This window comes from Flavobacterium sp. MFBS3-15, assembly GCF_026107645.2.
Taxonomy (GTDB): Bacteria; Bacteroidota; Bacteroidia; order Flavobacteriales; family Flavobacteriaceae; genus Flavobacterium.
Map to the genome: position 1 here is coordinate 1 of NZ_JAPCHV010000016.1, position 57,671 is coordinate 57,671.

A 57,671-nucleotide genomic window follows, 5' to 3' on the forward strand; every position below is an offset into this window, starting at 1 on the left:
GCAAGAATTTTTGCTGTGGTGAAACGTGAAACACCTTATGTAGATCTGATGAAATATGCTGCTTAAGAGCTAGTAAAAAATATGAAATTAAACTTGTTTAAGTCATAGAATACGCAAAGTTTTCTTTTAGTTTAATGAAGGACTCAAAGTAATTTCTGCCAAAGCATAAATTAAATCAGTGGGCATCCGCCTAATCTGCGTCATCCGCATTCCCTAAAATCTTATTTTTACGTCAAATTAAAACTCATGTCATCACACCACATCGTACGCGACGACCAGGAACCCGCACTCATCATTGCCAACGGCGCCGAATGCAGCAGGGAGCTGATGGGCCAGCTGCTCGAATGGTCGCCCTTTGTAGTAGTGCTGGACAGTGCCATCGAGCGTGTCATCAACCTTGGCGTTAAGATCGATGTGCTGCTGGGCGATTTCGACCGGGGTTTCGACCCGGAGCAGTACCGCGAAATGCAGTACCCACTGGAAATAGTGTATACGCCCGACCAGGACAAGACCGACCTCGAAAAGGCGCTGGATTTCTTAATTGACCGCGGCTTTCCTGCCGTCAACGTGATATGGGCCACCGGCAGGCGTGCCGACCACACCATCACCAACATTACCAACATTGTGCGTTACCGCGACAAAATAAAGATCGTGGTGCTGGACGACCATTCTAAAGTTTTCCTGCTGCCGCAAAAGTTTGAAAAATGGTATCCCGCAGGTACTCCCCTTTCGCTGATACCTATCGGGAAAGTTTCGGGCATCCATTCCAAAAACCTGAAGTACGAGCTGGATAACGACGAGCTTACCATAGGCTACCGCACCGGGAGCAGCAACCAGGCATTGGACGACGGCATCGTAAAAATAGAGCACAGTGAAGGTGATTTATTATTGATGGAGTGCTTTGATTAGTTAACAGTCGCAGTCGCAGTTTTCAGTCAGCAACGAATTATAATTAAAGATGAAACTTTCAGAAGAACAGAAAAAGGAAATCTTACTTTCTCAAAGAGATGTTGCCAATGGCAATTTCTATGAGGATGAAATTTTAGATAAAGAAATTAGGGAATGGCTTACGGGGAAGTGGCCTTATTGATTTCTAAATCCAATAACAACAAAAAGGGACATCCCGAAAAACCGGGATGCCCCTCAAACAAATGAAAAAAATGCTTGTGAACCTGTCATAAACAGTTTTTTTAATGCCCTACGTACAGGTACTCTTTAAAGGTATCGGTCTTCGGGTCCTCGAAGATCACTTCAGGGCGGCCTTTCTCCACGATCTCGCCCAGGTACATGAACGCCACATAATCGGACAGCCTTTTTGCCTGCCTCAGCGTATGCGTTACCAGTACTATGGCAAAATCCTTGCTCAGTTCCTTGAACTGTTCCTCGATCTTGCGGCTCGATATCGGGTCAAGCGCCGACGTAGGCTCATCCGCAAGGATTACCCTTGGCTGTATGGCCAGTCCGCGGGCAAGGCAAAGGCGCTGCTGCTGCCCTATCGAAAGGCCGCTGGCCGGCTTCTTCAGCCTGTCCTTCACTTCACTCCACAAAGCGACCTTATCAAGGTAATACTCAATCTTGTCGTCCTGTTCGCTCTTGTCCTTCACGCCTTTCAGCTTCAGGGCATAGCGTATGTTGTCGGCAATGGTGCCAGGCAGCGGGTGCGGCCTTTGCGACAGCAGCCCCATTTTTTGGCGCAGGTCATACACATCAATGTTTTTGTCGAGGATGTTTTCTCCTTCAAACAGTATCTCACCCTCGGTACGGATGTCCGGATATAGGTCGGTCAGCCTGTTGAAGCTTTTCAGCAACGTGGTCTTGCCACAGCCCGATGGCCCAAGCAGTGAGGTAATGCCCTTATCGCGGATATTCAACTCCAGATTCTTTAGTGTCTGCTGTTTCCCGTGCCAAAGGCTCAGGTTATTGACATATATGAGGTTATGAAGCCCTTTAGCCTCATCTTTCTTTATAATTTCCTGGTCTATAGGAAGTGCTTTATCGTCTATCATTGTATTCTGTTTTTTGAAAGTTTGTTGCTTAACACCCTTGATACTACGCTTATCACCAATATGATCATGATAAGAACGGCCGCAGCCGCGTAGGCGCGGGCCTTAACTTCGGGTATCGGGGAGCTGAGCTGGAAGAATACGGCAAGCGGGAGTGTTGCCGCCGGTTCGCTGAGGCTTTCGGGGATGTAGTCGGTATAGCCTGCGGTGAAGAGTACCGATGCCGTATCGCCGATGCCTTTGCCCAGTGCCAAAAGGAAAGCGGTGGTAACACCCGGAAGCGACTGCTTGAGCAGGAAGCGGAAACCCGTTTCGCCCTTAAAATAGCCCAGCGACAATGCTGACTCGTACAACCCTTTGGAAACGTATTGTATCGACTCGTCCATAGAGCGCATCATGACAGGGCTGATGAGCAGCGCCACGGTAACAATGGCCGCCATGAGCGAACTCTGCCAGCCGAAAAGCAGCATGAGGTTGAAGCCGAAAGCGCCATATACGATAGCCGGTACACCCAAAAGCACATCCAGCCACAGCCTGATCCTTTTTTGCCAACGCGGATGCGAGAACAGGTAGGTATGGATGAATAATGTTGACGGAATGCTGATGATGAGCGCCAGTATGGATGCGCCGATGGCAAGATACAGCGACCCCACAATGGCATTGAGTATACCGCCTTCTTTCCCGAAATAGTAGCCGCCCTTAGGCACATCGGTAAGCATCTGCCAGTTGAGCGCCGGAAGGCCTTTGGCAAAAATGCCCCAGATGATGCTGAAAAGCACGACGACTATGATTACCGTAAACAGGAACAATATCCCTTTTACGATCTTTTCTTCAGTATGTTTTCTGTTACTCATGGCTTAGCTGCTTTTTAGGTGATAGTGGCTGATTACTTTATGGGCAAAGTAATTGAACAGGATAACGATGATAAGGAGTATGAGCGCCGAAAGCATAAGCGCCGAATCATATTTGGGTATCGACATCATCTCGCCGTAGTTGTTGGCAAGGAGCGCCGGAAGCGGATAACCCGCATCAAAAACGCTTTTGGGTATCTGTACGATATTGCCCACCACCATCAGCACCGCTATGGTTTCGCCAAAGGCTTTGCTGACCCCCAGCGTAAACGATGCGATAATGCCGTGCTTTATCTTCATCATGATTATATCCCTGATGGTCTGCCATTTGCTGGCACCCATCGAAAGGCCGGTTTCCATGAGTTCCATTGAAACCGCCTCAAACAATTCTATCAGCATGTTCAGCACGAAGGGTATTGTCGCTACCGCAATAACCACTCCCGCCGCTAAAACAGAATAGCCGGTTGCATTTTCTGCACCGGCTTGTACTGCCCATTCTGATATAAGTGGGACTATGGTAATAATACCCCATAGCCCGAAGATGACCGAAGGAATACCCGCTAATATGTCGATTGTCGTTCGTAAAACCCGCCTGACCCACAACGGCGCAAACTGCGTGATGTAGATGGCTGCCGCAAGGCAGACGGGAATCATTAAAACTAACCCGGTAAGCGTAATTATTATCGAATTGACGATGAACGGCCATAACCCGAATTTACCCTGTATAGGCATCCAGTCGGAGCCAAAGAGGACATCGCCAAGCCCTGAACCCGAAACGATGGGCCAGGATTTGTATAGGAGCGATGCCCCTATGGCGAATGGCAGTATGAGTATGATCGACAATGTAAAGAGCATCCACGATTTCCGGAACTTCTCCGCAATATATCTTGGTTTCAGCATGCCCTATAGTTTTTGTATCTGCTTTTGTACATTATCTTTTTCAAGCAGGATGTAGCCATTGCTCACTACAAAGTCCTGCCCTTTTGTAAGCACCCAGTTCAGGAATGCCTTTACCGCCGGCGATGCAGGCTTGCCTTTAGTCACCAGGAACAGCTCGCGTGCCGGTGGCGAAGGGTACCTTCCGTCGGCAATGGCCTTTGTAAGGTCGCCAAGCGTTTCATAGAAGTTTTCTTCTGCATCGATCTTTCCGTTGCCGTTCACGTCGATAGGCAGCACTTCAAGTCCCGGGTATTTTTTGCCGCTGTTGATGTCGTAAGCATAGATCACGTTGTTGTAGCCGATACCGTTCTTGTCTTTCTTAACGGCATCCGCAAGGCCCGGGTCACCGAATACCGCCACGCCTTTAAGCTCTTCCTGGGCTTTTCCGCCAAGGTACTTTGCCCATGTTTCGGCAGCGCCCGCAGCGTCAGAACGTGTGTACACATTTACTTTTTCAGATGATCCCTTCCAGTTTTGCTTGGCATCTTTAAGGAAAATGGCGCTAAGCTCCTCACGCTTCATGCCTTCTGCCTTAAGCTGTGCCAGCACCGGGTTGTTTGCAGCAATGGTTGGGATAACGGCATCTTTTGTCACGGCAAAGCCGTAAGCGCCCTGGTCTGTCTCCACTTTGCTGATCTCTTTGGAGTACATGGCAATGTCTGCAGCGCCGTTCAGCATGTCGGTCATGCCCTTACCGGCGCCACCGCCCGAAATGTTGAACTTCACATCCGGATATTCCTTACGGAATTCCTCAGCCCATACGTTGGCCAGCGGGTACAGTGCAAACGCACCCGACATGGTGATTGTACCTTCGATTTTTGCGGTACCGTCAGCGTTCGTGTCGGTATCTTTTTCTTTTGAACCGCAAGAGTTCAAAACCCCTGCCAGCACTACGGCTGATAAGGCAATGGTAATTGTTTTTTTCATTTTGTTTGAATTTAAGGAGGTTTATTATTATTTATTTTTTCTTGATAAAAAGGTCGAGGGCATTGAATGTCATCTCGATATAGGCAAAGTGCGAGGCGCCTGAGTGTTCTCCATTGGCGGCATCCTGCCTGTTGTTTACAAACTCGCCTGTAGAGAAGTACATGTACCCCACATTAAGGTCGATGAACTTTACCGGCTTGAACTGGAGCCTTGAGTCGAATCCATGCCCTAGGAACTTACCGCTCTGTCCGGTATTGTCACGGTTTCCTGTACCGGCAAGCAGGTTATTGAAACGGTCGGTGGCACTTTGCAGCCAGTAAAAGCTGTAGCCTGTGTCTATCTTATACCCTTTAACAGGTTCAAATTCGAGTTTGAATTTTGGCGTTACCACGTTCTCCGGGATGATGTAATCATCACCCGACCAGGGCCTGGCAAAGCCGTAAAAACGCTCAAACCTGTTGGTCTTGTCATCATTAGGGTCTTTATCACCCGTTACGTAACCGAAGAACACGCTTACCCTCGGCTTCCATGAGTGCTGGAATTTATAACCCACTTCGGCAGTGATCATGTAGGCGTCCTGCTTCCTTTCGCCATCATCGCCAAACTGGTAGGTACCTGTAAAGTCGTAGTTCCACGATTTGTTGAGCCATCCGTAAAAGCGCACCCCCGGCGAATGTATCATGCGGTGGCCGATGTTGCGGTCCTGCCTCAGGGCAAGGTAATACGGCTCAATCGTCACTACGTCCGACCATTTCCTCCAGTGGCCTATGGCTGCACCGAATTGCCTGTCATTGTCGGCATAATCCTTATCGTCAATGATCCTGATGATGGGGCGCAGCGCTAACAGGTCAAGCTGCCAGTCATTCTTCTCCTGCCCGAGGGCAGCCCTGAATCCAAGGAAGTTATTGGTCGTATTCCTCCATAAATTCTGTCCTATAAGCCTCCTGTCAAGGAATTCGAAAGCCTGGCGGCCGTACCTGATCATGAATGGGCGGTTGTTACCCAGGGCATCTGTACCGAATGCCTTTTTGAAATAAAGCTCGGCAAAGCCCTGTATCATTTCCCTTTTGTTTACGTCGCGGTTATCCAAAGGGTATTGCCCGTTGGTCCTGTCGCTGTCCTGCATCTCTATCACAAGCCTCAGCGGGTCGATGATATTGCGGATGCCCACATATATTTTTCCTTTATAAAGAATCGGGTAATCGGTGCTGTGGCTGTCCGGCCTGCGGATGTCGTTGTTCCTGTACTCTCCCCTAACCCTGTAATCCAATCCAAGGTCAAGCCAGTCCAGCTGCTCTGCAATCCCGGTCTTGCCCAGGTTCCTTACATACCCCGGCGGGTCGGTTTCGCGCTTGGTCCCGTATGAACCTGCTTCAACATAATACGAAGTGCGCGCCGGCTCTTCCGGTTTTACCTCCACCGGCTTTACAGTGTCGGTAACCGTTATCGTTTCCTGTGCAATAGCCCCGGCTGCTGCCCACAGTAAAATGGCAAACAACAGGAAGTACCTCTTTCTCCCCAAAAATGCTGAGGGTACAGATAGAATAAATTCTACCAAATTAGTAGAATTTGAATGTAAAAAAATAGAATCTCTTTTGGTAGTGTTTTGGGTATTGGTGTTCATCGGCTAAAAAATTTTCGGCTAAAATAGTAATTCTACTAATACGATAGAATTTATTTTTAAACTTTTTGAAAAAAAATTTAATAGCTATTTTCCTCACAATAAACCATACGTGGAAATGCCCGGCAGTAGTTGCCTGCCGGAATGTATTTTTGAGAAAGCGTTTAGGGGTTATTCCTCCAGGAAAGAGGCAATGCTGGTCTCCTTCATTACCAGGCGTGTCTGCTCCTTGATCTTCATGAATTCGCGGCGCATGGTGCACGTCACCTCATCATTGCAGTCGGCGCATTTTTGGTAATAGTCAACTGCCACGCAGGGCACCAGCGCTATGGCGCCGTCGAAAAGGCGGTGGATGTCGGCCACGGTTATGGATGGCGCGGGTTTCAGCAGGAAGTACCCCCCGCCATACCCGGTCTGGCTGCCCACATAACCGGCACGCTTGAGCACCAGCAATATCTGCTCGAGGAACTTTTTAGGGATATTCTCCTGTGTGGCTATATCAGCTGTAAATAGGTTGCCTTTATCCTGGTTTTTAGCGAGGAAAATAAGCGCCTTTAGGGCATATTTACATTTTTTTGACATCATAGGCCGTAAAGATACTACAAACAGGGACTTTTACCAATAGTTATCTGTTAACCTTTGGGCAAACACAAAAAAAAACAACCCCTTAGCCCTGACCGCAGCGGCATCCCCCGCTTTTTTCGGCGGGGATACAGCGGAGGGCAGGAATGACGGTGGCAGGGAAGCGCCGGCCAACCGCTCATGAAAAAAGCTTCACTCCTGCCCATTACTCCCCTCCCCGGCCCTCCCCAAAGGGGAGGGTGACGGGACGTAGCACTCTTGCTTAATAGACCTCACCCCCCAGCCCTTCTCCAAAGGAGAGGGAGTGAGACGTGCCGACAGTGCGTGATTTCTTCTGTTTTTTGAGATTTCTCCACTCCGCAGGCTGCGGTCGAAACCTAACGCAGTGGTTCAGCGAAGCTAAATGACAAATGACGCTGAAAACTGCGACTGTGGGTGAAAAAAGCTTCACTCCTGCCCATTAGTCCCCTCCCCGGCCCTCCCCAAAGGGGAGGGTGACGGGACGTAACAATCTTGCTTAATAAACCTCACCCCCTCCCTCTCAAGTCGCTTCGTCATTCTTCCTCGCGATTACAGAGGGGAGCAGCTTCGATCCTGCTGGTTAGACCTCACCCCCGACCCCTCTCCAAAGGAGAGGGGAGCGAGACGTGCCGACAGTACGTGATTTATTTGTTCTATTTCTTGAGATTTCTCCACTCCGCAAGCTGCGGTCGAAATGACACACAGCACTGAAAACTGCGACTGCGGCTACCCCATATTTCGTATATTTGTAAAAAAGCGAAACGAATGAGATTTAATGTTGTATCGGAGTATAAGCCGATGGGCGACCAGCCCGAGGCGATAAAGCAGCTGAGCGCGGGAATTGAGATGGGCGAACGCTTCCAGACGCTGCTGGGGGTAACAGGATCTGGTAAGACCTTTACCATGGCCAATGTGATACAGGAGGTGCAGAAACCCACGCTGGTGCTGGCCCACAACAAGACGCTGGCGGCGCAGCTGTACAGCGAGTTCAAGCAGTTTTTCCCGAACAATGCCGTGGAGTACTTCGTGTCCTACTACGACTACTACCAACCCGAGGCCTATATACCTGTAACAGGGTTGTACATAGAAAAAGACCTTTCGATAAACGAGGAGCTCGAAAAGATGCGCCTCAGCACCACCTCTTCCCTGCTCTCGGGCCGCCGCGACGTGCTGGTTGTGGCATCGGTGTCGTGCCTGTACGGTATCGGTAACCCCGTCGAGTTCCAGAAGAACGTCGTGTCCATAAAGCGGGGCGAGATGATATCGCGCACCAAGCTGCTGCACCGCCTCGTGCAAAGCCTCTACGCCCGTACCGAAGCCGACTTTACGCCGGGCACCTTCCGCATCAAGGGCGATACGGTGGAGGTATTCCCGAGCTATGGGGATGAGCCGTTCCGCATCCACTTTTTCGGGGATGAGATCGAGGAGATTGAGGCCTTTGACAAAGCGACTTCCAAAGTCATTGAAAAATACGACCGCCTGAACATTTACCCCGCCAATATGTTCGTTACCAGTCCCGATGTGCTGCAAAGCGCCATTTGGGACATACAGCAGGACCTGGTGAAGCAGGTGGACTATTTTAAGGAAATAGGCAAGCATCTGGAGGCCAAGCGCCTGGAGGAACGCACCAACTTCGACCTTGAGATGATACGCGAACTGGGCTACTGCTCGGGCATTGAGAACTACTCGCGCTACCTGGACCGCAGGCTGCCCGGCACGCGCCCGTTCTGCCTGCTGGACTATTTCCCGAAAGACTTCCTGATGGTGATCGACGAAAGCCACGTGACCGTAAGCCAGGTGCACGCCATGTACGGCGGCGACCGTTCGCGTAAGGAAAACCTCGTGGAATACGGTTTCCGCCTGCCGGCCGCGATGGATAACCGCCCGTTGAAATTCGAGGAATTTGAAGCCATGCAGAACCAGGTGGTGTACGTAAGCGCCACCCCTGCCGACTATGAGCTCGAGAAAAGCGGCGGCGTATATGTGGAGCAGGTAATCCGTCCGACAGGATTGCTTGACCCGATCATCGAGATTCGCCCGAGCCTGAACCAGATAGATGACCTTATTGAAGAGATACACCAGCGTGTGGAGCTGGACGAGCGTGTGCTTGTGACCACCCTGACCAAGCGCATGGCCGAGGAACTCGCCAAATACCTGACGAAAGTATCCATCCGATGCCGCTACATCCACAGCGAGGTGGACACGCTGGAACGTGTGGAGATCATGCAGGACCTTAGGAAGGGCATTTTCGACGTACTGATTGGTGTAAACCTTTTGCGTGAGGGGCTTGACCTGCCGGAGGTGTCGCTCGTAGCGATACTGGACGCCGACAAGGAGGGCTTCCTGCGTTCGAACCGTTCGCTGATACAGACTGTAGGCCGTGCCGCGCGTAACGTGAACGGCAAGGCGATTATGTATGCCGACAAGATTACCGACAGCATGCAGCGCACCATTGACGAAACCAACTACCGCCGCGAGAAGCAGCACAACTTTAACGTGGCCAACGGCATTGTGCCTACCGCCCTGAACAAGAAGATCGAGAACTCGACCCTGGGCAGGAGCAACGCCTACAAGATTGAGCATGCACCCAAAGTTGCCGCCGAACCCGACACGACCTATATGTCGAAAATTGACATTGAGAAAATCATCCGCGAGAAGCGCAAGTCGATGGAGAAAGCCGCTAAGGAACTGGACTTTTTACAGGCAGCGAAGTTGAGGGATGAGATTAAGGCGTTGCAGGAGAAAGTGTAGTTTTTAGTTCAGGGTTTGGAGTTCAGAGTTTAGGGTTTGGAGTTTCGGGTTGATTAAAGGTGTGTGTGTATATGCTTATTTTTTATACATTTGGGTATGACAACAAGAAATGACATAATGCATCAATTGAAAATCCACAAAAGGGAATTTTCAAAGTTCGGCATTCATTCCGTTGGCTTGTTTGGCTCCTACATCAGGAATGAACAAACGACAAACAGTGATATTGACCTGCTCATCGACTTTGAGCCGGGCAAAGCGACGTTCGATAACCTCATGGCCTTTCATGATATAGTGGAAAACCTTTTCCGCAATACTAAGGTTGAAGTAGTTACTAAAAACAGCCTGAGCCCTTATATTGGGCCAAGGATTTTAAATGAGGTGCAATACATTATTTACTAAGGCATCAATGAAAGTAAAACCACTTTTGGCATTCATAATCATTGCTTTAGCCGTATTGCTTGTATTTAATTTCGATTTTGCGACTTCAGTAGTTCCTGGATGGCACACCACTGTTTACCCGCCCTTTTTCATATCCGGATTTTTCCTTTATTGGTTCTTACTGGTAACGATTTTATATATAGTATTTTTCCGAAACGCCTTTACGCGGAATGATGTTCTCTTTTACCTTATGCTGACATTGCCACTCCTTGTCTTAGTCCAATTTTTAAGATTAGCAGATGGGTATGTTGGTGAATGGCAAATCTCCCTCACGGTCCTGATGCCGATATTTATAATTTTTGTTGTGGCGTATTTTGTGGGGCAGGTGTGGTTGGTAGTTAAGATGTTGGGGATTGGGGTTAGGAAGATTAGGACGTAAATTCTTGAGAAGTGCAAATCGATGGAGAAAGCCGCTAAGGAACTGGACTTTTTACAGGCAGCGAAGTTAAGGGATGAAATTAAAGTGTTGTAGGAGAAAATTTAAATTAGTTATGGAAAATAATAATCTATATGGTGGTCTCTCCAAAATCGAAATATCCGTAAATGAATTCGTTATAATGGAAGGTATTATAATTAGAAAGACGTATGCCCATTTATTTGCGCCTTTCATGATTGCCTTTAGCCCACCAAAAGAAACTACCCCACTTAAAATTCACGGTGATGTAAAAGCAACAAAAGGAGGAATCGGATTTGATGTTTTGGTAGAAATAGAGATTCAAGATAATTATCTATATAATGAGACTTTTAATAAAGAAGAAATTATATGGTTTGTAACGGCCCTATTGAGGCTGGCAGAACATCCTTATATAATCAATTCTACTTTTTCCGACATATCGTTTAGTGAAGTTCTTACAAAAGATGCTAGTCCCACAGTATATCCTAACGAAATTAAACCTAGAATTTTTACTGTGCCAAAAGAAACAAAAGCCATAATAGCCGAAGACACGTTAAATTGGCTAAAAGAATACCTCCCCCAAACATTGAGATTATGCAAGCAAAATCAAAAGTTTCACCATGCCTTGAAAGCATTTGACACGTCTACAATTTCTGGAAAAGCATCACTAGCATTAATATCAATATGGGGAGCAATAGAACAATTATTTTCGCCAAATACTGGTGAGCTAAAATATAGAGTTTCTTCAAATTTGGCTGCGTATTTACACACGCATGGTAAGGATAGACTGGATGTATTTAAACAATTGTCAAAACTATATAATGAACGTTCAGTCGCGGCACACACATCAAAAGATGTCGACTATTCACACGTTATAAGTTCTTTCGTTTATTTTAGAAACGCATTAATTAAAGTAATTGAAGATGGTAATGTTCCTAGTCAAGAAGAACTCGAAGAACTAATATTTAAAATATAATAGATTAATTTTATAAATTCCCCCCCGCTGGCGAACACTACTCTCGCGCAAATAAGAATAAAACAAACTCTACCGGCAAGAGCTGGAAGCTCGCGCTATCGACAATTGTAAACCAAAAGCATGAAATACTATCACTACTTATTCATCGTGTTATTCCTTTTTAGTTGCCAAAAAGAAGTAAAAGAAAAACAGCCTATACTCCTCGCCGACAGGGAAGCCCCCTTGGGTTGGGTGTACCTGCGCATTTATCCCGATAGTACGTTTGAATTTGAAACCAGGGGTTTACGGGATAGAAACCTTTTCGGCGGTAAAGCTGAAATTACAAATGACACAATATTCTTTCATTATAAAGATTCAATTCCTTATGCAGGAACCAAAGCAGTTTATACAAAAGGGGCTGTAGCCTATACTGACGGTAAAAATGGCATGCATGAATCACTCCAAATAAAACTTTCTAAATTGAACAAGTAACATGACCATCACCTTCCCCGCCCCTTCCATAGCCCACCTTGAATCCAACGACATCCTTCACGACGCGCAGGAAGCCGCGGAGCTATTGATCAACTGCCATTACCAGGGCGCGGACAGCCTTATCATCCGTGAGGAAAACCTCCCTCCTGCGTTCTTCGACCTGAAAACGGGGCTGGCGGGCGACATCCTGCAGAAGTTCTCGACGTATAGCGGGAGGCTGGCCATCATCGGCGATTTTTCAAAATATGACAGCAACAGCCTGAGGGATTTCATTTATGAAAGCAACAAAGGCAGGAGAATAAATTTTGTAAGTACTTTTGAGGAGGCTGTGAGGGTTTTATCTTTATAATAGTTACAATGGATAAGTTTGAACTGAAAATAATACGTCAACACTGGATTAAGGATGATGGCTTAGATGATAAGGCAGACCTATGTTCCCACGGAACTGTTTTTGTACAGATCGGAAATGAGATTCTTTCTTCTGAAAACGACAGTTTCTGGTGCACAAGCGCAGCAGCGCTGTTACTAATGCGTACAGTCTTTAATGACTATGCCATTGGAGATTTCGAAAGCCAGCTTATCCCCTGTTGCGGGCATTTCATGTATTCTAATGAAAGTGGGGACTCGGTAGTAATTGGCGGATGCAATTGCGGTATTGACTGGAACGTACTTCACAAAGATAATGCCGTTCAGTTATCTACCTTAAATACCAATGTAACCGTAACTATTGACGAGTATAAAACTGCGATAATGGATTTTGTTAACGATGTTGAGCTATTTTATGGAAATCCGAACGAAAAGATAGTAACTCCTGACGGATTTACTGAAAGTGGTTTTGCTCTTTTTTGGAAGAATTGGAAAGAGTTAAAAGACCGGCTAATGCTCAGTAATGAATACCTATGGTAAAGCCATTCTTGTGAAATTCAACATTTATAACTAAAAAAAGCCCCACAATCGCGAGGCTCAGTATAGTATGTATGGAGCTTAGTTGAACTTAGCCGCAATCATTTCGATAAGCTTTTCATCGCTCATTTTATTGGAAGTGCTTTCGTCAGCTAATGCATTTTTATACTGTGGCGTGCCGGCAAGGAATTTCATGAATTGTTCCTGGGAATCTCCCGTACCGGTAATGTGGATCTCGTCTACATTCTGCATCAGCGCCGCAATTTCCTTAAAGAACTTTTGCGTCAGCCCCTGCTCATGGTTGTTTTTTGCATTCTCGCTGGAATTGCCCTCCGCGCCGGGGTTGGTAACATGGCCCAGCACTACGAAATCACCGTCGCCGGATGTTCCTTTACCTACTACCGTTGCATGGTGGCCGTCCATCCATACGCCAAACTGTTTCTTATCAGACATAAATTGTTGTTTTTGTAAATGTATGCCTATAAAGAGCTACTACTGTTTTAATTGGGTTAAGATTGGCAATTTATTTGCACCATAATAAAAGGAATGCATGGATACTGTTTTGCGGACGTTACTGTGGCGAGTTTGGAGGAGGCTGTGAGGGTATTGTCGTTGTAGTCACAGTATAATAGTGAAAGCTTCGGTGGCGGTTTTAGGGTTTGCATCAAAATTGGATTGGGCATTAAAATTATCTCCGGACATTTCAATAATGGAAAGTTCCGCTTTTGTTTCAAAAATGCATTTTCCCATTATTTAACCGGACGGAAAATCGCCCGGACTCAAAATTCACACCGGCAGTGCCCTAAAACCATCGGCAGTATCATCAAAAATACCCATGTCAAAACCATAGGGTACCCCCAACAGGATGAAAAAAGGGTATAAAAAGGCCCTGCCATATCCAGGAGGATGTCCTCAATAAAAAATTGGTCTTTTGTTTCATTTTTGTTTCGCGTCAAATCACCCGATGCCAAAAAAATGAAAAATGGAAGGTGTGTTATTTTTGGGAAATTTTCTTCGAAAACCCGTTCGACACGAAAAACACCATGGTATTGCTGCGCTTTTTCAGCAGGCTCCAGTTGATGATGACGCCCACGACGCAAATGATCATCAGGATAGCGAGTAAAGCAATGTATATCAGGTCGTTGACATCTCCGGACACGGGAAATTCCAGCACGAAAAAGTACAGTGATATAATGAATACGATTATTGATAATATGAGAGAAAATAATCTCATGCCTTTTACTTTAGGGATAATAATGTAATGTTACAGCAAAAGGAAATCAGTATTAGTTAGTAATAATAATGCTTTTTGGCATTGAAACCGAAGTAGTTACAACGCAGGCTGTTGAATTTTAGTATGATACAAATTTAAGGGATTTTATGTTATCCTTAACATTTCGGAGAAGTTTATTTGAACAAATGATTGTTCATAACGCGACCATAAGCGCCTGCATTGACTCATACTCCCCTTCCCTGCCCGTTATCCTGTATATGAAGTCATATTCGATTTCCCCGTCCAGAAAATCCTGGTAAAACTTTGATTCCATTACCAGCTTTTCGTTCTCATCTGCCTCCGCAGGCTGCAGGGTCATTTCCTTGTTGCATACTCCTTCGGCTACAAACTCAAACGTGTCTTTCTCATAAGTTTTTATAACACCAACAATCTCAAAATCAGGGCTATCAATATTCTTATACACATCGATGTCGAGTTTTATGGCATGCTCGCGGTACTCGGCAGCAATGCTGTGCTCGTTTTCCTTGAACTTGAAATGCCCATCGGTTTTAAAAAACTCCTTAAATCCGTCGAAAATACGCTTTATTTCCTCCTTTTTCAGTTCTTTCCGCTTGTAATCATAACGCTTTTTGAGCGTGTCATGCTCCGCCTTGATATCGATCTTTATTTTGAGGTAGCCTAAATCCATGATTACAGTTCAGCAACTTTAGGTTTGTAGAAATTCACGTAGAAAAAATTGTTGGGATCCACATTTGCTTGTACTACCATCGCTTTTATCTTCTCTGTCCTTTCGGAGTCGGTTGCACCCAGGAACAAAAGCAGCTCTGCAAGATTGCCAAACTTAAAGCTTAGGCCGGTATTTAAGGAATATTCGGTAATACTGTACTCGGCAGTCTGCACATCCACACCCGCTTGGGCAAAAGCATCGTGTATTATTTTGAAATTATCGGTCATCAGTTGGTGTTTTAACGATTGATACAAATTAGCGCTTATATTTTAAACATGCTCTTAAATAAAGCCTAAACTTTAACGGCAGTCACTTATAAAACAAAAGCCCCGTTATCACGAAGCTTTTGGACTAATAGTAGTTATTCAGGTTACATATAATTTTACATTTTATCGTCTCCTACAATCTGAACTTTACCATTTGGAACATCACCGGAAGTATCCTTAATTATAAGTACTCCCAGCACATTCAGCGGAATGTCGATTGGCTCTTCCGACGCTTTAATCTCTTCCGTCAGTTTTTCATAATCCATCGGGTTCAGCACGAGCGAATCACCTTTTTCTATTCTTTTGGCAAACAGATAGTTCCTTATGGCTGCTATCGATATTTCATTTCCTATTACTACAAATTCAGGCATAGCTTCTTATTTTTATATAGCTAAAATACTACAGCCAAAATGAAATATTGACAAGGTTATGTTAATTTAAACCGGACATCAGTCAGGCGATGCATAACCTAATAAATGCTATTGACAATCTCCCCTTATTCCACTATATTTGCGGTCAATAATTTAAAAACGATGATAAATATTACATTGCCGGACGGTTCGGTGAAAAAGTTCGACGCGGGTGTTACACCTATGGACGTTGCCATGAGCATTAGTGAAGGATTAGCAAGAAACGTGATTTCCGCTTCCTTTAATGGTACAACTGTTGAAACAAAAACCCCATTGACGACGGACGGCTCTCTAATATTATATACCTGGAACGATGCAGAAGGCAAAAAGGCTTTCTGGCACTCATCGTCGCACGTACTGGCGCAGGCGTTGCAGGAAATGTATCCGGGCATCAAACTGACTATCGGCCCTGCAATTGATAATGGTTTTTACTACGACGTTGATTTTGGAGACAATGTTGTAACTGATAAAGACTTTAAAGCCATCGAGGACCGTTTTCTGGCAATTGCCCGCGAAAAGCATGAATTTACAATGCGTGAAGCCTCTAAGGCAGATGCGCTTGACTTTTATAAAAAAGAGAACAACCAATATAAGGTAGAGCTGATTGAGAACCTGGAAGACGGTACTATCACTTTTTGCGACCACGCGACCTTTACCGACCTTTGCCGCGGCGGGCACATCCCGAATACGGGCATCATCAAGGCGATGAAGATCATGAGCGTGGCAGGTGCTTACTGGCGTGGCGATGAGAAAAACAAGCAGCTGACAAGGGTGTATGGCATCTCTTTCCCAAAACAGAAAGACCTTACAGAATACCTGGAACTGCTGGAAGAGGCCAAGCGCCGCGACCATAGGAAACTGGGGAAGGAACTCGACTTGTTTGCCTTTAGCAGCAAGGTGGGCCAGGGATTGCCATTGTGGCTGCCAAAAGGTGCGGCACTGCGCGACCGCCTGGAGCAGTTCCTTAAAAAAGCCCAAAAGAAAGCCGGCTATGAGCAGGTAGTAACACCGCACATCGGGCAGAAAGAGCTATATGTAACATCGGGCCACTATGCAAAATATGGTGCTGACAGCTTCCAGCCTATCCACACGCCAAATGAAGGTGAGGAATTCCTGCTAAAGCCAATGAACTGCCCACACCACTGCGAGATATACAACACCAAACCGTGGTCGTATAAAGACCTGCCGAAGCGTTATGCTGAATTCGGCACCGTATATCGTTATGAGCAAAGTGGCGAGCTTCATGGCCTGACCCGTGTTCGCGGATTTACCCAGGATGATGCGCACATTTTCTGTACACCTGATCAATTGGATGCTGAATTCAAGAATGTGATTGACCTGGTGCTGTATGTATTCAGTTCGCTTGGTTTTGAGAACTTCAGTGCACAAATTTCTCTACGTGATAAAGAGAACCGGGAAAAATACATCGGCTCTGAAGAGAACTGGGAAAAGGCTGAAAATGCCATCATCAATGCTGCACGTGACAAAGGCCTTAACACCGTGGTAGAATATGGCGAGGCAGCCTTTTATGGCCCTAAGCTGGACTTCATGGTTAAGGATGCCCTCGGCCGCCAGTGGCAATTAGGCACCATTCAGGTGGACTATAACCTGCCGGAACGTTTCGACCTTAGTTACAAAGGGTCTGATAATGAGCTGCACAGGCCAGTGATGATACACCGCGCACCGTTCGGTTCGATGGAGCGTTTCATTGCTATTTTATTAGAAAATACAGCAGGAAACTTCCCGCTTTGGCTCATGCCGGAGCAGGCTATCATATTGTCTCTTAGCGAGAAATATGAAAATTATGCTAAAAAAGTTTTAGAATTGCTGGAAAATCACGAAATTCGCGCCCTAATCGACAACCGTAACGAGACGATAGGCAGGAAAATACGCGAAGCAGAAGTGCAGAAAGTACCGTTTATGCTGATCGTTGGCGAGGAAGAAGAGAAAAACGGGACGATTTCCGTGCGACGCCATGGCGATGCAGGCAAGTCGAACCAAAGCATGACAATTGAAGAATTTGCCGCAGCAGTGCAGGCAGAAATAGATAAAACATTAAAAGCATTCTAAGTTTAACTTAAAATTTAAGAGCCATAGCAATCAGAAACAACAGGGGCCCAGCCCGCGTAGAAAAAAAAGATCCGCACAGGATCAACAATCTCATCCGTGTACCCGAGGTAAGGCTCGTGGGCGAAAACATAGAGCCGGGGGTTTATAAAACCTCACAGGCGCTACAGTTTGCCGAGCAGCAGGAACTGGACCTTGTGGAGATCTCTCCCAATGCCGAGCCGCCGGTATGTAAAATCATGGATTACAAGAAGTTTCTTTATGAGCAGAAGAAGCGCGACAAGATGCTTAAAGCAAAAAGCGCGCAGATTACTGTAAAGGAGATTCGTTTTGGCCCGCAGACCGATGAGCACGACTATGAGTTCAAGAAAAAGAACGCTGAGAAATTCCTGAAAGAAGGTTCGAAGCTAAAAGCATTCGTATTTTTCAAAGGCCGCTCGATCATCTATAAGGAACAGGGACAAATCCTGTTGCTTAGGCTGGCTACCGACCTTGAAGAATGGGGCAAAGTAGAATCTATGCCTGTACTGGAAGGAAAAAGGATGATCATGTTCATCGCTCCGAAGAAGAAGAAAGTGTAAGAAAAGTTTCAGTAGCGGTCCCGGTTGACGGCCTATGTAAACTAAAAAAAGTAAGTAAGATAAATCAAAATACAGGAAGAAAATGCCTAAAATGAAAACCAAATCCGGAGCCAAAAAGCGCTTTAAAGTCACTGGCTCAGGTAAGATCAAAAGAAAGCACGCTTTCAAGAGTCACATCCTGACTAAAAAATCGAAGAAGCGTAAGCTTGCCCTTACTCATTCTGCTTTGGTACACCCAACAGATGAGAGGAGCGTTAAACAGCAATTGAGGCTTATCTAATACGCCGCTGTTTCGGTTAAAACAATTAATAACCCTGGAGTATGGCTTTTAAGTCCCGAAAATAATAATGGGCGCCTGCTACAAAAACATTTAAAATTATGCCAAGATCAGTAAATTCAGTAGCTTCAAGAGCTCGTCGCAAGAGAGTATTGAAGCAGGCCAAAGGTTTCTTTGGACGTCGTAAAAACGTTTGGACAGTAGCCAAAAACGCGGTAGAAAAAGCAATGGTTTATGCTTACCGTGACAGAAAACAAAAGAAGAGGAACTTCCGCGCTCTGTGGATCATGCGTATCAACGCAGGTGCACGTCTTCACGGAATGAGCTACTCTCAATTCATGGGCCAGGTTAAAAAAGCAAATATCGAGTTGAACCGTAAAGTTCTTGCCGACCTTGCCATGAACCACCCGGAAGCGTTTGCTGCAATAGTAAACCAGGTTAAATAAGAACGTTTTATAAACAATATATTTATCTTACTTACAATAGAAAAATCCCGCTCCGGCGGGATTTTTTGTTTTATAAATTCTTTTTATCGCCAGATTTTAGCCATGGCAGCTGATTTTCCAGAAATTACTTAAAAACCTCCACCCCTGCCCCATCACAGCTTGCAAAAACCATGCTTGGATGTGAGTCCTGGTGGTATATATTCCCGTTACGGTCAATAGCAATGGCACCGCAAAAACCATCGTATGGCTTTAGCTCTTCAAACGTTTTGGCGAAAGCCTCTTTTAATGGCATGCCATCGGTAACACGGGTTACAATTTTTGCAGCAGTGGCATTGCTTACAATGTCCTCTCCCACTCCGGTGCAACTCACGCCACAAAATTCATTAGCATAATTTCCGGCTACAGTAGCGGAGTCGGATATACGTCCGGGAATCTCAAAGCCCTTACCGCCAGTAGAGGTTGCTACAGCGATATTGCCCGCAGCATCCAGGGCTACACAACCTACAGTACCCAAACCTTTCGATTCCAGTTTGGCTTCATACTCTGCACGGCGTTGTGGCGTTTCTGTAGAATAAGCCTCAAAGCCATTGTAGCGTGCAAAATTGGTAGCGCCACCACCGCCAAGGACACGGTCGTCAAAAGTCATGAGTTTTACCGCCACCTGTATGGGATTTTTTACTTCCTCAATATTGATGACACCACTCATCTTTTGGGTTGTCCCGTCCATCAGGGCAGCGCTCATGCGGATTTTTCCATCACTTTGTATCTGCGAACCGCTACCGGCGTTAAAAAGAGTATCATCTTCCAGCAGGGTCACAGCATAGGCCACCGTCTCCATGGCAGTATGCTCCTTCAGGTATTCAAAAGAAGCTTTTGCAATGGCGCTCATTGCCTCCTGCTTCGCCAGCTTGGTAGTTGCATCGGTATGCGACTCGCTGAAAAATCCGCCGTGGATGATTACTTTCATGTAATTAATTTTTATTCAGTATCGATCCTGTCAGGTTGGGCCAGGTCATCATCTGCTTCAACAGGAATAACCAGCGCCGAAGAATACTGGGAATTATGAATTTCAAGTGAGTGTGTATTCAGATCATATATGTCATACATGCTCATGACATGCACCGTAAGCCCGTTAATAGATATTGGCCTGCCCAGTTCTACCTGGGTAAGGTTAGTATCCTTTATGTTTCGTCCGTCAACCAATATTACCAGTCCCGAACCAATGGCTTCCATCTTCCCGTCATTTGTGATGAGTAATCCTGTATCTTCACCAAGACCTATGCCAAGCACTCGTGGGTTGCCGACTACAGCCTGAAAAAGCCTTCCAATTCGGCCCCTATGGACAAAATGCGTATCAATTATAACATTCTGTATCAGGCTAAGGCCACTTGTTATCTTAACTTCTCCTTTAAGTAAAGCTTCATGGCTGCTGCCCTGGTAGATCATATTGTTTGATGCCGCCGCTGCCCCGGCAGATGTGCCTGCATATATAAATTCCTCATTTTGGAATTTATCAAGTATAATGTCGTGAAGTTTGGTTCCACCCAATATGGAGGTAAGTCTTAATTGGTCACCACCGGTAAACATTACCACATCGGCAGCCTGGATGCGGGCGAGCACTTCCTGGTCAGAACACTGTTCCCTTTTCTCAATATGCATTAACCCAACGCTGGTTGCTTTTAAATATTCAAAAGCCTTTACATATTCGGGCCCTACTTCACGCGGTATTACTGATGCTGTAGTAATAACTTCAATGCGCGATTCCTCGCCATGTTTTGATTCGCGGATAATTCGCCTTAATATGCCGGTTTCAAAAAAATTAAGATTGTTGGCTACATTGTTATCAAATGAAGATTCCGTAAAGCTCCCTTTATCAACGGCTCCTCCTATAATTATAAGTTTTCCCTGTACATTCATGGGCCAAAAATAATTAAAATTAAAATAATATATCCTTTAACCTCAAACATACGTTAGAAGAAATTTACAAAAAAAATAATCAAACATCTATTTTTAATCATATTTTTAATTAATTTTCTCACGATGAATCGACATCTGCAATTGAATCGATATAAATTAGCCAAAAACACCTATTAACATTTAATTTACCCGCCAGCTTTTATGAAAATATTGAAGATACAGGCCCTGCGTGGCCCAAACATTTGGAGCGTTTACAGAAAAAAACTAATCCAGATGCGCCTTGACCTTGAAGAGACCGAACAGACACCCACCAACCTTATACCCGGTTTTCGCGAACGCATTGAGGCATTGATCCCCAGCCTTATTACCCACCGATGCTCTGAAGGATGTGTGGGAGGATTTTTTATGAGAGTTGAACGGGGCACCTGGATGGGGCATGTGATAGAGCATATCGCACTCGAAATCCAGACCCTTGCCGGAATGGACACAGGATTTGGCCGTACGCGGGAAACCAAAACCCCAGGTGTGTATAATGTAGTTTTCAGCTATATTGAAGAAAACGTAGGGATTTATGCTGCTGAGTCTGCCGTAAGGATTGCTGAAGCGCTGATTGCCGGTACTGAATACGACATTGATGCAGATATACAGGAGATGCGCAAGATACGCGAACGCGACCGCCTTGGCCCAAGCACAGGCAGCATCGTAGAAGAGGCTGTAGCCCGCGACATCCCATGGATAAGGCTGGGTACTAACTCGCTCGTACAGTTGGGCTACGGCATCAACCAGATGCGTTTCCAGGCTACAATAACCAACAAAACAAGCCATATAGCCGTGGACATTGCCTGCAATAAGGAAGAGACCAAGCGCATGCTGGAAGCTGCATCAATTCCTGTGGCCAGCGGCGGTATATGCCGTAATGAAGAAGGATTGGAAGAAATCATCAGGAAAATAGGCTACCCAATAGTACTGAAGCCCCTTGATGGCAACCATGGTAAAGGCGCTTCAATTAACGTCACAAATATTGAAGATGCCAAAGCGGGACTTGAATTTGCGCAAAAATACGGCCAGCGTGTTATTGTAGAAAAATTCATAACAGGGTTCGATTTTCGGGTACTGGTTATTGACAACAGGGTGGTTGCCGCCGCACAAAGGGTTCCCGCACACGTGAAAGGCAATGGAAAAAACACCATACAGGAACTAATTGATATAGAAAATACCGATCCCCGCAGGGGTTACGGCCACGAGAACGTACTCACAGAGATAACAGTAGACAGGGATACAACAGACCTTTTGGAAAAAAAAGGGTACAATCTTGAAACCGTTCCGGGATATGACGAGATTGTATACCTTAAATCGACAGCCAACCTGAGCACAGGCGGTACATCGGTAGACGTTACCGATATGATGCACCCCGAGAACATTTTCCTTGCGGAGCGTATATCAAGGGTTATCGGGCTGGATGTGTGCGGCATCGATATCATGGCCGAGAACCTCACACAGCCACTCAAAGAAAATGGCGGCGTTATACTCGAAGTGAATGCCGCACCTGGTTTCCGGATGCACCTTGCACCAAGCGAGGGTTTGCCCCGCAACGTAGCCTCGCCGGTTATTGACATGCTTTACCCTCCCGGAAAGGAAAGCCGCATCCCTATTTTTGCAGTTACAGGGACCAACGGTAAAACCACTACCACCCGACTTTTGGCACATATCGTTAAAAATAATGGCTTTAAAGTTGGTTTTACCACATCAGACGGAATCTATGTACAGAATCATATGCTTGAAAAAGGCGACACTACAGGGCCTTTCAGTGCAGAATATATATTGAAGGACCCAACAGTAGAGTTTGCCGTACTGGAAACAGCAAGGGGCGGAATATTACGATCCGGGCTTGGTTTTAGCCGTTGTGATATAGGTATCATTACCAATATACAGGAGGATCATCTTGGCCTGAACGACATTCATACACTCGATGATCTTTCAAAAGTAAAACGCGTAGTGGTACGCAGTGTTAAGAAAACCGGCTGGGCAATCCTGAACGGTGATGATGCTGAGTGTATCAAAATTGCTAAGGAACTGGATTGCAATGTGGCTTATTTCAGCATGGAAGAAGACAATCCATTTATAAAGGAGCTTGCTAAAGAAGGAAGGATCACTGCAGTGTACGAGAATGGCTTCATCACTATTCAGAAAGGCAGCTGGAAAATACGCATTGAAAAAGCCTCACATATCCCGCTAACTATGGGCGGTAAAGCCAGGTTCATGATTGCCAATGTTTTGGCCGCTACTCTTGCCTCCTACCTTTGGGGCTTTAAAACCGAAGACATCAGCCTTTCGCTGCAAACATTTATTCCGGGAGCTGCACAAACACCGGGCCGCATGAACATCTTCAATTTCAGGAAATTTAGCGTTCTTATCGACTTTGCACATAACCCTGCCGGTTATCGTGCCATTGAGGAATTCCTTCAAAATGTTGAGGCCACGCACAAAGTAGGTATCATAGCCGGTGTTGGCGACAGGCGTGATGAGGACATCAGGGAGTGTGCGGAGATTGCCGGGCGTATGTTTGACCATATTATCATACGCCAGGATAAGCACCTGCGCGGACGCACCGATGAAAACATCAACGGCCTGATCATGGAAGGCATTGCACGTACGGGACGGAACGTTACCTCTGAGATAATTTCCAAAGAAACGGACGCACTCAAGCATGCCATTGATAACGCTCAGGAAGGCAGTTACATAACCGCCCTTAGCGATGTCGTTACCAATGCAATTGATATTGTACAGGGATATCTCGACCGTGAAAATGAGGAAATACTAAGTGAATAAAAGAGAGGCCGCCTGATATATAATAGGGCGGCTTTTTAGTTTTTACTACATTTGGGTATGGAAACAACTACCCCGACTGTCAGCTTCTTCGACAGCATTGCACCATTTGTAAAACTGTCCCCTGAAAGCAGAAAAGCTTTGCTTTCACTGCTGAAAAAAGAAAGCCTGCCGAAAGGCCATGTGCTGGTTCCCTGCGGAGATATCTGCCGTAGCGTATACTACATCGAAAGGGGCCTTGCGCGGACCTTTTACCTTAAAGACGGTAAGGAAATTACCGACAGGTTCAGGGCTGAAAATTCGTTTACCTGTTCAATGAGCGGATATGTTACCAATACCCCTGACGGGCGGCAAATCGAATTGATAGAACCTTCTGTAATATGGTCGCTGCCCTATGTTGAACTTGAAAAGCTGTACGACCAATTTCATGACATCGAACGCCTGGGGCGCTACCTCATCACACAGGAAATGGTAGAAATACACCGCCGCCTTGGTGAACTGCAATTCATCCCCGCACAGGAACGCTATAATAACCTTGTGGCAAATCAACCCTCATTATTGCAACGGGTACCTTTGGGATACATATCCAGTTATCTCGGCATTACACAGGAAACTCTAAGCAGGATCAGGGCAAAAGTTTAGCCATTCCCGGCCACAGGTTAACGATTTTGACAAATGTCAAAGGAAAAACCCTGCCTTAAATTGAATTTTGTTCCATCAAAACAATCAAACGATTATGGAACTAAAGACATTTTACAGGATCAGGTTCAGCGATTGCGATTCCTTCAGGCATCTCAATAATTCCCGCTACATTGATTATATGCTCAATGCCCGTGAAGACCACCTGCGAGCATTCCACAGCATACCTATGGAAAGCTTGTACCAAAAGGGCTCGGGATGGATGGTGGCAAAACACGAAATCGTGTACCTCGCTCCCGCCAATTACAGTGAATTGGTATGCATACACAGCGCGCTCGTTAAATATTCCGAAGATAGCCTGGTGGTGGAAATGGCCATGTGGGATGAGCAGGAACGGCAACTGAAGGCATTGTTGTGGACGAAATTCATACACATCAACATGCAGACCGGAAAGCGCGACAACCACCCCGACTGGTTTGCTCAGATCGCCCGCCCTATTGAAGATAAAGCATTGCAGGAATTTACCGCTATCAGCGAAAGGCTGGCTTCCTTAAGGAGATAGTTTTAGTTAGTCTCCCGTTTTTTAATCTTTGCCACGGTCGATAAAAGTCCGTGGCTTTTAGCTTAAAAAATCATTCAAATACGATTTTTGAATTTGAGAATTGTTAATTTATTTAGTTATTTTTGAGAATATCATTAACAACACATTCATGACTGATAAATCCCAGCTCCGCAGTTATATTTTCAGGCATCTTGACGGTTTGGCCGTCGCACCGGTTGCCATCGCATTGAAGAATAAAGGCATTTGTGATCATATACTGAAGGAAAAAAAGATACAGTTATCAGACCTGATTACTACTTTCAAATCCAATGAAGGCTACCTGAACGTCGGCCTGAGGGTGCTGGCATCACAGGGGTTTGTGGATTATGAAGTGGATAATGTGAAGGAAGAAATAACGGTTTCGGTCAATGAAAAGACGGAGGCAGCTTTTTCATTATTTTACTTGTATGATGATGTGGTCGACCTGCTGCAATTTTCAACGCAGTTCCACCCCAGGCTGTTTGAAGATGCGCCATTCGAAAAGCTTAACCTCATTTTTGAGAAGTATAAAAAGAATTACGGGATTGAGGCTTCTGAAGATGAGACTGTAAATGGGTTACAGCAACAGATACTCAAGCACGTTGAGGGCTACATCATAGGGCCAACTATAGTGCGGCTGGCGATGAACGGGATGTTCCACAAATACTTCATGGAAACTTCTTTCAGGCCGGAGGAGTTCCATAAATCACCGGAGAATTTTAAAAAGATACTGGATTTCTTCGTGCATCTTGATTGGTTTACAGAGAAGAATGGCAACTACCAGTTTACCGAAACCGGCCTGTTCTATGCTAAAAGGGCCAGCGCCTATGGCGTTACGGTTTCTTACCTGCCCACATTTGCCCGCATAGAGGAAATGATTTTTGGCGACCCAACGGCCCTGCGCATGGTCGCGGATGGCGAAAACGAGATACACGTGGACCGCGAAATGAACGTATGGGGAAGTGGCGGCGCGCACGATGCCTACTTTAAAGTCATCGATGAAATTCTCGTTAGGCTGTTCAACCTGCCTATTGAGCAGCAGCCAAAGGGCATCCTCGACATGGGATGCGGCAACGGGGCTTTCCTGCAACACATTTTTGAGGTGATCGACAGACAGACCCTCCGCGGCAAAATGCTCGATGAGTACCCGCTTTTCCTCGTAGGCGCCGATTATAACCAGGCGGCATTAAAAGTAACGCGTGCTAACCTCATCAAGGCCGATATATGGGCGAAAGTGATCTGGGGCGATATTGGCCGCCCGGACCTGCTTTCGGATGACCTGATGGAAAATTACAACATCGACCTGAAGGACTTGCTCAACGTGCGCACGTTCCTGGACCATAACCGCATTTGGGAGGATCCGAAACACGTTAGCAAAGACAGGGTGAGCCAATCGACCGGGGCATTTGCCTATAGAGGCAGGCGTATCAGCAACAACCTTGTCGAAGATAACCTGCTGGAGCATTTGCAGAAATGGTCGCCATACGTGCGCAAGTTCGGCCTGCTTTTAATAGAATTGCACACCATCGACCCCATGCTTACCGCGGCCAACCTAGGCCGCACGCCCGCCACTGCCTACGATGCTACCCACGGCTTCTCCGACCAGTACATCGTAGAAATAGATGTGTTCAACAAGGTCGCCGCCGAGGCAGGCCTCTTCCCCGACCCAACCATCTTCAGGCGCTTCCCGGATGCGGATACGGCTACAGTGAGTATTAATTTATTGAAGAGGGAGTGAGGTTACGTGTCATTTCGACCGGAGCTTGCGAAGTGGAGACATCTCTAAAAATCTTAGCCACGAATTACACTAATTTTCACTAATTCTCCGGCATGAGTGTAACGGCCTTTGCGAGCGGAGGAACGGAGCGCGGTAATCTTTACTCCTCAATAATAGCTACTTTCCATTCGACCCCATTAAAAGTCAAAAATATTTTGTTGTAGTAAAAAGTCCCATCAGGGTAAGTTATTTTTTCGTTCAAATAAAATAGATTGCTATCAGTTTCAGATATATCAGAAAACTCAACAGTTGCATCAGTAAAATCAGGAAAACCATTTTCCTGTAACCATTTAATCAACGTAAGTTTTAAAAGTTCAGCCGTTTCTGAAATCAATTCATTATCACTCAAGTCATACTCACAAGAAGCATTTTCTAAAATTATCTTTGCTTCAGCAATGAAGTCTTTTGAATTTATTATCCCCTCGATGTCTTTATTGTTGTATGCGGATTCTAAAGAAAAGATGGCGTTTTGGGGAGTGTCGTAGTTGTAATTCATTTCCAATATTTAATCTTTATTTTCTTTTTTCCAACCACTTTACCATCTTTAATTCTCACAACCTTTATAAGGTCGCCGTAACTATTATATTTATTCTTAAAAATAGTAGTTTCTCCACCATTATCATATCTAATCTCTTTTGTTATATTCCCTTTTTCATCAAAATAACGCTCAAAATCTATTTCACCATATGACCAATATAAAGCTTTTGTTATTACCTTATCAAGATATTCAAAAGTGTCGATACTGTACTCACATTTACCATAATGACAATTTTCATACCACCCCCTTTCTATCACTTTTGATTTATTATCAAAAAAACAATACGTTGTAGATGACATTCTCAGGCTATCACTCTGAACATCATAATTCTCCACAATTTCATAATCTTTGTCTTTATAACATTTTTCGATATTACTTAATTCATCATTGTAAAAACTCTTAGTTTCCTTTAAATGATTTTTGTCATCATAAGTAATCTCTTCATTTATAAACTCTTCTGAATTAACTTTATATTGTTTTGTTCTTAACTTTCCTTCTTCATAACAATATGTAATAGTGGAAAAAACTGAATCTGTTATTGGATCGACCCACTCCTCTAAAATTAATTTGTCATCTTTATAAATGAACTTTCTACAATTTGTAAATACATTATCGTAATACACCTTTTCCATAATTATAACATCATCTGCATAGATATTTTCCCTTTTATAAATATCCTCTTTGTTAATAACAGTATGCTCAATAGTTACAGCAGTTAGAAGCTTCCCGTCAATATCAAAAGTATAGTCTCTGTCAATATCAATCCATGGATCCGTAATATGGACATATTTAGCTTTGGCATTAACTTCCAAATCTGCCGGTGTTATGATTATTTGGGCAGATATACAACCCGGAATTAAAAACGATATTGCTAATAATATGTGCGGCATAGTATATGGTTTCAAAAATAAGATAACTTTTCAAAGCTAAAGGTTGGAAGCGTGAAAAAAAACAATCAATAAAAAATCCTCAATTTAACATTCCCTTATCCTCCACCCTCACCTAAACTCTCCCCAAAAATCAGTACCTTTGCGGTTTGCACAAAAATGCTATGCCAGATACCGATTTTTCAGAAAATATAGAAGTGTTGGGCGCCCGTGCCCACAACCTCAAGAACATAGACGTTACCATTCCGCGTGAAAAGCTTGTAGTCATTACCGGGCTTTCGGGCTCGGGGAAATCGTCGCTTGCGTTCGACACCATTTATGCCGAAGGGCAGCGCCGCTACATCGAGACGTTCTCCGCCTATGCACGCCAGTTCCTGGGTGGGCTGGAGCGCCCGGATGTGGATAAGATCGACGGCCTCTCCCCCGTTATCGCCATCGAGCAGAAAACGACAGGCAAGAGCCCGCGCTCGACCGTGGGGACCATCACCGAAATCTACGACTTCCTGCGCCTCCTATATGCCCGTGGCGCCGATGCTTACAGCTACAACACCGGCGAAAAGATGGTGAGCTATACGGACGAGCAGATAAAAGAACTCATCGTAGAAAAGTTTGACGGTAAGCGCATTACGATATTGGCACCTATAGTGCGTTCGCGTAAAGGCCACTACCGCGAGCTGTTCGAGCAGATCTCCAAGCAGGGCTTCCTAAAGGTGCGCGTAGACGGCGAGATAAGAGACATTGAGAGCGGTATGAAACTGGACCGCTACAAGGTCCACGACATCGAAACGGTGATCGACCGCATGACCGTAGACACGACTCCCGAAACCGACACCCGTCTGGCGAACAGCATTAAGACCGCCATGTATCACGGCGAGGACGTGATGATGGTGATCGAGCATGAAAGCGGCGAGGCACGCTACTACAGCCGTAACCTTATGTGCCCCTCATCGGGCATCTCCTACCCCAACCCGGAGCCGAACAACTTTTCATTCAACTCGCCGAAGGGGGCGTGCGATCATTGCAACGGACTGGGTGTCATAAACGAAATCAACCTTAAAAAAATAATCCCGAACCCGAAACTGTCCATCAAGCAGGGCGGTTTCGCGCCATTGGGCGAATACAAAAGCTCGTGGATATTCAAGCAATTGGAGACCATCGGGGAAAAATTCGGGTTTAAGATAACCGACCCCATTGAGAAAATTTCCGCGGAAGCGATGGAAATGATACTCAATGGCGGCAAGGAAAAGTTTACGGTTTCCTCCAAAACACTTGGGGTGAACCGCGAATATAAGATCGACTTTGAAGGCATCTCCAACTTCATCAAGAATCAGCACGACGAAAGCGGTTCGGCTTCCATAAAGCGTTGGGCCAAGGAATTCATGGACGAGGTGGAATGCCCTGTTTGCCACGGCTCGAGGCTGAAGAAGGAATCGCTCTACTTCAAGGTCAACGGCCAGAACATTGCCGAACTATCGGCTATGGACATATCCGACCTTGCCCAATGGTTCGAAAACCTGAATGAGAATTTATCTGAAAAGCAGAGGGCCATCGCTTCGGAGATCGTGAAAGAGATAAAGGCACGCCTTAGCTTTTTGGTAGATGTGGGGCTTAATTACCTGTCGCTCAACCGCAGTTCGCGCACCCTTTCGGGCGGCGAGGCACAGCGTATCCGGCTGGCGACACAGATAGGCTCACAGTTGGTAGGCGTACTCTACATCCTCGATGAGCCAAGCATCGGATTGCATCAAAGGGATAATGAAAAACTCATCAAATCGCTGGAGCAATTACGCGACATTGGCAACTCGGTTATTGTTGTTGAACACGACAAAGACATGATCGAGCGCGCCGATTATGTAATAGACATCGGCCCGGCAGCAGGGCGTTTCGGCGGGCAGATCGTCAGTAAAGGAACTCCTGCGGAACTATTGAAAGAACATACGCTTACGGCGGCCTATTTAAATGGAGAAAAAGAGATCGCGGTACCCAAAAAGCGCCGCGATGGTAACGGCAAAACGCTGAAGCTTACCGGCGCTACAGGCAACAACCTAAAGAACGTTTCGATAGAGCTGCCGCTGGGCAAGCTGATATGCGTAACGGGCGTGTCGGGCTCGGGGAAGTCGACCCTGATAAACGAAACCCTGTACCCGATACTTAATGCGCATTTCTTCAACGGTGTAAAGAAACCGGCTCCCTACAAAAAAATAGAAGGCCTGGAACATATCGACAAGGTAATTGACATTGACCAGTCGCCTATCGGACGCACGCCGCGCTCCAACCCTGCCACCTATACAGATGTGTTCAGCGAGATACGTTCGCTGTTTACACAAACACCGGAGGCCATGATACGCGGCTACAAGCCGGGCAGGTTTAGCTTCAACGTGAGCGGTGGCCGTTGCGAGACGTGTGAAGGATCAGGTTTGCGAGTTATTGAAATGAACTTCCTGCCGGATGTGTATGTAGAATGCGAAACCTGCCAGGGCAAGCGCTTTAACCGCGAAACGCTCGAGATACGCTACAAAGGAAAGTCCATTAGCGATGTGCTGGACATGACGGTGGACGATGCGGTGCCGTTCTTCGAGAATATCCCCAAGATATACCGCAAGATCAAGACGATACAGGACGTGGGGCTTGGATACATCACGCTGGGTCAGCAGAGTACAACACTATCGGGTGGTGAGGCGCAAAGGATAAAACTGGCTTCGGAGTTGTCTAAAAAAGATACCGGCAACACCTTTTATATCCTTGATGAGCCAACAACCGGACTGCACTTTGAGGACATCCGTGTGCTTATGGAGGTCATCAACAAGCTGGTGGACAAAGGAAATACGGTACTCATTATAGAGCACAACATGGACGTGATAAAGCTTGCCGACTATATCTTAGACATTGGTTATGAAGGCGGTAAGGGCGGCGGCCAGTTGGTTGCGAAAGGCACTCCCGAAGAAGTGGCGAAAAACAAAAAAAGCTATACGGCGCATTTTCTTAAAAAAGAACTATCTTAGGCGCCGTTTGTTTAAAATTTTAAGACGATAATTATGGCAAAAGAAAAATATAACAGTGAAGACGAATGGATCCACGAAGGGCTGAAGCAAAAGCCGTGGAATGAGATACGTAGTAACGACTCATGGGCAATCTTCAAAATCATGTCAGAATTCGTGAATGGTTTTGATACCATGGCAAAAATTGGGCCGTCGGTATCGATATTCGGTTCAGCACGTACCAAGCCTGATGATAAATACTACCTATTAGCAGAAAAGATTGCAGAAAAAATAGCCAATGCCGGTTACGGCGTGATCACGGGCGGCGGACCAGGTATTATGGAGGCGGGTAATAAGGGGGCCAGCCGGGGCGCAGGCCCGTCAGTAGGGCTTAACATCGAGCTTCCGTTCGAACAGCATTTCAACCCGTACATCGACCATGACAAAAACCTGAATTTTGACTACTTCTTCGTAAGGAAAGTAATGTTCGTGAAATATTCACAGGGATTTGTGGTAATGCCGGGCGGTTTCGGTACACTGGACGAAATGTTCGAGGCGATTACCCTTATCCAGACCAAAAAGATAGCCAAGTTCCCAATCATCCTTGTCGGAAGGGAATTTTGGGGCGGCCTGATGGACTGGATCACTACCATAATGATCGAACGCTACCATAACGCCAGCCCGGACGACCTGAAGCTGATAAAGATAGTAGATACCGAGGACGAGGTGCTGGAGGTTATCGATACCTTCTACAAGAAATACAGCCTGAGCCCGAACTTCTAATATGTGTATCTGTGTCATTTCGACCGAAGCGCAGCGGAGTGGGGAAATCTCAGCGTTTTTACTGAGATTTCTCCTTTCTGAGAAACCTAAAGCAGTGGTTCGGCGAAGCCAAATGACACAGACATACATTGTTATGAGCTTTAACAGTATCAAAAGCAACCCTGCGCACAATTTTACATCTTTTACAAAGTTATATACGCCAAACAAATCCATGCAGCATCAAATACCGTAATCTATAAAGTGAAGTTTACAAAGTTTTACCTATTGCTTTTACTACTGTTTTCAGGCTTTTTGCATGCCCAGCATCAAAACCGCCTGTTTGCAGAGGTGGACTTTGAAGCCAAAACAATTACGGTCCGGCAGGAGATCATATTTCACAACATATCATCCGATACGCTAAATGAATTTATCCTAAATGACTGGAACAATGCCTATTCGGGTAAGGAAACACCATTAGCGAAACGCTTTTCAGACGAGTATATACGTGCTTTCCATCTGGCGAAGGACGATGACCGCGGGAGTACTACTATAACTTCTGTAACGGACAATAACAACCGAACCCTTAACTGGAAACGGCCCAAGGGCCATCCGGATCTTGTCGAATTACAGCTGGCTAACCCCATTTATCCGGGGCGTACAGTAAGCTTTACATTAGAATATGTTGTAAAAGTGCCAAACGACCGTTTTACCAGATACGGATTTGACAATAACGGTAGCTTCATGCTAAAGGACTGGTACCTGACACCTGCAAGACTGGAAGGCGATAAATTCGTCCGCTACAGCAACGAGAACCTTGACGACATTGCCAACTCGCTTTGTGATTATGAACTGACGCTGACCGTTCCCAAAGGCACGTATGTAGCCTGTGAGCTCTACCAAGGCAACAAAACAGAAAAAGGCGACAAGCAGGAATACTACTTTATAGGCAAAGCACGCATGGGGTTCATGCTGGCGCTGGAAAAGAAAAACACTTTTGAGATACACACCAGCAGTCTTGCCGAAGTAAGCACTAACCTGAAAAACAACGGTGTACCTGACATCCAGCGTGCCGCTTTGATAAACGACATCGTAAAATTTACCGCCGAAAACCTTGGCCCCTACCCTCACGGAAAAATACTGATAACACAGGCGCAATATGACCGAAATCCGGTTTACGGCCTTAATCAGTTACCGTCTTTTCTTAGGCCTTTTCCGGATGCGACAATATATGAATTGCGTTTCCTGAAAACATACCTGGACATTTATCTTAAAAATACACTGAGGCTTGATCCCAGAAAAGACAACTGGATATATGACGCCATCCAGATGCAACTTATGAAAAAGTATATGCAACAGTACCACCCTGACCAAACAATGATGGGTACACTGTCGAATGTTGGTATACTGAAGGGACATAACCTGTTCAATATTGGGTTTAACGAGCAGTATAACTACCTGTGGCTTTTGATGGCTCGCAAGAACCTCGACCAGCCTATTGGCGACCCAAAGAATACATTCATTAAATTCAACGAGCAGATTGCCGGAAAGTATAAGGCCGGGCTGGGAATTACCTACCTGGATGATTATCTTGGCAATAACGCGGTGGAACAGTCGGTGGCCGAGTTTTATAAGCTGAACAACACCCAACCGGAAACAAGCCGTAAGGATTTTGAAACGATATTAAAATCGAAGACAAACAAAGACATCGACTGGTTTTTCAAAACAGTTGTAGATAGCCGGAAACTCATCGACTATAAGTTTGGCGATGTGGACAAAACAAAAGATTCGGTTACTGTGACCATAAAAAATGTAACGGGTACCAATGTGCCTGTATCTGTTTATGGCATAAAGAAAGGCAATGTGGTTTTTAAGCAATGGCTTGAAAACATCAGTACCGACAGTACATTTACCTTTGCAAGGCAGGATGCCGACAGGCTGGCCATCAATTACAATAATGAGATGCCCGAATTTAACCGGCGCAACAACTGGCGCAAGCTGGGCGGGCTGTGGCCCAATGACAAACCCTATAAATTTACTTTATTCCAGGATATTGAAGATCCAAGGTACAACCAGCTTTTTTATGTGCCCAGCTTCATCTTCAACCTGTATGACGGTGTGTCACCAGGATTAAGGTTCCATAACAAATCGATGCTGGACAAGCCGTTCATCTTTGACCTAAACCCTGTATATTCCCTTAAGACTGGCCAATTGATAGGTTCGTTCTCGATGATGTACAATCAATATATCCGTGAACAGGAACTGTTCAACATTCGCTATGCGGTAGGCGGTTCAACCTTTCATTACGCGCCCGATGCACGATATATCAAGTTCACGCCGTCAGTCCAATTCCGCATACGTGAAGACGACTACCGAGAGAATAAAAGGCAGACCATAGTACTCCGCCAGGTATTGGTGAACAGGGAAGACTCCAAATATGTGGTAACTTCAGACCAAAATGAAAACTACTCCGTTTTCAACGCGCGTTACAGTAAATTTGAGTCGGAAATTACCCGCCACTACAACTTCTTTACCGATTTACAATTGGCAGGACGATTCGGGAAATTGTCAGGTGAAATACAGTTCCGCAGGCTTTTTAATGACAACAGGCAGATTAACCTGAGGCTGTTTGCAGGTGCTTTCCTGTACCGCAACACCACATCGGAATTCTTTAGCTTTGCTCTCGACAGGCCGACTGATTATATGTTTGACTACAATTTCTACGGCCGTTCGGAAACCACAGGATTGTTCAGCCAGCAATTCATTATGGCAGAAGGCGGTTTTAAATCGAAACTGGATACCCGCTATGCCAACCAATGGATGACCACAGTGAATGGTAGTTTCAATATTTGGAACTGGGTGGAGGTATATGGCGATGCAGGGATGTTCAAAAACCATTTTGACGATGCACAATTTGTTTACGACAGCGGTATCCGCCTCAACTTAGTACCTGATTATTTCGAACTTTATTTCCCGGTATATTCCACAAACGGGTGGGCCTTTGGTGAAGACCAGGCTTATAGCGAAAAAATACGTTTTGTAGTGACCATTAGCCCGGGTACGCTTATCAACCTGTTTACAAGGAAGTGGTTTTAATGGTGTTGGAGTTTCAAATTCCTCTATTCATTACCTTCATAGTCTGTCGTAAGCTTCTGCCTAAAGAATTCCTGATTAAAATTTCATTTTATAATCTTTACAAAACTTCAAAATAAATATACTATGTGTAATTTTTATTTTGTTTCACTGGAAAAAATTCATCCAACCCACCCCGATCGCTAATTTCATTATTAAAAGTGAAATCAAATTTAGCCCGCACTTTATATGTTATCTCATTCTTTTAATTAAATTTGTAACCTGACAACACCAATTTTATGACTGAGACAGAAACTAAAAAATCGCTTTCTTTCGAAGATTTCAGGGCCGAAGTGCTCAATGATTATAAGCTTGCCGTGGTTAGCCGCGAGTGTAGCCTTTTGGGGCGCCGCGAAGTACTGACAGGTAAAGCGAAGTTCGGGATATTCGGCGATGGCAAGGAAGTACCACAGCTTGCCATGGCAAAAGCCTTTAAAAATGGTGATTTCCGTTCGGGCTACTACCGCGACCAGACCTTCATGATGGCTATTGGCCAGCTTGACATACAGCAATTTTTCGCGGGTCTTTACGGCCACAGCGACCTGGAGCATGACCCTATGTCGGCCGGAAGGCAGATGGGCGGCCACTTTGCCACACACAGTCTTGACGCTGACGGTAACTGGAAGAACCTTACGCAACAAAAAAATTCAAGTGCCGACATATCTCCTACCGCCGGGCAAATGCCAAGGCTTTTGGGACTGGCACAGGCTTCTAAAATATACCGAAACGTAACCGGAATTGAGAACAAGACGAATTTTTCCATAAATGGTAATGAAGTTGCCTGGGGAACAATTGGCAACGCCAGCACATCCGAAGGGCTTTTCTTCGAGACCATCAATGCGGCGGGTGTATTGCAGGTGCCTATGGTAATGAGCGTATGGGATGACGATTACGGCATCTCCGTTCACGCACGCTACCAAACCACTAAAGAAAACATATCGGAGATCCTTAAAGGCTTCCAACGTGACGATAATGCCAAAGGATATGAAATAATTACGGTTAAGGGATGGGATTACCCTGAGCTTGTTTCGGCTTACGAAAGAGCTTCTGAAATTGCACGTAACGAACACGTTCCTGTGCTTATCCATGTATACCAGCTGACACAGCCGCAGGGCCACTCTACATCGGGGTCGCACGAGCGATACAAAAACGCCGACCGACTTGCGTGGGAAGCTGAATACGACTGCATTGCCCAGATGCGTAAGTGGATGCTTGAAAACAACATTGCAGACGAAGATGCATTGGCCTCTATTGAAGAGCAGGCAAAGAAAGATGTACTTGAAGGCAAAAAAGCCGCATGGGCTGCTTATGTAAATCCTATTAAGGAAGAGCAGAAAGAGCTTGTTGCTGTTCTGACTGCCGTGGCTGCACAAAGCGCCAATAAGGTATTCATTGAAAAATATATAAATGACCTCTCGTCCATTAAAGAACCTATCCGCAAAGACCTTTTGGTTACTGCACGAAAGGTACTCCGCATGGTGTCGAAAGAAAGCGGCAAGAGCGCGCTATCACAATGGATATCCGCCTACACCGAAAAGATACAGCCGAAGTTCAGTTCGCACCTGTTTTCACAGTCGGATAAGAATATACATTCCGTAAAAGAAGTATTACCGCAATATGATGAGAATGCGGAAGATGCCGATGGCCGTATGGTAATGCGCAACAATTTTGACGCTATTTTTGCCAAACACCCACAAACGTTGGTTTTTGGTGAGGATTGTGGCAATATAGGCGACGTAAACCAGGGCCTTGAAGGCATGCAGGAAAAATATGGTGACTTCCGTGTGTGCGATGCGGGCATCCGCGAGGCAACCATACTCGGGCAGGGCATCGGGATGGCCATGCGTGGCCTCCGCCCCATTGCAGAGATACAATACCTCGACTACCTGTTATATGCCATCCAGATTATGAGCGACGACCTCGCCACCCTGCAATACAGGACAGCCGGCAGGCAAAAAGCACCGCTGATCATCCGTACGCGTGGGCACAGGCTGGAAGGGATATGGCACTCGGGGTCGCCTATGGGCATGATCATCAACGCAATCCGCGGCATCCATGTGCTGGTGCCAAGGAACATGACTAAAGCGGCAGGTTTCTACAATACACTATTGGAAACCGACGAGCCTGCACTAGTGGTGGAATGCCTGAACGGTTACCGCCTGAAGGAAAAAATGCCTGTCAATCTTGGGGAGTTTAAGACCCCTATAGGCGTGGTGGAAACCATAAAAGAAGGTACCGACATTACCCTGGTATCGTACGGCTCGACCCTGCGACTTGTGGAGCAGGCTGCTAAAGAACTGTTGGAGGTCGGCATTGATGCCGAAATCATCGACGTGCAGTCGCTGCTGCCTTTCGACATCAATCACGACATCGTGAAGAGTGTAGCCAAGACCAACAGGCTGCTGGTTATCGATGAGGATGTTCCCGGTGGGGCATCGGCATTCATACTGCAGCAGATACTGGACGAGCAGAACGCCTACAAGCATTTAGACAGCAAGCCGGAAACGCTTACCGCCAAAGCCCACAGGCCGTCTTACGGAACCGATGGCGACTATTTCTCAAAACCGTCTGCCGAAGATATTTTTGAGAAAGTTTACAGCATAATAAGCGAAGTAAAACCGGATGAGTTTCCTGAACTGTATTAATTATCAGTATAAAAAATAATAAAGCCGTCCGTTGGTTTCCGGACGGCTTTTTTTCAAAATCTCAAAAATAGCACACACACAAGCTATTGTTTTTGGTTTCTGAGTCTTAAATTTGCATCAAGCCATTCTTTTACCTCCTTGTGGTTATGCTTACCTAATGGTAACCAATCTCTTATAAGCACTTCGATATTATTGAACGATATTTTAGTGGACCAGCCAATGTCTTCCATATAGCGATTAATGAAGTGCAGCACTTCATGTCCCTGGTTAGAATTAAAAACTACATTAGCAGGAAAACCCTGAACCACTTCTGCTGTAGCTTTAGAGGTTGTCCAATCATATTTTTTACGAAGATCTGCGCTATTAAAATTGGCCATAAACGTAATCAAGCTATCCTAAAATTTTTGTCAAGCCAGTCCTTAACATCCTTATGGCTTCGAACCCCAAAAGGAAGACGCGTCTTAATTAAGGTTTCAATGTTTTGAAAGGTAATTTCCGACCCCCAGCCCCTACATGCCATGTAGCGAGTTATGAAGTGAATCACCTCGTAACCTTCATTAACATCCAGTTGCATTGCATCGGGAAATCCCGATATATTCCTGCAGACTTCTTCATTTTTTGTCCATTTGGCGGAAAGCCTCAATACTGTCGTTGGAAAACTGATCATTTACTAATTTTTTAGTGGATTTTAGATACCGTAAAATTCAGCAATCAGTTTTGTTTGGTATAGGTAGAAATTACCTGTTTTATAAAAACAGGTAATTTCCGCGAAAATGTTAATTTTTTAGAACTGCTATATTATAAATGTTGATTTATGAACGGGTCCAGCCATCTTGGATCGCTCATGATTTCCTGGTCAGTAAGCGTATAAAGAAAACGAAACAAGGCCAACTTGTCTGAATCGCTTAAATTAAGTTGTCTTGGCTGCCCATTTGAATCTTTCAGCAGAGGGGAAAGATTAGCATGGTTTTTTACATCGCTGTTATAGAAGTCTATTACCTGCATAAGTGTTGCAAAACGCGCATCGTGCATATAAGGGCCGGTAAGGGTAATATTGCGAAGCGTGGGTATTTTGAAAGCGCCTGTAAGTCCCGGATTTGAAGTATAGAATCCGTAAGCTCCAAGGTCGGTTGTAGAAGTCGCGTCCAGGCCATTGTTTATCGGTCCGATATTAGGGCTTACAAATGCTTCGGTAGTATGGCAGGCGTAGCAATTTACGCCTCCTTCGGCAAAAGTCTTCATGAACAGATCCTTTCCCCTGTTTTCCTCTGCTGTGAAATTTGGAAACGGATCACGCATATTGGCAACCTGTGCACGACCCGTATCATACTTTGAATTATGGCTAACCATACTTCGGATGAACTGTGACAATGCTTTTTCTATTCGCTCTACAGTAATTACGCTCGACCCGAAAGCTTTTACAAACAAAGCCCCGTAATAAGGCTGCTCAGCAATACGCTGTGTAATTTCTGCTTCTGTAAGATCCATTTCTGTATGGTCCAGAATGGGTAAAATAACCTGGTTTTCCAACGATGAAGCGCGTTCATCGTAAAAAAAGCGTCCGCGTTGGTAAAAGCGGGTATTCACTAAAGTCATAGAATTCCGCTTTGTTGGCTGTCCGTATAATCCATGACTAAAAGGACTCGAGTCGGCAAAAGCTTTCTCTGAACGGTGGCACGAACCGCAGGCAGTAGTCCTGTTAAGGCTCAGGTTGCGGTCATAAAACAAAACCCTGCCCAATGTAGCGCCATTATCCGTAATGAGATTGTCCCGTGGTGTATTGTCAATACCGTTTACAGAACTAGGCAAGGGTCCGATATCATTCTGGAAGAAATAAGGCGGGAGTTCCTCGTTGTAATTATAAGGAACATCGGGAAGATTGAGTATTTGTTGAAGGTCTGGGCCGGTTATGGGCACGTACTCTTTTTCATCCGAGCAGGACAACAATAGAAACGACAGTAAAAATAATATGGGGTAATGGAATTTCATAGCGATGCATGACAAATATACACCACCCCAAAGCAATCATGATATACTGTAGTTGTTAAACTTTTCCCAATCTATTTAACTTCCTTAATACCTTTGATAAAAAGCCACTTCATGAAAATCTTGTCCTGACCCTGGACTTTTATGGCTTGGAACTTAGGTGCCAGTATAGTTGTTGCGACTGCAGCCGTGAAAGGTACCCAAAAGCCCGAAAGCCCTGTAAATTCCTGTATCAGGTAGCTTAGCAGAAGGAAAAAAGGCAGGAAGCCCAAGAAATTATATAGTAATGCTTTTACTTTTTTGCTCATGTTTGTCTGTTTTATGGCTTCGCGATTTACGCTCGGGCGAAGTTAAATCTGAATTCTGAAACCTATGATCTGAAATATTTACTCTCCCTGAAATTTTGCTTTTTTGCTTCCTTCATACATTTCGTACTTCACCAGCCTTGCCTCCAGCTTACCGTTGAATAATTTGATCTTACGGGAAGGCTTGAGTCCAACGAATTTCAGGGCTTCAAGATTAGCTGTAATAAACCATGCATTCGTTCCCGGATATCCCTGCTTGAGGGTATCGCCGATCTCACGGTAAAAACGTTCGAGATCTATGTCGAGCCTTTCACCATATGGTGGATTGAAAACCATATGCAACGGTCCGCGGGTTTCTTTTTCGGTATCGAAAAAATTGCGCTGCTCAATGGTAATGTACTCGTCGAGATTGGCATTAACAATATTGTCTTTAGCCTTATGCACGGCAGACGGTGCTTTGTCGTAGCCTTTTATTGTATAATGGAACTCCTTGGTTTTTTTCATCAGGGAATCGACAATGGTATCGAACAGGTCATTGTCCCAGTCGCTCCACTTTTCGAAAGCAAATTCCTTACGGTTTATATTCGCAGGTATGTTACATGCAATCATGGCTGCTTCTGCAAGAATGGTACCGCTTCCGCACATTGGGTCGAGAAAATCGCCCTGTCCGTCCCAACCGGAAAGCAGCAACATACCTGCGGCAAGCACTTCATTAATAGGCGCTATGTTGGTAGCGGTCCTGTAACCGCGATGGTGAAGCGAATCTCCGGAAGTATCAAGCGCAACAGAGCATTGGTCGGAATGGATGTGCAGGTTGATACGTACATCAGGATGGTCTTTGTCAATATTTGGCCTTTTGCCGTAACGCTCGCGAAACTGGTCCACAATAGCATCTTTGGCCTTAAGCGCCACAAACTGCGAATGGTTAAAATGATCGGAATGGAGGGTAACATCTATAACGAACGATTGCCCGGCGTTGAGGTATTTGGACCAGTCCACACCCATTATGCCTTTGTAAAGACTTTGCTCATTGTAAGCGCGGAAGTGATATATCGGTTTAAGTATCTTCAGGGCTGTGCGCAGGCTCAGGTTAGCCTTGTACATAAATCCCTTATCACCTTTAAAGCTCACCATCCTTACTCCCTGCTCTACATCCTGTGCGCCTAATACCTGCAGCTCTTTCGCCAGTATTTCCTCAAAACCGAAAAAGGTTTTGGCGATCATTTTAAAATTGTCTTCCATCATTTGATAATTGCTGCAAATTTAGGGTATTTTTTAGAGATAAGAATTTTTACTTCGAATTTGAAGAAACAGAATCCGGGAATATATTACTCAAAATTATCCCATATCCTTTCAAATTCCTTACGGTTTTCCCAATACTGGCGGAAAGACTCGTCTTTTACTGCTGCAATTCGCGCTGTAAAATTGGGTGCCATTCCATTGGCTGTCACATAGTCTACCACCTGCTTGTATGAATTGAGCATACTTTTGTAAAATGACGAGTATTTGAGTTCCCGCTTTGCAGAATATTTTTGGGCAGTCTCGATATTAAAAAGCATCACATCCGCTACGACATATGGATCAACTCCTAAAGTAAGGAAATGCTTAATGTACTTCTGTGCGGTTGACCGGCGCAGCTTGGGACGCTTGCTTTTTGCCGGAAAGTACTCGTTTGCGATTTTTAGCTTTGCTTCCTGTTCCAGCTTGTCCTCTTTAGGGTTAAATACAAAGTCATAATACTGCTTTACATCGGCAAATTTATCATACAGGGCCAACAGCTGCTCCTGCATTTCTTCCTTTGGCAGTGAGGCAAGGTATTTTTTTAAGTCGCGTTTACTCATAGTTTTTCAAATTTACAGGTAAATTTTGCCTGACGCAATAAAATCGAAAAAAGATGCAGAAAAAACATATAAAATAGTATTTTTGCAGTCCTGAAATAAAGTCGAAAACTAAACAACTGAATTGTGGAAAACCCAAGTGCACAAAAACTGATCAATAAGATACAGCTTGACCTGTTCAAGAAAGGCTTTGATGCGGAGACCCTTGTCGCCGACCTTAAAAAATTGCGCGAATTTTCGATGGAAGAGCAAAACCCTGTGCTTACAAAGGCACTTCGCCTTACTTACGAGCACATTGAGGAAAACGGTGCCTTCCTAATTGCGATACCTGATGACGAGCCAGTTGATGAAGAAACCGAACTGGTTACCGGCAATAACGATGCAACCGACAATAATATTGAAAGCCTTGAATACCTGCTTTCACTGTTTAGCGACCTAACCAAGAAAAATAATATTCTTGACCTTAAGGAATACAACAAAGCTTTTCTTGCTTTTTAACGAATTCAAATTTACTGTTATATAATTAGAAAAGCTGTTTGGAAACGAACAGCTTTTTTTAGTCAAGATCCTTTTGAACTTATCATAAAATTTGGGTTACCAGTGCAATTCTTCTTAAAAAGTCGACTCCTATCGCTACATTTGCAAAAAAAATCCATTTCATGATACGCATATTTAAGATCATTGCCACCCTTGAAGGTATTTCAGCGCTTATTTTGTTCTTTGTCGCAATGCCATTGAAATATATATGGCATAATCCCGAATACATCCGCCCTACCGGGATGGCACATGGTGTACTTTTTACTGTCTATATCGCATTTGCTACTATCCTTAAATATGAAATGAACTGGACCTGGAAAAAATATATCATAATTTGCCTGGCCTCAATCCCGCCTTTTGGCACATTTGTTATGGAACGTAAGTATTTTAGTTCAACAGCAAATTCTTAAATGGATTTCTTTAATTGGGCATATAAAGCACTAAGGGGAATCGAACTTGGCCATACCACGGCTTTGTACGGAAATCTTGCTGTCAACCTCGTCGTGATTGGAATTATAGCCTATGTGATGGATAGAATAGGTAAAAGGCTGTTAGAGTTTACCTTATCTATCGTCGCAAAAAAAACAAAGACCATTTTTGACGACTTCCTGGTCGAAAACAAGACTGCGTCCTATGTAGCCCATCTTTTTCCATTATATTTCATTTACAGTGTCCTCCCAAAAGTGCTAAAAGCTTTCATTTACTGGGAGAACATGATATTTAAAGGCATGAGTATTGCCATAATATTCCTGAGCCTTTGGATCATCAGGAGTGTTTTCAATTCACTTAAAGATTACCTCAAACTACAGCCTGAATATAATGACAAACCGATAGACAGCTATATACAGGTAATCATGATTGTACTGTGGATATTTGCCATTACTGCCATGGTGCTTATCCTGTTCAACACCACCGTTGGCGCCCTGCTGGGAACATTTGGGGCGATATCTGCGATCATAATCCTTGTTTTTAAGGATACCATACTGGGTTTCGTAGCCAGCATACAGGTTACTGTGAATGACATAGTGCGCATCGGCGACTGGATAACCATCGACAAATTTGGAGCAGATGGCACTGTAATTGAAATTAACCTTGCTACGGTTAAAGTGCAAAACTTTGACCATACTACAACTACAATCCCCACCTACAGCCTCATATCTGATTCATTCCGGAACTGGCGCGGCATGATGGATTCGGGCGGGCGGCGCATCAAGAGGCATATCCTGATCAGGGCCAATAGCGTGCGGTTCATTCACGAAAATGAAATTGAAGACCTTACCAAAATCCAGCTCATTGCCGATTACCTAAAAACCAGGCAGGCAGACATTAATAAATGGAATAGCCAGCACGGCATTGATAAGTCATTATCCATCAACGGACGCAATCTTACTAATCTTGGGGTATTTCGTAAATACATCAACAGCTATATAGAAACACATCCCGGCGCCAATAAAGAACTTACTATAATGTGCCGACACCTGCAGCCTACAGAAAAGGGAATACCCATTGAGATATACCTTTTTACATCTGACAAGCGCTGGCTGAATTACGAATATATCATGGCCGACATCTTCGATCATATCATCGCATCAGTAGCTTACTTCGGCCTTGAAATTTTTGAATTGCCGTCAGGAAAGGGATATATTGAGGAATAGCCTATTTTAAAGATACCTTTCTTTAAAAATTTTGATATGGTGGTTTTGGTGGCCAATTAGCATGAAGCCTAAAGCCCGAACTGAAACCGTATAACCCGATGCTATTCCCTTTCGCAGCATTGCTTCATTACTGAATGATTTGAACATCATGATATTGGCATGGCGCAGGGCACTCATTTCTGTAAGCAGGTCGTTGATGCTCCTCCTTTCACCATCTGCATTGGCCGCAAAATCATTTTCATCAAATCCGGGCAGCATTGTAGAGTCATTTCGCGAAAAACGCAGTGCCCGATAAGCAAATACCCTCTCGGAATCAATAATGTGTTGCAGGATGTCCTTGATTGTCCATTTGCCCTCGGCATAGCGATAATCATATTTATCCATAGGAATCTCGCGTACAAAATGGACGAGGTTATGAACGCTTATCTCAAGTTCTTCAACAAGTGAATACTCAGGGTCTACCAGTTTAATGTAGGCTTCCTGATAGGGTGCATATTCGTCAGCTGCAATATCTGTTATCTTCATTTTTTTATAATCCGCGTTTAATAAGCAAAGCTACAAAAATGCCAATTATGCACAGATAAATTAGACATTTTTGTAGCTTCAATCTTATAATTACTATGCAGAGTTCCTGCTTGCGTTAATGTTACCAAACAGGGATCGTGTCACTATTTTCTCGTAAGTCTCAAGCAGGGCATCATCAGCATTGCCACTTTTTATCTGCCTTATCTTTGTAAGTGCATATTGCTGTATGGTAAGCAAAGGAACAACAATTTGCTCACGCATCTTAATTGAAGCCTTGCCGTCAGGATAGTTCTCCATGAGTTCCGAATAACCTGATATTTTCAGGAGTACACGTTTGGTTTCATTAAATTCGTCATAGATAATCTGCCAGAATTCACCAAATTCCGGGTCATCCTTCATATAGGCTGTAAGAGGGAAGAACGATTTGCTTAGCGACATCATTGTGTTTTCAAGCAGTGTCCTGAAAAAAAGCGACTTATCATACAGTGCCTGTACCTTTTCCCATTGCCCGTTCTTTTCATACTCAGCAAGTGCGTAGCCAACCCCAAAGAAACCGGGTACATTTTGCTTGAGTTGGCTCCATGACCCTACAAAAGGTATTGCTCTCAGGTCAGCAAAATCAAGCTCTTTAGATTTACTCCTTTTCGACGGCCTGCTCCCAATATTGGTTTTAGCATAATAGTTCAGCGTACTCATCTGGTCAAGATAAGGCAGGAACTTAGGATGTTGCTTGAAGGCTGTATACTTTTCATACCCCAGGCGTGCCAAATCGTCAATCGTTTCCTTTTGCTCCTCTGTAAATTGCTTTTTATCCTTCTCAAATACTCCATTGGTAATCCCGGCACTCAACAAGTTTTCAAGGTTAAAGCGGCAGGTATCCAGCGTTCCGAAATTAGAACTGATGGTTTGTCCCTGAATGGTAATCTGAATTTCGTTATTTTCAATGGATGCACCCTGGGAAGCATAATATTTATGGGTTTTGCCCCCTCCCCTTGCCGGTGGCCCGCCGCGGCCATCAAAGAATACTACCTTAATATCATATTCACGGGCCATAAGTGTAAGATTTTCTTTTGCTCTATAAATGCTCCAATTTGCCATGAGGTAGCCACCATCCTTAGTACCGTCTGAAAAGCCGAGCATTATTGTCTGCTTGTTTCCCCTGCGCTTCAGGTGTGCAGCATAATCCTTATTGGTATAAAGCAGCTTCATGATCCCATGGGCATCTTTAAGGTCGTCTACAGTTTCAAAAAGCGGCACTATATCTACAGTGGGTTCATTCCAACCTAACATTCGGAACATAGCCAACAGTTCCATTACGTTTAAAGCGCTCTCATTGTTGCTTATCACATACCGATTAGAACCCTCCTCGCCATTATTCTCCTGTATTTTTTTTATGGTAAGGATCGACTCCAGGGTACTGCGGGCATCATCAGCAAAAAATTCGGGCTTAATTTGGGATTCCAATCCTGAAAGCACTTCAATTTTCGATGCCTCATCCATTTCACTATAGCCTTTAAGGCCACTTTCCTCTTTAGCAAGGTACCTAATAACCTCTTCAAATACATTATCGTGTATCTTACTATTCTGGCGGATATCCAGAGAGGCAAAATGGAATCCGAACAGGTTAACCTTATTGATAAGGCCATCTATGTCATCCGAATATAGTGATTGATGTTCCTTAACCACAAGATCCCTTATTTTTACCAATGCTTTTTTGAGTTCTTCCAGTGTAATGTAAATTTCCCCTTTGGAATAAAATACCGACCTATACAATTTTTGCTCTACATCGGCAATAAGTTCTTCCACACCGCTAAAGGTAAGCCTTCGTTTAAGCCTTCTAATATCATTATAATAGCATTTCATTGCCGAGCATCGAAGCCTGTCAGCAACTTTCAATGTTATTTCTGTGGTTACAAACGGGTTCCCGTCCCTGTCCCCACCCGGCCAAAAGCCGAATGACAATACAGGATGCTTTAAAGCCCCTTCCTGATAAATACTATCCTGCACAAATGAAGAAATATCTCCTGCAGCGTGGTAAAAAACATTCTCGAGAAACCATATCAGGCTCACGGCTTCATCATAAGGGGTAGGTTTTTCTTTTTTAATGAATGGGGTTTTCCCCAGTTGAGATAACAACAGCTTTATCTCGGCAAGGCTGTTGCGTTTTATTGCAGAGGTGAGGTCGGTAATAATGCCCAGTACAGATCCGGGGTAAAACTGTGTGGGATGTGCAGTAAGGACTGTGCGTACCTGAAAATCTTCCAGAAATTCCCTTAATTCATCCATTTGACCACGATTTTCAGCCTTTTCCCTGCTATCACGTATAGAACCGCTGCCTTCCACATTATTGAGGCTATTAAAGGCCGCATCTTCAATGGCATCAAACAATACCACCTGCCTTTCTACATATTGTATGAAACGGAACATAAGCCCTACCTTTTCTTCGGTCGTGGCGTCCTGTAAATATTTTGCAACAAATTCGTCAAAAATTTGCTCGGGATTTTTGTTATTCCTGTAACCTTCTTCACACACTTCCGAAAATAACGGGAGCATTGCCCCTGTGTTATCTATGGACTGAAACGGAAGTGTGAGGAATATACTGTTGAAAAGCTGATATTTGAGCTGTACTTCTTCATTAAAACGTTCTATTCGGGTAGCAGGATACATACTTATATTTTTTTGTTGAATTTAATAAAAAACCCCCAATGCTGTGAAACATGGGGGTTATAAACTTTTCATAAAAATCTTACAGATCTTTAAATATGGTGTGCATAAGACGTTTTTTGTCATTTATGCTCTCCTCAAGCGAAATCATTGTTTCAGTCCTGTATACGCCTTCGATATCGTCTATCATAAAGATAACCTCTTTGGCATGCTTGGTATCTTTAGCACGTATCTTACAGAAAATATTGAATTTACCTGTCGTAACATGAGCCACTGTAACAAAAGGTATTTCGTTGATCCTTTCGAGAACGAATTTTGTCTGAGATGTATTATGGAGGAATACTCCCACATAGGCTATGAATGAATAACCGAGTTTTTCGTAGTCCAACGTAAGTGAAGAACCCATTATAATACCGGCATCCTCCATCTTTTTAACCCTCACGTGTACCGTACCAGCAGAAATAAGCAATTTCTTTGCTATGTCAGTAAACGGCACCCTGGTGTTGTCAATCAGCATATCCAAAATCTGGTGATCAACTTCATCTAAACGAAACTTGCTCATAAATGTATTTTTTTTAAGTTGGTTAATGTTTGCAGGGCTAATCTCAACCCTATAATTACTATTTTTCACATTTATATAGAAAAAGCTTTCAAAACCTCCTGTCCGTTAACAAATCTCCTGTCTTTTCCGATAGAAAAATCTGCTTTTTCATCTATTTTTGGTATTTTGCTTCCATCAGTTCCGAAAAATTCTTCCCGGTTGCAGTCAATTTCTGCGTGACCATAAATACCATCCAGATTACCTATTTCACTAATAATAGCTTGAAAAATTACAGAATTATCAAATAGCACTTCCCTATATTGTGATGCAAAATTCGTGAATTTTTCTTTATTTTCATAATTTATCTTGACATTTTTGAACAGGATATCATAAAAAACAATCTTATTTTGAGGAATATTAAAATAATCTTTGGTTTTGTTAACAACTATAACGTTTTCGTAAATCGCATGAAATCCTGATAATAATGCAAAGAAAATTAATTTTCGGGTAATTTCTCTTTCATAATCACCCTTATAATGACCTGCCTCAAACAGTACTGTTGGCACCCCCAAAGACTGAAACATATCTCCAATACAATTTATATTGAACGAATCATCAAAACGCCCTACCTGCCCTGGTATATATTGCTGCAAGGTGTCATTCATAGCTGCAATAAGATTTATTGCCTTTTGGCGGCAGTCATTTATGTTTCTTTGATCGTTATAAGCAGGTGACAAAAAAGATACTGTGGCCGGTTTAGGCTCATCACCTACCCCAAAAATCGTCCTTTGATCATGCATATTATAGCAATAATGGGGTTTAAATTCATCAAAGCAATTCCTTAAAATCCTACTTTCGGGCTGGCTAAGGTTCACAGAATCGCGGTTGAGATCAATTGCATTTGCATTTACCCTTGTATAAGCCTCCGCGCCATCGGGATTAAGAATAGGGATAATATAAAATGTAAAATGCTCTTTTAACTGTTGCGATAAAACCTCATCGCTTTTAAGAAATGAAATGAAATCAAAGAGGCCCTTAGTAGTTGTTGATTCGTTTCCGTGCATCTGTGACCAGATAAATATTCTTGTTGTTCCTGATCCGGCAATTATGCTGTAGATAGGCTTTTCCAGTACAGAATATCCCTCAATACGTACCTGAAATTCTTCTTCATATTTTTTAAGCAAAGGTTCAATATGAATATTAGTAACATATCTTCCATAAAGTAAATCTTCTTTATACGTATCAAATAACAATTGTAAATCCATCAGTCTTTTGTTTGATTACAAAGGTAAACATGATTCGTTTTACAATTGTAAATTTCAATTCTTCGGGAATTGTTTACATTTGTAACATTTACATCTAGTAAATTTCCATATTAATTGTAGAAGTGTATATTATAGAGATTATGTGTTTTATAATCAGTTTTTTAGATTACTATTTTTAAAGTTTCAATTTATGTGAATCTATTGTTTATAATAAATATGTTTTTGGTGTTTTTAAAATGTTTACATTTGTAAATTACTACCAATTATAATATAATTCACAATGGTAAACCCAGATGATTTTATCAAACGCCTTGAAGCCATACTTGAATATTACTCTCTTACAGCTTCTTTATTTGCCGACAAATTGGGTGTGCAACGTTCGGGCCTCTCCCATTTAATGTCGGGGAGAAATAAGCCAAGCCTGGATTTTGTAATGAAAATCGTTGAGAATTTTCCGGAGGTTGACTTATACTGGTTATTGAATGGAGTTGGTGCATTTCCAAAAAATAACGGAAACAATATGAGGCCTGACGTAATTGATGAACCTCACCCCTTTCCTGCCCATGAGTATAAGGAAAAAATTATTGGTGATTTGTTTTCGCAAACAGAGGAAGCTACCCAAGCTACTACACCAAAGTTTGGAGTCAGTAGTTCAGGAAAACAAATTGAGAGGATCGTTGTATTTTATACGGATGGGACATTTAAAGATTATTTACCTTCCCATAATTCCATCCGATAGATTTTAATGTATAGCCGTACAATAAAAAACCCCGGCTGCTTTATAAAAAGCAGGCCGGGGCCATTAACCAATAAAACAAACACAAATTTTCTTTACAAATAACCCCTTCTAATGGGTAGTACTTAAGTTGATCTTATTGACTAATTTGTACCTTCAAATCTGCATTGTAAAGATACGACCGTATTTTTTAAAATTTACCTAATAAAGCGTTAAACTGTTCTTAATCATTTTTATAGCTGAACTCGGGGTAGTATCCAACTACACCTTTATAGTTGGATTCCAGCACTTTAATATCTGATTCCTTATCTCCGGTCAGATAGTATGGAGGTGATAATACTACCCTTTTTGTTCCGTAATCAAATGCTACTGCAATAACCGGTACACCTGCCTTTAGAGCTATATAATAAAACCCTGTTTTCCACTCCCCTACTTTTTTCCGGGTTCCTTCAGGGGCAATGGCAAGACGAAATATATCCCTCTCCTTAAATATGCACGCAATTGCATCCACCTTGTTCTCATTCTTTTGCCTGTCAAGTGGTGCGCCTCCCATCCAACGAAAATAACTCCCGAATGGAAACCTGAATAGCTCCTTCTTTGCAACAAAATGCATCTCTAACCCAATTGAGCCTCTGGCAAGCACACCTATTACAAAATCCATCCAACTGGTATGCGGAACCACGATTATAATACATTTTTTCAGGTTTCCATCCATATTTCCCTCTATCCTCCAGCCCATTATCCTGGAAAAGATGAAACAGTATATTTTTTTCATATCATTTATAAAAAAGCGGTTATAAAATTACTATATATTTACAAATCGGAAATTTTTGTTTACCCTTTATTCAAATGGCAGAAGCAGCGCAAATTATTACAACCGCAAAAGAAATCAGGGAAAAGGGATTTTCAATAATTCAAGGCATATATACAGATAAAGAAATTCAAAAAATCCTTTCAGTTATTGAAAGTGCAGATTCTTCATCGGAAACATTCAGGAAATCCACAGGATTGTTTGCAATACGCCGTTTTTTGGAAGAAATCCCCGATGTACTCCCCATTGTCTTTAATGCTAATCTTTTAGGAATTATTACTGATGTTTTGGGAAAAGGTTACTTTATAGTAAAATCCATTTATTTTGACAAGCCGGGAGAATCCAACTGGTTTGTAGCTTACCACCAGGATCTTACAATATCAGTAAGGGAAAAAACCAATACCGAAGGGTTTGGCCCCTGGACGGTAAAACAACGACAGTTTGCCGTTCAGCCACCAAACAATTACCTGGAAGATATTTTTACGGTACGCGTTCATCTTGACGAGGCCAATCAATTTAATGGCGCCCTTAAAGTTATAAACGGCTCACATACTAAAGGCATTTACCGGCCCGAAACTATTGACCGGAACATCGAAACCGAAACCATTTGTAATGTCCCTAAGGGAGGAATAATGCTGATGAAGCCCCTCCTTCTCCACAGCTCCGGGCGCACTACTAATAACGCACAGCGAAGAGTGATACATATTGAATTGAGCAGTAAGGAGTTGCCAGACGGAATGGAATGGTCGGAAAAAATGAATTTGCCATGCTAAAACGACTACTCAGTTTTTTTATCCCTGTAAATATCCATAAACAACATTCAGCCACCAGCCAAAGGCTCGAAGTAACATGGAATAATGGCCAATTGGTGCTTGACTCCAGAAACACTAATTATTCCTATGGCAGCCTGCAACGAATACTGCGGAAAGGTTTACAATACATTGGTTTTGAAAGGATACGCGGGTTTAAAAATGTGTTGGTGCTTGGTGTGGCTGCAGGAAGCGTTATTAAAACGCTTGCTGAAGAAATTAAATTTACAGGAAAAATAACGGGAGTTGAAATTGATCCTGCTGTGGTAGAGATCGCCAATAAGTATTTTGGACTGAACAGGATTTCCAACTGCGAAATAATTGTGGACGATGCTTTTGAATTTGTTTTGAAAACAAAAGAAAAATACGATCTAATTATAATAGATATTTTCCGGGATACCGAAATGCCTAATTTTCTATTTGAAGAGTTTTGGATCAATCGTATTAATTTCCTGCTGACAGTAAATGGTTTTATACTTTTCAATACTATGGTATTGACAAAACAGCACCAGGAACGCAATATGAGGTACAGGTCATGCTTCCATAGCGAGTACTCTGTCAGGATGTATCCAAAAGTTGAAGACCACAATGAGCTTTTTACCATCAAAAAGCTCAAATAGAAATATAATCAGGCGTGTAAGACAAAATCTTTTCTTGGCGGTTGTGTTGAACCGTATTCGGTTACTGAAGAAAAAGCCTTTGTAATGAGGCCGCATAAACCACCAAAGCTTATTGGCTTGGTTATAAAAAAATTAGCTCCCTCATTATATGAACTTTCAATATCATCATTATTACTGCTTGTCGTAAGCATGATTATAATATTATCTTTTAAGGATGCGTTGCTCCTGATATCCTGCAAACAATCAATGCCTGATTTTAAAGGCATATTTATATCAAGAAAAATTACGTCAGGTATGGGTTCAGGAGATTGAACAAGATGATCCATTAGTTCAGCGCCATTAGCAGAAATGCTCAGCTTAAGGCCGGGATGCAACGATGCCAGAGCTTCTGTGAATATCGTGCAATCGTCGTCGTCGTCATCTGCAAGAATAATATGGTTCCATTTGAATTCGGTTTTCATCACTTTAATATTTAGGAAGAAGTAAAAAGGCACGTTAAAATTTATTCTTACAAACTTTGCTAAGGTTGAAAACGTAATACGCAGGTAAGATTTCTATCTATCAGTAAACCACTACTAATATAAACAAAATAATTCACTCACTTCTATATTTGTGTTTAATTATTACGCTATCTTATTGTTATATTGAAATTTAGAAAACACAATTGCCATCAAATAAAAAGAACAGATATTGCAGTTAATGTAAAATATCCAAAATTAACAACGAATTAGCATTTTTAATGTATAAAAATTGCAATTTTGAAATTATTTCTACGTTATATATAAAATTATAAACTATGTCTAAGAATATTTCAAAATACCGGAAACAATACCTCAAAGCGCTTGCGGAGGGAAAACTTAATAATGCTGCCGAATACCGCTACGGAATAACAGGATATGGCCGCATTGTTTGGGGTACCATTATAACACTATCAGCCATTGTTATCGGTATATCCCTGACTTCTTCAGGGAATGGTTCGTCTGCATGGTAATTGGCCTGGTTGGCTAAAGTTTTTATGGCTGAGTTAAAAACCCCTATCTTTGCCAAAAAATATACCTCATGGCCACATTCCACGATCTCGATTTGCCCAAAGCATTACAAAAAGCCATAGATGGCCTTGGCTTTACCTCACCCACTCCTATACAGGAGCGGGCAATGCCGGTAATACTTTCCGGAAGGGACATGATGGGCATAGCACAAACGGGTACGGGTAAAACCTTTGCCTACCTCCTGCCAATACTCAAACAGTGGAAATTTGCGAAAACTGATACGCCACGTGTAGTTATTGTAGTACCTACACGCGAACTCGTAGTGCAGGTGGTGGAAGAGGTAGAAAAACTAACCGAATTCATGTCGGTACGCACACTTGGCGTATATGGCGGCGTTAATATCAATACTCAGAAAACAAGCGTGTATAATGGTGTCGATGTACTTGTAGGTACACCGGGCCGCATGATGGACCTTGCGCTCGACGGTGTAGTGCGTTTTGACGAGGTGCAAAAGTTGGTTATCGACGAATTTGACGAAATACTCAACCTTGGCTTCCGCTTCCAAGTGACTTCCATACTGTCAATGATGCGCCAAAAAAGGCAGAACATACTTTTTTCGGCAACAATGACGGATGAAGTGGACGAAATGCTAAATGATTTTTTTGACTTTCCGGAAGAGGTTTCGCTTGCACCGTCAGGAACACCGTTGGAGAAAATAACCCAGCTGGCCTATAGTGTACCGAACTTCCTTACCAAAATCAATTTGCTGAAAATGCTTTTGGAAAATGAAAGTCTTAGCCGCGTACTGGTATTCATCAACAACAAAAAGACGGCCGACCTTGTTGCCGACGCGCTGGAAGAAGAATATCCGGGGCAGTTTGGCGTGATCCACTCCAACAAATCGCAGAATTACAGGCTCAATACCATGGCATCGTTCCAGCGTGGTGATATAAGGGGCATAGTAACCACTGATGTAATGGCGCGTGGCCTAGACATCTCTGACATTACCCACGTTATTAACATGGAATTCCCGGAAGTTGCCGAGCAATACATCCACCGCATTGGCCGTACGGGCCGTGCCGATAAGGAAGGTACCGCCATAAGCTTCATCGGACCAAAAGAAGAAGACATACAGGTGCAGGCTGAAGTGCTGATGGAAAAAGAGCTTGATTTGCTTCCACTTCCCGAAGGCCTGAAAATAGAAGAGCGCCGGCTTGAATTTGAAAAGGACCGACTCAAGGTAAAGCAATTATTCAAGATTAAAAAGCCTGAAGGTGGCGGTGAGGCATTCCACGAAAAGAAAGACAAGAATAAAAAAGTGAACCTTGGTGGCCCGGGCAAAACCAAGCCCCGAAAAACTGCGCCGCGCAACCGTGCCGTTGAGGCCAAAAGAGCGGCTAAGAAGAAAAAGGGAAAATAATATATAAAGATTTATTTTATTACCCTTATCGGACCGGAAAGTATATACGAACCAAGGATTCCTTTCCTGTAGGCTAACTTTACCTTTAATCGTTTTCTGTAAGATTGCCTGTTTTCTTCATTAATGGGAATATTATCAAGGCCGCTTCCTGAATAGGTATTTGATGTCCCTTCGACATCAAAATATAAAGTAACTTTCCATTGCCTCCCGGACTTTAGGCCAATATCCTCTATTTTCACGACCTCCTCTTTTAAAGGCTGCGTCTTAGAATAGTAAATATTATATGCGTTCAGCACACCCCAAACTAAAACGCTTACCCCAGCAGATGCCAAAAACCGGTTACTGAAAGATAGATTGCTAATTTTTCCGGACGCTGTAAAAAAATATGCGCCGCTTATTAAAAATGCAATTATGAAAAAAAGGTAAAAATAACCATCATTGAGGAATATGCCCCTGTTAATTGAATTAAGGAAAAATAAAGCCAGGATAATTATTGCTGATAATACAAACTCAAGAATGTTTTTCCTTACATCCTGTTTTCTTGTTTGGTGCTTTCTTTCCTTTGAGCTTTTTTCTTTTTTCATCAGGGTAGCCGTTTACTTAACCGGAGTAAACACCAAACAGACAGGCGAGCACACCTCAATCCTCTGCCTGGTATCTTCCAGCATACCGGTAGTTTTATCCCTCTTAAAAATCACGATGTTGTTGGTTTTCTGATTGGCCACCAAAAGGAAATTATCTTTGGGATCAATAGCAAAATTGCGCGGCGATACGCCTTGGGTGCTTATCTGCTGCTCCATATTGAGGAGACCGTTAGCATGGACACGGTATACTGTAATCGTGTTGGCATCGCCCCTGTTGGTGGCATAAAGAAATTTTCCATCATTGGAGAAATGGATGTCTGCCGCACTGTTTTGCCCGTTGAAATCAGCCGGAGCCAATCTTTCTTCCTGTATTTTTACAGCTTTTTCATTTTCATAGCTGTAGGATGTAATAGTACCGGTAAGTTCGTTCAGCAGATAAAAGAAAATGCCATTAGGGTTAAATGCCAGGTGCCTCGGGCCACTACCCTCCGTAACGGATATAGTTTCTTTTAAAATCAGTGTTTTGTCACCGCCAGTTGGATTATAGCTGTAAATATAAATCTTATCCGTACCAAGGTCGTTTACGAAAACGTGCTTTTTATCAGGCGAAAAATACACCATATGCGGATGCGGCTTTTCCTGGCGGTCTTTGTTCACGCTGTTACCTGTATGCTTAACTATTTGTTTGGCATCCGTCAGCGAACCATCGGATTTTTTATTAAACACTGCAATACTGCTTCCGGAATAATTGGCCACGATCACATTTTTATCGTCATTGGTAATATGGCACGGGTCTTCGCCTTTGGAATCTTTTTTATTTAAAACTGTCAGTTTCCCATTTGCCGGGTTATATTTAAACGCGCTAATGGTGCTTTTCTGACCCGACTCATTCACACTGTAAATGAATTTCTTATCGGTCGATACCGTCAGGAAACTCGGATTCTCTATCTTATCAGTAGTGGCTTTCAGCTTAAATTTACCTGTCTCAGCATTAAAGTCATAAACATATATGCCTTTGCTGTCACAATTATTGGTATATGTACCTACCACAAGGTTGTAGTCCTGGGCATTCATTGCCAACATTCCGAAAAAGGTCAACATAACGGCTAATCTCATAGTGTGTCGTTTGGATTGGTTAACAAAAGTAAGATATTAATGCAGGGAGGCAAAAATTTAACGCTGGTATTTACGTTGTACTCTTGCTACGAATCAGCAAATTTGCCTAACCTTGCCGTTGATGTACGCAGGCATGAGAATTGGTGAAATTCGTGTAATTCGTGGCTGGATAATTATTAGAAAAATTGTATTTTTGACAAACCCTATAAACGAATGCAGTTCAAACACCCGGAGATACTCTACTTCCTTTTCCTGCTGGCAATTCCAATCCTGGTCCATTTATTCCAATTGCGCCGTTTCCGGAAAGAATATTTTACCAATGTCAGGTTCCTTAAGGAACTCAGCATGCAGACCCGCAAAAGCTCCAAAATAAAAAAATGGCTGCTGCTTTGTACGCGGCTCCTCCTCCTTGCCTGCCTTATCATTGCATTTGCCCAGCCTTTTTTTAAGGCTAAGGGCGATAGCAATAAAGGAAACGAAATGGTGATTCTGCTGGACAATTCATTTTCCATGCAAGCCAGGGGGAGCAAGGGCGAACTACTTAAACGTGCCGTTCAGGATCTTCTTGAAAACACGCCCGAGAACCAGCAATTTTCACTGATTACCAATACCAACGCCTGGTGGGATACCGACATCAAGTCGATGCAAAAAGAATTGCAGAACCTGCCGTACAGCGACGTGCCTTTCCGCCCCGATTTTTTACTGACCAAGGCACAGGCCAAAAAACCGAATACCGGCAAGGACATCGTAGTCATTACCGATGCGGTGAACCTAGACAGCAAAGACCTGCAGAAATTTACAACAAGCCCACTTTATGCCGTTATTGCCGAAGCGCAGAATACCAGCAATATCAGCATCGACAGCGTTTACATATCGCAGGCTATGGATAACTTTTATGAGATAAAAGTCGACATGCAGGCTTACGGCGAATTTGAGGATGAAATCCCTGTTGCGCTTTATAATGGAAACAATCTTACCGCAAAGACCATAGTAAAATTTGACACAGAGAGAAAGTCAGCGGCATTTACCATCCCGAAAAAAGATTTCCACGGCTATGTATCGGTAAACGATAACAGCCTGGCATATGACAACACCTACTACTTCAGCATCTCCAAGCCTGAAAAGTCGAATGTTACTGCCATTGGTGAAACAGCCAAAAATAATTTTCTGGCGCGCATTTATACCGATGACGATTTTAACTTTACGGCATCGGAACTGAGCGGCCTGGACTACAACAGCCTCGAAAAGCAGGATGCCATCATATTAAATGAGTTAAAGGAAATACCGCAGTCGCTCATAACTACACTGAAAGATTTTTATGCCAAAGGCGGCAACATCGTCATTATTCCATCGTCCGAAGGCAGCCTGCAAAACCTGAATGTATTGCTGGGTGCTTTTGGCGCTGCCTACAAGCCCCTGACGCAAAACAAAAGGCAAATCACCAAAATCTCTTTCAACCATCCGCTGTACCAAACGGTGTTTGAAAAGAAAACCGACAACTTCCAATACCCAACCGTTAATGCAGGCTTTACTCTTTCGGGGAATGCCTTGCCGGTACTGACATACGATGACCAAACGCCGTTCCTCACCTCTATGAGCAACAAGCTGGGCAGCGTGTATGTATTCTCGGCGGCGATAAATAAAATGAACAGCAACTTCCAGAACTCGCCGCTCATAGTGCCAACTTTTTATAACATGGCACAAAAC

At 43.8% G+C, this 57,671-nt stretch carries 57 protein-coding genes and 1 pseudogene (1 of these 58 running past the window's edge); 30 read left to right on the plus strand and 28 right to left on the minus strand.

From position 1 onward, the window contains the following. Positions 1-246: 246 nt before the first annotated feature. A complete protein-coding gene (locus tag OGH69_RS13845) occupies positions 247-909 on the plus strand; it encodes a thiamine diphosphokinase (RefSeq protein WP_265175078.1) in 663 nt (220 codons plus the stop codon). Between the two features lie 49 nt (positions 910-958). Further along, complete coding sequence (locus tag OGH69_RS13850) at positions 959-1,090, plus strand: hypothetical protein (protein WP_265175079.1); 132 nt, start codon at positions 959-961, stop codon at positions 1,088-1,090. A gap of 100 nt (positions 1,091-1,190) precedes the next feature. Here OGH69_RS13850 and OGH69_RS13855 read toward each other — a convergent pair whose 3' ends face one another. From OGH69_RS13855 to OGH69_RS13880, 6 genes are all read right to left on the minus strand, one after another. Then, complete coding sequence (locus tag OGH69_RS13855) at positions 1,191-2,006, minus strand: phosphate ABC transporter ATP-binding protein (protein WP_265175080.1); 816 nt, start codon at positions 2,004-2,006, stop codon at positions 1,191-1,193. Next, on the minus strand, positions 2,003-2,857 hold the full coding sequence (locus tag OGH69_RS13860) for a PstA family ABC transporter permease (RefSeq protein ID WP_265175081.1): 855 nt from the start codon (positions 2,855-2,857) through the stop codon (positions 2,003-2,005). Before OGH69_RS13860 ends, OGH69_RS13855 begins: the two co-directional genes overlap by 4 nt. Before the next feature lie 3 nt (positions 2,858-2,860). After that, positions 2,861-3,754, minus strand: coding sequence for a phosphate ABC transporter permease subunit PstC (pstC, locus tag OGH69_RS13865; RefSeq protein WP_265175082.1), 894 nt, complete (start codon positions 3,752-3,754; stop codon positions 2,861-2,863). 3 nt (positions 3,755-3,757) lie between these two features. Then, a complete protein-coding gene (locus OGH69_RS13870; RefSeq protein ID WP_265175083.1) occupies positions 3,758-4,720 on the minus strand; it encodes a PstS family phosphate ABC transporter substrate-binding protein in 963 nt (320 codons plus the stop codon). Between the two features lie 31 nt (positions 4,721-4,751). Continuing rightward, positions 4,752-6,278, minus strand: coding sequence for an alginate export family protein (locus tag OGH69_RS13875; protein WP_265175084.1), 1,527 nt, complete (start codon positions 6,276-6,278; stop codon positions 4,752-4,754). A 234-nt stretch (positions 6,279-6,512) separates the two neighbouring features. Further along, positions 6,513-6,926, minus strand: a complete 414-nt coding sequence (locus OGH69_RS13880; protein WP_265175085.1) for an RrF2 family transcriptional regulator — start codon at positions 6,924-6,926, stop codon at positions 6,513-6,515. 783 nt (positions 6,927-7,709) lie between these two features. Here OGH69_RS13880 and uvrB point away from each other — a divergent pair. The 7 genes and pseudogenes from uvrB (at position 7,710) to OGH69_RS13915 (ending at position 12,880) form a co-directional block, all read left to right on the plus strand. After that, positions 7,710-9,695, plus strand: coding sequence for an excinuclease ABC subunit UvrB (gene uvrB / locus OGH69_RS13885; RefSeq protein WP_265175086.1), 1,986 nt, complete (start codon positions 7,710-7,712; stop codon positions 9,693-9,695). 96 nt (positions 9,696-9,791) lie between these two features. Continuing rightward, positions 9,792-10,094: a nucleotidyltransferase family protein gene (locus tag OGH69_RS13890; protein WP_265175087.1), complete on the plus strand. Its 303-nt coding sequence runs from the start codon at positions 9,792-9,794 to the stop codon at positions 10,092-10,094. Between the two features lie 418 nt (positions 10,095-10,512). Beyond that, positions 10,513-10,605: pseudogene (locus tag OGH69_RS13895) on the plus strand (UvrB/UvrC motif-containing protein); the annotation flags it as partial. Between the two features lie 19 nt (positions 10,606-10,624). After that, positions 10,625-11,503, plus strand: a complete 879-nt coding sequence (locus OGH69_RS13900; RefSeq protein ID WP_265175088.1) for a HEPN domain-containing protein — start codon at positions 10,625-10,627, stop codon at positions 11,501-11,503. Between the two features lie 120 nt (positions 11,504-11,623). After that, complete coding sequence (locus tag OGH69_RS13905) at positions 11,624-11,974, plus strand: hypothetical protein (RefSeq protein WP_265175089.1); 351 nt, start codon at positions 11,624-11,626, stop codon at positions 11,972-11,974. Between the two features lies 1 nt (position 11,975). Continuing rightward, on the plus strand, positions 11,976-12,323 hold the full coding sequence (locus OGH69_RS13910; RefSeq protein ID WP_265175090.1) for a DUF4180 domain-containing protein: 348 nt from the start codon (positions 11,976-11,978) through the stop codon (positions 12,321-12,323). 8 nt (positions 12,324-12,331) lie between these two features. Further along, on the plus strand, positions 12,332-12,880 hold the full coding sequence (locus OGH69_RS13915) for a hypothetical protein (RefSeq protein ID WP_265175091.1): 549 nt from the start codon (positions 12,332-12,334) through the stop codon (positions 12,878-12,880). Between the two features lie 78 nt (positions 12,881-12,958). Here OGH69_RS13915 and OGH69_RS13920 read toward each other — a convergent pair whose 3' ends face one another. The 5 genes from OGH69_RS13920 to OGH69_RS13940 form a co-directional block, all read right to left on the minus strand. Further along, complete coding sequence (locus OGH69_RS13920) at positions 12,959-13,330, minus strand: hypothetical protein (protein WP_265175092.1); 372 nt, start codon at positions 13,328-13,330, stop codon at positions 12,959-12,961. Between the two features lie 541 nt (positions 13,331-13,871). Then, positions 13,872-14,111 (minus strand): hypothetical protein, encoded by a 240-nt coding sequence (locus tag OGH69_RS13925; protein ID WP_265175093.1) that lies wholly within the window; start codon positions 14,109-14,111, stop codon positions 13,872-13,874. A gap of 193 nt (positions 14,112-14,304) precedes the next feature. Beyond that, entirely contained in the window at positions 14,305-14,799 is a 495-nt protein-coding gene (locus tag OGH69_RS13930) for a hypothetical protein (protein ID WP_265175094.1), read from the minus strand. 2 nt (positions 14,800-14,801) lie between these two features. Continuing rightward, entirely contained in the window at positions 14,802-15,065 is a 264-nt protein-coding gene (locus OGH69_RS13935; RefSeq protein ID WP_265175095.1) for a hypothetical protein, read from the minus strand. A gap of 155 nt (positions 15,066-15,220) precedes the next feature. Continuing rightward, on the minus strand, positions 15,221-15,475 hold the full coding sequence (locus OGH69_RS13940; protein ID WP_265175096.1) for a hypothetical protein: 255 nt from the start codon (positions 15,473-15,475) through the stop codon (positions 15,221-15,223). 162 nt (positions 15,476-15,637) lie between these two features. Between OGH69_RS13940 and thrS the strand changes: the two genes are divergently transcribed. From thrS to rplT, 4 genes are all read left to right on the plus strand, one after another. Beyond that, on the plus strand, positions 15,638-17,584 hold the full coding sequence (gene thrS / locus OGH69_RS13945) for a threonine--tRNA ligase (RefSeq protein WP_265175097.1): 1,947 nt from the start codon (positions 15,638-15,640) through the stop codon (positions 17,582-17,584). A gap of 29 nt (positions 17,585-17,613) precedes the next feature. Then, complete coding sequence (gene infC, locus OGH69_RS13950) at positions 17,614-18,162, plus strand: translation initiation factor IF-3 (RefSeq protein WP_265175198.1); 549 nt, start codon at positions 17,614-17,616, stop codon at positions 18,160-18,162. Between the two features lie 82 nt (positions 18,163-18,244). After that, positions 18,245-18,442: a 50S ribosomal protein L35 gene (rpmI, locus tag OGH69_RS13955; RefSeq protein ID WP_265175098.1), complete on the plus strand. Its 198-nt coding sequence runs from the start codon at positions 18,245-18,247 to the stop codon at positions 18,440-18,442. 98 nt (positions 18,443-18,540) lie between these two features. Continuing rightward, positions 18,541-18,885 carry a 50S ribosomal protein L20 gene (gene rplT / locus OGH69_RS13960; protein ID WP_108779408.1) on the plus strand — a complete coding sequence of 115 codons (345 nt, stop codon included), beginning with the start codon at positions 18,541-18,543 and terminating at the stop codon, positions 18,883-18,885. Between the two features lie 124 nt (positions 18,886-19,009). Here the strand turns inward: rplT and OGH69_RS13965 are convergent, their stop codons facing one another. Both OGH69_RS13965 and OGH69_RS13970 read right to left on the minus strand, forming a co-directional pair. Then, the gene (locus tag OGH69_RS13965) at positions 19,010-19,852 is read right to left on the minus strand and encodes an isoaspartyl peptidase/L-asparaginase (protein WP_265175099.1); all 843 of its coding nucleotides are present in this window, start codon (positions 19,850-19,852) and stop codon (positions 19,010-19,012) included. Positions 19,853-19,863: 11 nt separating this feature from the next. Then, complete coding sequence (locus OGH69_RS13970; protein WP_265175100.1) at positions 19,864-20,802, minus strand: cyanophycinase; 939 nt, start codon at positions 20,800-20,802, stop codon at positions 19,864-19,866. 201 nt (positions 20,803-21,003) lie between these two features. Between OGH69_RS13970 and cphA the strand changes: the two genes are divergently transcribed. The 4 genes from cphA to OGH69_RS13990 all read left to right on the plus strand — a co-directional run bounded on the left by cphA (position 21,004) and on the right by OGH69_RS13990 (position 26,585). After that, positions 21,004-23,631 (plus strand): cyanophycin synthetase, encoded by a 2,628-nt coding sequence (cphA, locus tag OGH69_RS13975; RefSeq protein WP_265175101.1) that lies wholly within the window; start codon positions 21,004-21,006, stop codon positions 23,629-23,631. Positions 23,632-23,688: 57 nt separating this feature from the next. After that, positions 23,689-24,270: a Crp/Fnr family transcriptional regulator gene (locus OGH69_RS13980; protein WP_265175102.1), complete on the plus strand. Its 582-nt coding sequence runs from the start codon at positions 23,689-23,691 to the stop codon at positions 24,268-24,270. A 94-nt stretch (positions 24,271-24,364) separates the two neighbouring features. Beyond that, entirely contained in the window at positions 24,365-24,829 is a 465-nt protein-coding gene (locus tag OGH69_RS13985) for an acyl-CoA thioesterase (RefSeq protein ID WP_265175103.1), read from the plus strand. A 148-nt stretch (positions 24,830-24,977) separates the two neighbouring features. Then, positions 24,978-26,585 (plus strand): class I SAM-dependent methyltransferase, encoded by a 1,608-nt coding sequence (locus OGH69_RS13990; protein WP_265175104.1) that lies wholly within the window; start codon positions 24,978-24,980, stop codon positions 26,583-26,585. A 139-nt stretch (positions 26,586-26,724) separates the two neighbouring features. On the opposite strand, the gene OGH69_RS13995 is transcribed toward OGH69_RS13990, so the two are convergent. Together OGH69_RS13995 and OGH69_RS14000 are read right to left on the minus strand one after the other, a co-directional pair. Then, positions 26,725-27,120, minus strand: a complete 396-nt coding sequence (locus OGH69_RS13995) for a hypothetical protein (RefSeq protein WP_265175105.1) — start codon at positions 27,118-27,120, stop codon at positions 26,725-26,727. Further along, positions 27,117-28,052 (minus strand): hypothetical protein, encoded by a 936-nt coding sequence (locus OGH69_RS14000; RefSeq protein ID WP_265175106.1) that lies wholly within the window; start codon positions 28,050-28,052, stop codon positions 27,117-27,119. The genes OGH69_RS13995 and OGH69_RS14000 overlap by 4 nt, the downstream gene beginning before the upstream one ends. 161 nt (positions 28,053-28,213) lie before the next feature. Here OGH69_RS14000 and uvrA point away from each other — a divergent pair, with 161 nt between their 5' ends. The 4 genes from uvrA to OGH69_RS14020 all read left to right on the plus strand — a co-directional run bounded on the left by uvrA (position 28,214) and on the right by OGH69_RS14020 (position 37,563). Then, positions 28,214-31,051: an excinuclease ABC subunit UvrA gene (gene uvrA, locus OGH69_RS14005; RefSeq protein WP_265175107.1), complete on the plus strand. Its 2,838-nt coding sequence runs from the start codon at positions 28,214-28,216 to the stop codon at positions 31,049-31,051. A gap of 33 nt (positions 31,052-31,084) precedes the next feature. Next, positions 31,085-31,810, plus strand: coding sequence for an LOG family protein (locus OGH69_RS14010; protein WP_265175108.1), 726 nt, complete (start codon positions 31,085-31,087; stop codon positions 31,808-31,810). Positions 31,811-32,050: 240 nt separating this feature from the next. Then, complete coding sequence (locus tag OGH69_RS14015; RefSeq protein ID WP_265175109.1) at positions 32,051-34,882, plus strand: gluzincin family metallopeptidase; 2,832 nt, start codon at positions 32,051-32,053, stop codon at positions 34,880-34,882. Between the two features lie 275 nt (positions 34,883-35,157). Further along, positions 35,158-37,563, plus strand: a complete 2,406-nt coding sequence (locus tag OGH69_RS14020) for an alpha-ketoacid dehydrogenase subunit alpha/beta (protein ID WP_265175110.1) — start codon at positions 35,158-35,160, stop codon at positions 37,561-37,563. A gap of 83 nt (positions 37,564-37,646) precedes the next feature. Here the strand turns inward: OGH69_RS14020 and OGH69_RS14025 are convergent, their stop codons facing one another. From OGH69_RS14025 to OGH69_RS14045, 5 genes are all read right to left on the minus strand, one after another. Continuing rightward, complete coding sequence (locus tag OGH69_RS14025) at positions 37,647-37,940, minus strand: hypothetical protein (protein WP_265175111.1); 294 nt, start codon at positions 37,938-37,940, stop codon at positions 37,647-37,649. Between the two features lie 421 nt (positions 37,941-38,361). Then, positions 38,362-39,552: a cytochrome-c peroxidase gene (locus OGH69_RS14030; RefSeq protein WP_265175112.1), complete on the minus strand. Its 1,191-nt coding sequence runs from the start codon at positions 39,550-39,552 to the stop codon at positions 38,362-38,364. A gap of 71 nt (positions 39,553-39,623) precedes the next feature. Further along, positions 39,624-39,857, minus strand: a complete 234-nt coding sequence (locus OGH69_RS14035; protein WP_265175113.1) for a hypothetical protein — start codon at positions 39,855-39,857, stop codon at positions 39,624-39,626. A 78-nt stretch (positions 39,858-39,935) separates the two neighbouring features. Continuing rightward, positions 39,936-41,096 carry a THUMP domain-containing class I SAM-dependent RNA methyltransferase gene (locus OGH69_RS14040; protein WP_265175199.1) on the minus strand — a complete coding sequence of 387 codons (1,161 nt, stop codon included), beginning with the start codon at positions 41,094-41,096 and terminating at the stop codon, positions 39,936-39,938. Positions 41,097-41,182: 86 nt separating this feature from the next. Then, a complete protein-coding gene (locus tag OGH69_RS14045; protein WP_265175114.1) occupies positions 41,183-41,695 on the minus strand; it encodes a DUF6155 family protein in 513 nt (170 codons plus the stop codon). A 123-nt stretch (positions 41,696-41,818) separates the two neighbouring features. On the opposite strand from OGH69_RS14045, the gene OGH69_RS14050 reads away from it, so the two are divergent. The 3 genes from OGH69_RS14050 (at position 41,819) to OGH69_RS14060 (ending at position 43,884) form a co-directional block, all read left to right on the plus strand. After that, the gene (locus OGH69_RS14050) at positions 41,819-42,190 is read left to right on the plus strand and encodes a hypothetical protein (RefSeq protein WP_265175115.1); all 372 of its coding nucleotides are present in this window, start codon (positions 41,819-41,821) and stop codon (positions 42,188-42,190) included. A gap of 161 nt (positions 42,191-42,351) precedes the next feature. Next, positions 42,352-42,639 (plus strand): DUF3817 domain-containing protein, encoded by a 288-nt coding sequence (locus tag OGH69_RS14055; RefSeq protein ID WP_265175116.1) that lies wholly within the window; start codon positions 42,352-42,354, stop codon positions 42,637-42,639. Continuing rightward, positions 42,640-43,884, plus strand: coding sequence for a mechanosensitive ion channel family protein (locus tag OGH69_RS14060; protein ID WP_265175117.1), 1,245 nt, complete (start codon positions 42,640-42,642; stop codon positions 43,882-43,884). It begins immediately after the preceding gene. A gap of 6 nt (positions 43,885-43,890) precedes the next feature. On the opposite strand, the gene OGH69_RS14065 is transcribed toward OGH69_RS14060, so the two are convergent. The 4 genes from OGH69_RS14065 to OGH69_RS14080 all read right to left on the minus strand — a co-directional run bounded on the left by OGH69_RS14065 (position 43,891) and on the right by OGH69_RS14080 (position 48,879). Beyond that, the gene (locus OGH69_RS14065) at positions 43,891-44,409 is read right to left on the minus strand and encodes a DinB family protein (RefSeq protein WP_265175118.1); all 519 of its coding nucleotides are present in this window, start codon (positions 44,407-44,409) and stop codon (positions 43,891-43,893) included. A 93-nt stretch (positions 44,410-44,502) separates the two neighbouring features. Next, positions 44,503-47,076, minus strand: coding sequence for a phosphoenolpyruvate carboxylase (locus tag OGH69_RS14070; protein ID WP_265175119.1), 2,574 nt, complete (start codon positions 47,074-47,076; stop codon positions 44,503-44,505). A 79-nt stretch (positions 47,077-47,155) separates the two neighbouring features. Next, a complete protein-coding gene (locus tag OGH69_RS14075) occupies positions 47,156-47,635 on the minus strand; it encodes an Lrp/AsnC family transcriptional regulator (protein ID WP_026300077.1) in 480 nt (159 codons plus the stop codon). 71 nt (positions 47,636-47,706) lie between these two features. After that, positions 47,707-48,879, minus strand: coding sequence for a M14 family metallopeptidase (locus OGH69_RS14080; RefSeq protein ID WP_265175120.1), 1,173 nt, complete (start codon positions 48,877-48,879; stop codon positions 47,707-47,709). Positions 48,880-49,159: 280 nt separating this feature from the next. On the opposite strand from OGH69_RS14080, the gene OGH69_RS14085 reads away from it, so the two are divergent. Next, positions 49,160-49,618, plus strand: coding sequence for a helix-turn-helix domain-containing protein (locus tag OGH69_RS14085; protein WP_265175121.1), 459 nt, complete (start codon positions 49,160-49,162; stop codon positions 49,616-49,618). Positions 49,619-49,838: 220 nt separating this feature from the next. Here OGH69_RS14085 and OGH69_RS14090 read toward each other — a convergent pair whose 3' ends face one another. Then, the gene (locus OGH69_RS14090; protein ID WP_265175122.1) at positions 49,839-50,390 is read right to left on the minus strand and encodes a 1-acyl-sn-glycerol-3-phosphate acyltransferase; all 552 of its coding nucleotides are present in this window, start codon (positions 50,388-50,390) and stop codon (positions 49,839-49,841) included. Positions 50,391-50,464: 74 nt separating this feature from the next. On the opposite strand from OGH69_RS14090, the gene OGH69_RS14095 reads away from it, so the two are divergent. After that, entirely contained in the window at positions 50,465-51,199 is a 735-nt protein-coding gene (locus tag OGH69_RS14095) for a phytanoyl-CoA dioxygenase family protein (protein ID WP_265175123.1), read from the plus strand. Further along, positions 51,193-51,855, plus strand: a complete 663-nt coding sequence (locus OGH69_RS14100; RefSeq protein WP_265175124.1) for a spermidine synthase — start codon at positions 51,193-51,195, stop codon at positions 51,853-51,855. The genes OGH69_RS14095 and OGH69_RS14100 overlap by 7 nt, the downstream gene beginning before the upstream one ends. Before the next feature lie 8 nt (positions 51,856-51,863). Here OGH69_RS14100 and OGH69_RS14105 read toward each other — a convergent pair whose 3' ends face one another. Beyond that, entirely contained in the window at positions 51,864-52,316 is a 453-nt protein-coding gene (locus OGH69_RS14105) for a response regulator (protein ID WP_265175125.1), read from the minus strand. 335 nt (positions 52,317-52,651) lie between these two features. Here OGH69_RS14105 and OGH69_RS14110 point away from each other — a divergent pair, with 335 nt between their 5' ends. After that, positions 52,652-52,846 (plus strand): hypothetical protein, encoded by a 195-nt coding sequence (locus OGH69_RS14110; RefSeq protein WP_265175126.1) that lies wholly within the window; start codon positions 52,652-52,654, stop codon positions 52,844-52,846. 68 nt (positions 52,847-52,914) lie between these two features. After that, a complete protein-coding gene (locus OGH69_RS14115) occupies positions 52,915-54,264 on the plus strand; it encodes a DEAD/DEAH box helicase (RefSeq protein WP_265175127.1) in 1,350 nt (449 codons plus the stop codon). Between the two features lie 11 nt (positions 54,265-54,275). Here the strand turns inward: OGH69_RS14115 and OGH69_RS14120 are convergent, their stop codons facing one another. Together OGH69_RS14120 and OGH69_RS14125 are read right to left on the minus strand one after the other, a co-directional pair. Beyond that, positions 54,276-54,848 (minus strand): hypothetical protein, encoded by a 573-nt coding sequence (locus OGH69_RS14120; RefSeq protein ID WP_265175128.1) that lies wholly within the window; start codon positions 54,846-54,848, stop codon positions 54,276-54,278. 12 nt (positions 54,849-54,860) lie between these two features. Continuing rightward, on the minus strand, positions 54,861-55,964 hold the full coding sequence (locus tag OGH69_RS14125; protein WP_265175129.1) for a lactonase family protein: 1,104 nt from the start codon (positions 55,962-55,964) through the stop codon (positions 54,861-54,863). A gap of 213 nt (positions 55,965-56,177) precedes the next feature. Between OGH69_RS14125 and OGH69_RS14130 the strand changes: the two genes are divergently transcribed. Beyond that, a protein-coding gene (locus OGH69_RS14130; protein ID WP_265175130.1) for a BatA domain-containing protein crosses the window boundary here: on the plus strand, positions 56,178-57,671 show its 5' portion. 429 nt of this gene lie beyond the right edge of the window; the window shows 1,494 of its 1,923 coding nt (coding positions 1-1,494); it begins with the start codon at positions 56,178-56,180; its stop codon lies beyond the right edge, outside the window.

Coding starts and splice junctions, on each gene's coding strand:
- OGH69_RS13845 (WP_265175078.1), top strand. CDS start 247: ATGTCATCACACCACATCGTACGCGACGACCAGGAACCCGCACTCATC.
- thrS (WP_265175097.1), top strand. CDS start 15,638: ATGATAAATATTACATTGCCGGACGGTTCGGTGAAAAAGTTCGACGCG.
- OGH69_RS14080 (WP_265175120.1), bottom strand. CDS start 48,879: ATGGATTTACAATTGTTATTTGATACGTATAAAGAAGATTTACTTTAT.
- OGH69_RS13995 (WP_265175105.1), bottom strand. CDS start 27,120: ATGAATTACAACTACGACACTCCCCAAAACGCCATCTTTTCTTTAGAA.
- OGH69_RS13920 (WP_265175092.1), bottom strand. CDS start 13,330: ATGTCTGATAAGAAACAGTTTGGCGTATGGATGGACGGCCACCATGCA.
- OGH69_RS13850 (WP_265175079.1), top strand. CDS start 959: ATGAAACTTTCAGAAGAACAGAAAAAGGAAATCTTACTTTCTCAAAGA.
- uvrA (WP_265175107.1), top strand. CDS start 28,214: ATGCCAGATACCGATTTTTCAGAAAATATAGAAGTGTTGGGCGCCCGT.
- OGH69_RS14025 (WP_265175111.1), bottom strand. CDS start 37,940: ATGGCCAATTTTAATAGCGCAGATCTTCGTAAAAAATATGATTGGACA.
- OGH69_RS13980 (WP_265175102.1), top strand. CDS start 23,689: ATGGAAACAACTACCCCGACTGTCAGCTTCTTCGACAGCATTGCACCA.
- OGH69_RS14095 (WP_265175123.1), top strand. CDS start 50,465: ATGGCAGAAGCAGCGCAAATTATTACAACCGCAAAAGAAATCAGGGAA.
- OGH69_RS13985 (WP_265175103.1), top strand. CDS start 24,365: ATGGAACTAAAGACATTTTACAGGATCAGGTTCAGCGATTGCGATTCC.
- OGH69_RS13910 (WP_265175090.1), top strand. CDS start 11,976: ATGACCATCACCTTCCCCGCCCCTTCCATAGCCCACCTTGAATCCAAC.
- OGH69_RS14120 (WP_265175128.1), bottom strand. CDS start 54,848: ATGAAAAAAGAAAAAAGCTCAAAGGAAAGAAAGCACCAAACAAGAAAA.
- OGH69_RS13940 (WP_265175096.1), bottom strand. CDS start 15,475: ATGCCTGAATTTGTAGTAATAGGAAATGAAATATCGATAGCAGCCATA.
- OGH69_RS13900 (WP_265175088.1), top strand. CDS start 10,625: ATGGAAAATAATAATCTATATGGTGGTCTCTCCAAAATCGAAATATCC.
- OGH69_RS13970 (WP_265175100.1), bottom strand. CDS start 20,802: ATGAATGTACAGGGAAAACTTATAATTATAGGAGGAGCCGTTGATAAA.
- OGH69_RS14075 (WP_026300077.1), bottom strand. CDS start 47,635: ATGAGCAAGTTTCGTTTAGATGAAGTTGATCACCAGATTTTGGATATG.
- OGH69_RS14045 (WP_265175114.1), bottom strand. CDS start 41,695: ATGAGTAAACGCGACTTAAAAAAATACCTTGCCTCACTGCCAAAGGAA.
- rplT (WP_108779408.1), top strand. CDS start 18,541: ATGCCAAGATCAGTAAATTCAGTAGCTTCAAGAGCTCGTCGCAAGAGA.
- OGH69_RS14125 (WP_265175129.1), bottom strand. CDS start 55,964: ATGAGATTAGCCGTTATGTTGACCTTTTTCGGAATGTTGGCAATGAAT.
- OGH69_RS14105 (WP_265175125.1), bottom strand. CDS start 52,316: ATGAAAACCGAATTCAAATGGAACCATATTATTCTTGCAGATGACGAC.
- OGH69_RS13870 (WP_265175083.1), bottom strand. CDS start 4,720: ATGAAAAAAACAATTACCATTGCCTTATCAGCCGTAGTGCTGGCAGGG.
- OGH69_RS13915 (WP_265175091.1), top strand. CDS start 12,332: ATGGATAAGTTTGAACTGAAAATAATACGTCAACACTGGATTAAGGAT.
- OGH69_RS13905 (WP_265175089.1), top strand. CDS start 11,624: ATGAAATACTATCACTACTTATTCATCGTGTTATTCCTTTTTAGTTGC.
- OGH69_RS14090 (WP_265175122.1), bottom strand. CDS start 50,390: ATGAAAAAAATATACTGTTTCATCTTTTCCAGGATAATGGGCTGGAGG.
- OGH69_RS14060 (WP_265175117.1), top strand. CDS start 42,640: ATGGATTTCTTTAATTGGGCATATAAAGCACTAAGGGGAATCGAACTT.
- OGH69_RS14085 (WP_265175121.1), top strand. CDS start 49,160: ATGGTAAACCCAGATGATTTTATCAAACGCCTTGAAGCCATACTTGAA.
- OGH69_RS14030 (WP_265175112.1), bottom strand. CDS start 39,552: ATGAAATTCCATTACCCCATATTATTTTTACTGTCGTTTCTATTGTTG.
- OGH69_RS14000 (WP_265175106.1), bottom strand. CDS start 28,052: ATGCCGCACATATTATTAGCAATATCGTTTTTAATTCCGGGTTGTATA.
- OGH69_RS13880 (WP_265175085.1), bottom strand. CDS start 6,926: ATGATGTCAAAAAAATGTAAATATGCCCTAAAGGCGCTTATTTTCCTC.
- OGH69_RS13965 (WP_265175099.1), bottom strand. CDS start 19,852: ATGAAAGTAATCATCCACGGCGGATTTTTCAGCGAGTCGCATACCGAT.
- uvrB (WP_265175086.1), top strand. CDS start 7,710: ATGAGATTTAATGTTGTATCGGAGTATAAGCCGATGGGCGACCAGCCC.
- OGH69_RS14035 (WP_265175113.1), bottom strand. CDS start 39,857: ATGAGCAAAAAAGTAAAAGCATTACTATATAATTTCTTGGGCTTCCTG.
- OGH69_RS13935 (WP_265175095.1), bottom strand. CDS start 15,065: ATGACCGATAATTTCAAAATAATACACGATGCTTTTGCCCAAGCGGGT.
- OGH69_RS14070 (WP_265175119.1), bottom strand. CDS start 47,076: ATGTATCCTGCTACCCGAATAGAACGTTTTAATGAAGAAGTACAGCTC.
- OGH69_RS14020 (WP_265175110.1), top strand. CDS start 35,158: ATGACTGAGACAGAAACTAAAAAATCGCTTTCTTTCGAAGATTTCAGG.
- pstC (WP_265175082.1), bottom strand. CDS start 3,754: ATGCTGAAACCAAGATATATTGCGGAGAAGTTCCGGAAATCGTGGATG.
- rpmI (WP_265175098.1), top strand. CDS start 18,245: ATGCCTAAAATGAAAACCAAATCCGGAGCCAAAAAGCGCTTTAAAGTC.
- OGH69_RS14110 (WP_265175126.1), top strand. CDS start 52,652: ATGTCTAAGAATATTTCAAAATACCGGAAACAATACCTCAAAGCGCTT.
- OGH69_RS14100 (WP_265175124.1), top strand. CDS start 51,193: ATGCTAAAACGACTACTCAGTTTTTTTATCCCTGTAAATATCCATAAA.
- OGH69_RS13925 (WP_265175093.1), bottom strand. CDS start 14,111: ATGAGATTATTTTCTCTCATATTATCAATAATCGTATTCATTATATCA.
- OGH69_RS13855 (WP_265175080.1), bottom strand. CDS start 2,006: ATGATAGACGATAAAGCACTTCCTATAGACCAGGAAATTATAAAGAAA.
- OGH69_RS14010 (WP_265175108.1), top strand. CDS start 31,085: ATGGCAAAAGAAAAATATAACAGTGAAGACGAATGGATCCACGAAGGG.
- OGH69_RS13860 (WP_265175081.1), bottom strand. CDS start 2,857: ATGAGTAACAGAAAACATACTGAAGAAAAGATCGTAAAAGGGATATTG.
- OGH69_RS14115 (WP_265175127.1), top strand. CDS start 52,915: ATGGCCACATTCCACGATCTCGATTTGCCCAAAGCATTACAAAAAGCC.
- OGH69_RS13890 (WP_265175087.1), top strand. CDS start 9,792: ATGACAACAAGAAATGACATAATGCATCAATTGAAAATCCACAAAAGG.
- OGH69_RS13990 (WP_265175104.1), top strand. CDS start 24,978: ATGACTGATAAATCCCAGCTCCGCAGTTATATTTTCAGGCATCTTGAC.
- cphA (WP_265175101.1), top strand. CDS start 21,004: ATGAAAATATTGAAGATACAGGCCCTGCGTGGCCCAAACATTTGGAGC.
- OGH69_RS13930 (WP_265175094.1), bottom strand. CDS start 14,799: ATGGATTTAGGCTACCTCAAAATAAAGATCGATATCAAGGCGGAGCAT.
- OGH69_RS14055 (WP_265175116.1), top strand. CDS start 42,352: ATGATACGCATATTTAAGATCATTGCCACCCTTGAAGGTATTTCAGCG.
- OGH69_RS14040 (WP_265175199.1), bottom strand. CDS start 41,096: ATGGAAGACAATTTTAAAATGATCGCCAAAACCTTTTTCGGTTTTGAG.
- OGH69_RS14065 (WP_265175118.1), bottom strand. CDS start 44,409: ATGAAGATAACAGATATTGCAGCTGACGAATATGCACCCTATCAGGAA.